Annotated in this window: 65 protein-coding genes, 1 tRNA gene and 1 pseudogene (2 of these 67 running past the window's edge); 51 read left to right on the forward strand and 16 right to left on the reverse strand. The window is 60.2% G+C overall.

Annotated elements, in window-relative coordinates; genetic code table 11:
* The 6 genes from WLQ66_RS11965 to rplP form a co-directional block, all read left to right on the forward strand.
* Positions 1-561: the 3' portion of a hypothetical protein gene (locus WLQ66_RS11965; protein WP_102870587.1), read on the forward strand. It extends 297 nt beyond the left edge of the window; 561 of the gene's 858 nt are visible here — the last part of the coding sequence; the start codon falls outside the window, past its left edge; its stop codon occupies positions 559-561.
* Positions 562-838: 277 nt separating this feature from the next.
* Positions 839-1,681, forward strand: coding sequence for a 50S ribosomal protein L2 (gene rplB, locus WLQ66_RS11970; RefSeq protein ID WP_014876006.1), 843 nt, complete (start codon positions 839-841; stop codon positions 1,679-1,681).
* 3 nt (positions 1,682-1,684) lie between these two features.
* Positions 1,685-1,963, forward strand: a complete 279-nt coding sequence (rpsS, locus tag WLQ66_RS11975) for a 30S ribosomal protein S19 (RefSeq protein WP_005980699.1) — start codon at positions 1,685-1,687, stop codon at positions 1,961-1,963.
* A gap of 3 nt (positions 1,964-1,966) precedes the next feature.
* On the forward strand, positions 1,967-2,347 hold the full coding sequence (gene rplV, locus WLQ66_RS11980; protein ID WP_340546592.1) for a 50S ribosomal protein L22: 381 nt from the start codon (positions 1,967-1,969) through the stop codon (positions 2,345-2,347).
* Positions 2,347-3,054, forward strand: a complete 708-nt coding sequence (gene rpsC / locus WLQ66_RS11985) for a 30S ribosomal protein S3 (RefSeq protein ID WP_024095828.1) — start codon at positions 2,347-2,349, stop codon at positions 3,052-3,054. The genes rplV and rpsC overlap by 1 nt, the downstream gene beginning before the upstream one ends.
* Before the next feature lie 12 nt (positions 3,055-3,066).
* Positions 3,067-3,480: a 50S ribosomal protein L16 gene (rplP, locus tag WLQ66_RS11990; protein ID WP_008559969.1), complete on the forward strand. Its 414-nt coding sequence runs from the start codon at positions 3,067-3,069 to the stop codon at positions 3,478-3,480.
* A 121-nt stretch (positions 3,481-3,601) separates the two neighbouring features.
* Here rplP and WLQ66_RS11995 read toward each other — a convergent pair whose 3' ends face one another.
* Positions 3,602-4,069 (reverse strand): DM13 domain-containing protein, encoded by a 468-nt coding sequence (locus WLQ66_RS11995; RefSeq protein ID WP_340546593.1) that lies wholly within the window; start codon positions 4,067-4,069, stop codon positions 3,602-3,604.
* 124 nt (positions 4,070-4,193) lie between these two features.
* Here WLQ66_RS11995 and WLQ66_RS12000 point away from each other — a divergent pair, with 124 nt between their 5' ends.
* The 13 genes from WLQ66_RS12000 to rpmD all read left to right on the forward strand — a co-directional run bounded on the left by WLQ66_RS12000 (position 4,194) and on the right by rpmD (position 10,250).
* On the forward strand, positions 4,194-4,814 hold the full coding sequence (locus WLQ66_RS12000; RefSeq protein WP_340546594.1) for a TIGR02466 family protein: 621 nt from the start codon (positions 4,194-4,196) through the stop codon (positions 4,812-4,814).
* Positions 4,815-5,299: 485 nt separating this feature from the next.
* Positions 5,300-5,674, forward strand: coding sequence for a hypothetical protein (locus WLQ66_RS12005; RefSeq protein WP_340546595.1), 375 nt, complete (start codon positions 5,300-5,302; stop codon positions 5,672-5,674).
* Positions 5,675-5,881: 207 nt separating this feature from the next.
* Positions 5,882-6,082, forward strand: a complete 201-nt coding sequence (rpmC, locus tag WLQ66_RS12010) for a 50S ribosomal protein L29 (RefSeq protein WP_014876000.1) — start codon at positions 5,882-5,884, stop codon at positions 6,080-6,082.
* A 12-nt stretch (positions 6,083-6,094) separates the two neighbouring features.
* Positions 6,095-6,325, forward strand: a complete 231-nt coding sequence (gene rpsQ / locus WLQ66_RS12015) for a 30S ribosomal protein S17 (protein WP_005621877.1) — start codon at positions 6,095-6,097, stop codon at positions 6,323-6,325.
* A gap of 100 nt (positions 6,326-6,425) precedes the next feature.
* A complete protein-coding gene (gene rplN, locus WLQ66_RS12020) occupies positions 6,426-6,794 on the forward strand; it encodes a 50S ribosomal protein L14 (protein ID WP_005621870.1) in 369 nt (122 codons plus the stop codon).
* A 2-nt stretch (positions 6,795-6,796) separates the two neighbouring features.
* The gene (gene rplX / locus WLQ66_RS12025) at positions 6,797-7,108 is read left to right on the forward strand and encodes a 50S ribosomal protein L24 (protein ID WP_014875998.1); all 312 of its coding nucleotides are present in this window, start codon (positions 6,797-6,799) and stop codon (positions 7,106-7,108) included.
* Complete coding sequence (rplE, locus tag WLQ66_RS12030) at positions 7,101-7,664, forward strand: 50S ribosomal protein L5 (protein WP_340546596.1); 564 nt, start codon at positions 7,101-7,103, stop codon at positions 7,662-7,664. Before rplX ends, rplE begins: the two co-directional genes overlap by 8 nt.
* Positions 7,665-7,682: 18 nt before the next feature.
* Positions 7,683-7,988: a 30S ribosomal protein S14 gene (gene rpsN / locus WLQ66_RS12035; protein ID WP_008561382.1), complete on the forward strand. Its 306-nt coding sequence runs from the start codon at positions 7,683-7,685 to the stop codon at positions 7,986-7,988.
* Positions 7,989-8,001: 13 nt separating this feature from the next.
* Positions 8,002-8,394, forward strand: coding sequence for a 30S ribosomal protein S8 (rpsH, locus tag WLQ66_RS12040; protein ID WP_014875996.1), 393 nt, complete (start codon positions 8,002-8,004; stop codon positions 8,392-8,394).
* 12 nt (positions 8,395-8,406) lie between these two features.
* Positions 8,407-8,940: a 50S ribosomal protein L6 gene (rplF, locus tag WLQ66_RS12045; protein ID WP_340546597.1), complete on the forward strand. Its 534-nt coding sequence runs from the start codon at positions 8,407-8,409 to the stop codon at positions 8,938-8,940.
* Between the two features lie 11 nt (positions 8,941-8,951).
* Positions 8,952-9,311 (forward strand): 50S ribosomal protein L18, encoded by a 360-nt coding sequence (gene rplR / locus WLQ66_RS12050; protein WP_340546598.1) that lies wholly within the window; start codon positions 8,952-8,954, stop codon positions 9,309-9,311.
* Between the two features lie 171 nt (positions 9,312-9,482).
* Positions 9,483-10,049 carry a 30S ribosomal protein S5 gene (rpsE, locus tag WLQ66_RS12055; protein WP_340546599.1) on the forward strand — a complete coding sequence of 189 codons (567 nt, stop codon included), beginning with the start codon at positions 9,483-9,485 and terminating at the stop codon, positions 10,047-10,049.
* A gap of 12 nt (positions 10,050-10,061) precedes the next feature.
* Positions 10,062-10,250 carry a 50S ribosomal protein L30 gene (rpmD, locus tag WLQ66_RS12060; protein ID WP_008559881.1) on the forward strand — a complete coding sequence of 63 codons (189 nt, stop codon included), beginning with the start codon at positions 10,062-10,064 and terminating at the stop codon, positions 10,248-10,250.
* Positions 10,251-10,457: 207 nt separating this feature from the next.
* Here rpmD and WLQ66_RS12065 read toward each other — a convergent pair whose 3' ends face one another.
* Positions 10,458-10,676, reverse strand: coding sequence for a hypothetical protein (locus WLQ66_RS12065; protein WP_061049066.1), 219 nt, complete (start codon positions 10,674-10,676; stop codon positions 10,458-10,460).
* Positions 10,677-11,124: 448 nt separating this feature from the next.
* On the opposite strand from WLQ66_RS12065, the gene WLQ66_RS12070 reads away from it, so the two are divergent.
* The 18 genes from WLQ66_RS12070 (at position 11,125) to WLQ66_RS12155 (ending at position 27,991) form a co-directional block, all read left to right on the forward strand.
* On the forward strand, positions 11,125-11,340 hold the full coding sequence (locus WLQ66_RS12070) for a DUF1127 domain-containing protein (RefSeq protein WP_340546600.1): 216 nt from the start codon (positions 11,125-11,127) through the stop codon (positions 11,338-11,340).
* 661 nt (positions 11,341-12,001) lie between these two features.
* Entirely contained in the window at positions 12,002-12,472 is a 471-nt protein-coding gene (gene rplO, locus WLQ66_RS12075) for a 50S ribosomal protein L15 (RefSeq protein WP_260089702.1), read from the forward strand.
* A gap of 110 nt (positions 12,473-12,582) precedes the next feature.
* A complete protein-coding gene (secY, locus tag WLQ66_RS12080; RefSeq protein ID WP_340546601.1) occupies positions 12,583-13,947 on the forward strand; it encodes a preprotein translocase subunit SecY in 1,365 nt (454 codons plus the stop codon).
* Complete coding sequence (locus WLQ66_RS12085; protein WP_340546602.1) at positions 13,944-14,591, forward strand: adenylate kinase; 648 nt, start codon at positions 13,944-13,946, stop codon at positions 14,589-14,591. The genes secY and WLQ66_RS12085 overlap by 4 nt, the downstream gene beginning before the upstream one ends.
* Before the next feature lie 339 nt (positions 14,592-14,930).
* Positions 14,931-15,299, forward strand: a complete 369-nt coding sequence (gene rpsM / locus WLQ66_RS12090) for a 30S ribosomal protein S13 (protein WP_340546603.1) — start codon at positions 14,931-14,933, stop codon at positions 15,297-15,299.
* Positions 15,300-15,314: 15 nt separating this feature from the next.
* Entirely contained in the window at positions 15,315-15,704 is a 390-nt protein-coding gene (gene rpsK, locus WLQ66_RS12095) for a 30S ribosomal protein S11 (protein WP_014875982.1), read from the forward strand.
* A 117-nt stretch (positions 15,705-15,821) separates the two neighbouring features.
* The gene (locus WLQ66_RS12100) at positions 15,822-16,838 is read left to right on the forward strand and encodes a DNA-directed RNA polymerase subunit alpha (protein WP_014875981.1); all 1,017 of its coding nucleotides are present in this window, start codon (positions 15,822-15,824) and stop codon (positions 16,836-16,838) included.
* 133 nt (positions 16,839-16,971) lie between these two features.
* Positions 16,972-17,394: a 50S ribosomal protein L17 gene (gene rplQ / locus WLQ66_RS12105; RefSeq protein WP_340546604.1), complete on the forward strand. Its 423-nt coding sequence runs from the start codon at positions 16,972-16,974 to the stop codon at positions 17,392-17,394.
* A gap of 194 nt (positions 17,395-17,588) precedes the next feature.
* Positions 17,589-18,986, forward strand: coding sequence for a trypsin-like peptidase domain-containing protein (locus tag WLQ66_RS12110; RefSeq protein WP_340546605.1), 1,398 nt, complete (start codon positions 17,589-17,591; stop codon positions 18,984-18,986).
* A gap of 2 nt (positions 18,987-18,988) precedes the next feature.
* The gene (locus WLQ66_RS12115) at positions 18,989-20,311 is read left to right on the forward strand and encodes a replication-associated recombination protein A (RefSeq protein ID WP_027248563.1); all 1,323 of its coding nucleotides are present in this window, start codon (positions 18,989-18,991) and stop codon (positions 20,309-20,311) included.
* A 135-nt stretch (positions 20,312-20,446) separates the two neighbouring features.
* Complete coding sequence (crcB, locus tag WLQ66_RS12120; RefSeq protein WP_061049061.1) at positions 20,447-20,827, forward strand: fluoride efflux transporter CrcB; 381 nt, start codon at positions 20,447-20,449, stop codon at positions 20,825-20,827.
* Positions 20,824-21,870, forward strand: coding sequence for an RluA family pseudouridine synthase (locus WLQ66_RS12125; RefSeq protein ID WP_340546606.1), 1,047 nt, complete (start codon positions 20,824-20,826; stop codon positions 21,868-21,870). Before crcB ends, WLQ66_RS12125 begins: the two co-directional genes overlap by 4 nt.
* A 12-nt stretch (positions 21,871-21,882) precedes the next feature.
* The gene (locus tag WLQ66_RS12130) at positions 21,883-22,551 is read left to right on the forward strand and encodes an HAD-IA family hydrolase (RefSeq protein ID WP_340546607.1); all 669 of its coding nucleotides are present in this window, start codon (positions 21,883-21,885) and stop codon (positions 22,549-22,551) included.
* Between the two features lie 4 nt (positions 22,552-22,555).
* Positions 22,556-23,263 (forward strand): ATP12 family chaperone protein, encoded by a 708-nt coding sequence (locus WLQ66_RS12135; protein WP_340546608.1) that lies wholly within the window; start codon positions 22,556-22,558, stop codon positions 23,261-23,263.
* A 229-nt stretch (positions 23,264-23,492) separates the two neighbouring features.
* Complete coding sequence (locus WLQ66_RS12140; protein ID WP_340546609.1) at positions 23,493-24,509, forward strand: amino acid ABC transporter substrate-binding protein; 1,017 nt, start codon at positions 23,493-23,495, stop codon at positions 24,507-24,509.
* 143 nt (positions 24,510-24,652) lie between these two features.
* Complete coding sequence (locus WLQ66_RS12145; RefSeq protein ID WP_340546610.1) at positions 24,653-25,885, forward strand: amino acid ABC transporter permease; 1,233 nt, start codon at positions 24,653-24,655, stop codon at positions 25,883-25,885.
* Between the two features lie 3 nt (positions 25,886-25,888).
* Complete coding sequence (locus tag WLQ66_RS12150; protein WP_340546611.1) at positions 25,889-27,187, forward strand: amino acid ABC transporter permease; 1,299 nt, start codon at positions 25,889-25,891, stop codon at positions 27,185-27,187.
* 12 nt (positions 27,188-27,199) lie between these two features.
* Positions 27,200-27,991: an amino acid ABC transporter ATP-binding protein gene (locus WLQ66_RS12155; protein ID WP_340546612.1), complete on the forward strand. Its 792-nt coding sequence runs from the start codon at positions 27,200-27,202 to the stop codon at positions 27,989-27,991.
* 149 nt (positions 27,992-28,140) lie between these two features.
* Here the strand turns inward: WLQ66_RS12155 and WLQ66_RS12160 are convergent, their stop codons facing one another.
* From WLQ66_RS12160 to argB, 4 genes are all read right to left on the reverse strand, one after another.
* Complete coding sequence (locus WLQ66_RS12160; protein WP_340546613.1) at positions 28,141-28,602, reverse strand: DUF411 domain-containing protein; 462 nt, start codon at positions 28,600-28,602, stop codon at positions 28,141-28,143.
* A 272-nt stretch (positions 28,603-28,874) separates the two neighbouring features.
* Positions 28,875-29,372 carry a SixA phosphatase family protein gene (locus WLQ66_RS12165; RefSeq protein ID WP_340546614.1) on the reverse strand — a complete coding sequence of 166 codons (498 nt, stop codon included), beginning with the start codon at positions 29,370-29,372 and terminating at the stop codon, positions 28,875-28,877.
* Entirely contained in the window at positions 29,369-30,160 is a 792-nt protein-coding gene (locus tag WLQ66_RS12170; RefSeq protein ID WP_340546615.1) for a ferredoxin, read from the reverse strand. The genes WLQ66_RS12165 and WLQ66_RS12170 overlap by 4 nt, the downstream gene beginning before the upstream one ends.
* 124 nt (positions 30,161-30,284) lie before the next feature.
* The gene (argB, locus tag WLQ66_RS12175; protein WP_340546616.1) at positions 30,285-31,145 is read right to left on the reverse strand and encodes an acetylglutamate kinase; all 861 of its coding nucleotides are present in this window, start codon (positions 31,143-31,145) and stop codon (positions 30,285-30,287) included.
* A gap of 229 nt (positions 31,146-31,374) precedes the next feature.
* Here argB and WLQ66_RS12180 point away from each other — a divergent pair, with 229 nt between their 5' ends.
* Positions 31,375-32,103 (forward strand): SDR family NAD(P)-dependent oxidoreductase, encoded by a 729-nt coding sequence (locus WLQ66_RS12180; RefSeq protein ID WP_340546617.1) that lies wholly within the window; start codon positions 31,375-31,377, stop codon positions 32,101-32,103.
* A 94-nt stretch (positions 32,104-32,197) separates the two neighbouring features.
* Here the strand turns inward: WLQ66_RS12180 and yihA are convergent, their stop codons facing one another.
* From yihA to rpmH, 9 genes are all read right to left on the reverse strand, one after another.
* Positions 32,198-32,848: a ribosome biogenesis GTP-binding protein YihA/YsxC gene (gene yihA / locus WLQ66_RS12185; protein WP_340546618.1), complete on the reverse strand. Its 651-nt coding sequence runs from the start codon at positions 32,846-32,848 to the stop codon at positions 32,198-32,200.
* Positions 32,848-33,600: an MOSC domain-containing protein gene (locus WLQ66_RS12190; RefSeq protein WP_340546619.1), complete on the reverse strand. Its 753-nt coding sequence runs from the start codon at positions 33,598-33,600 to the stop codon at positions 32,848-32,850. The genes yihA and WLQ66_RS12190 overlap by 1 nt, the downstream gene beginning before the upstream one ends.
* The gene (gene yidC, locus WLQ66_RS12195; RefSeq protein ID WP_340546620.1) at positions 33,597-35,414 is read right to left on the reverse strand and encodes a membrane protein insertase YidC; all 1,818 of its coding nucleotides are present in this window, start codon (positions 35,412-35,414) and stop codon (positions 33,597-33,599) included. Before yidC ends, WLQ66_RS12190 begins: the two co-directional genes overlap by 4 nt.
* 649 nt (positions 35,415-36,063) lie before the next feature.
* A complete protein-coding gene (locus WLQ66_RS12200) occupies positions 36,064-37,608 on the reverse strand; it encodes a putative bifunctional diguanylate cyclase/phosphodiesterase (RefSeq protein ID WP_340546621.1) in 1,545 nt (514 codons plus the stop codon).
* Between the two features lie 66 nt (positions 37,609-37,674).
* Complete coding sequence (ttcA, locus tag WLQ66_RS12205; protein ID WP_340546622.1) at positions 37,675-38,562, reverse strand: tRNA 2-thiocytidine(32) synthetase TtcA; 888 nt, start codon at positions 38,560-38,562, stop codon at positions 37,675-37,677.
* A gap of 107 nt (positions 38,563-38,669) precedes the next feature.
* On the reverse strand, positions 38,670-38,903 hold the full coding sequence (locus WLQ66_RS12210; protein WP_340546623.1) for a hypothetical protein: 234 nt from the start codon (positions 38,901-38,903) through the stop codon (positions 38,670-38,672).
* A 385-nt stretch (positions 38,904-39,288) separates the two neighbouring features.
* The gene (gene yidD / locus WLQ66_RS12215; protein ID WP_340546624.1) at positions 39,289-39,546 is read right to left on the reverse strand and encodes a membrane protein insertion efficiency factor YidD; all 258 of its coding nucleotides are present in this window, start codon (positions 39,544-39,546) and stop codon (positions 39,289-39,291) included.
* Between the two features lie 139 nt (positions 39,547-39,685).
* Complete coding sequence (gene rnpA / locus WLQ66_RS12220) at positions 39,686-40,135, reverse strand: ribonuclease P protein component (RefSeq protein ID WP_340546625.1); 450 nt, start codon at positions 40,133-40,135, stop codon at positions 39,686-39,688.
* 26 nt (positions 40,136-40,161) lie between these two features.
* Entirely contained in the window at positions 40,162-40,296 is a 135-nt protein-coding gene (rpmH, locus tag WLQ66_RS12225; protein ID WP_005980833.1) for a 50S ribosomal protein L34, read from the reverse strand.
* Positions 40,297-40,670: 374 nt separating this feature from the next.
* Between rpmH and WLQ66_RS12230 the strand changes: the two genes are divergently transcribed.
* The 5 genes from WLQ66_RS12230 (at position 40,671) to WLQ66_RS12250 (ending at position 46,317) form a co-directional block, all read left to right on the forward strand.
* A complete protein-coding gene (locus WLQ66_RS12230) occupies positions 40,671-41,474 on the forward strand; it encodes a TVP38/TMEM64 family protein (RefSeq protein ID WP_340546626.1) in 804 nt (267 codons plus the stop codon).
* A gap of 2 nt (positions 41,475-41,476) precedes the next feature.
* Positions 41,477-42,898 (forward strand): dihydrolipoyl dehydrogenase family protein, encoded by a 1,422-nt coding sequence (locus WLQ66_RS12235; RefSeq protein ID WP_340546627.1) that lies wholly within the window; start codon positions 41,477-41,479, stop codon positions 42,896-42,898.
* Positions 42,899-42,914: 16 nt separating this feature from the next.
* A complete protein-coding gene (locus tag WLQ66_RS12240; protein WP_340546628.1) occupies positions 42,915-44,303 on the forward strand; it encodes a sensor histidine kinase in 1,389 nt (462 codons plus the stop codon).
* Positions 44,304-44,423: 120 nt separating this feature from the next.
* Positions 44,424-44,500: transfer RNA gene (locus WLQ66_RS12245), tRNA-Arg, on the forward strand.
* A 629-nt stretch (positions 44,501-45,129) separates the two neighbouring features.
* On the forward strand, positions 45,130-46,317 hold the full coding sequence (locus tag WLQ66_RS12250) for a multidrug effflux MFS transporter (RefSeq protein WP_340546629.1): 1,188 nt from the start codon (positions 45,130-45,132) through the stop codon (positions 46,315-46,317).
* A 230-nt stretch (positions 46,318-46,547) separates the two neighbouring features.
* Here WLQ66_RS12250 and WLQ66_RS12255 read toward each other — a convergent pair.
* A pseudogene (locus tag WLQ66_RS12255) lies at positions 46,548-46,950 on the reverse strand (IS5/IS1182 family transposase); the annotation flags it as partial.
* Here WLQ66_RS12255 and WLQ66_RS12260 point away from each other — a divergent pair.
* From WLQ66_RS12260 to WLQ66_RS12295, 8 genes are all read left to right on the forward strand, one after another.
* On the forward strand, positions 46,849-47,091 hold the full coding sequence (locus tag WLQ66_RS12260; protein ID WP_340546849.1) for a hypothetical protein: 243 nt from the start codon (positions 46,849-46,851) through the stop codon (positions 47,089-47,091). The pseudogene WLQ66_RS12255 and the gene WLQ66_RS12260 sit on opposite strands and share 102 nt — an antisense overlap.
* Before the next feature lie 176 nt (positions 47,092-47,267).
* Positions 47,268-48,098, forward strand: coding sequence for a class I fructose-bisphosphate aldolase (locus WLQ66_RS12265; protein ID WP_340546630.1), 831 nt, complete (start codon positions 47,268-47,270; stop codon positions 48,096-48,098).
* Positions 48,095-49,246, forward strand: a complete 1,152-nt coding sequence (locus WLQ66_RS12270; protein WP_340546631.1) for a Gfo/Idh/MocA family protein — start codon at positions 48,095-48,097, stop codon at positions 49,244-49,246. Before WLQ66_RS12265 ends, WLQ66_RS12270 begins: the two co-directional genes overlap by 4 nt.
* Positions 49,247-49,290: 44 nt before the next feature.
* Positions 49,291-49,908 carry a D-lyxose/D-mannose family sugar isomerase gene (locus tag WLQ66_RS12275; protein ID WP_374015488.1) on the forward strand — a complete coding sequence of 206 codons (618 nt, stop codon included), beginning with the start codon at positions 49,291-49,293 and terminating at the stop codon, positions 49,906-49,908.
* A gap of 38 nt (positions 49,909-49,946) precedes the next feature.
* The gene (locus tag WLQ66_RS12280; protein ID WP_374015605.1) at positions 49,947-50,933 is read left to right on the forward strand and encodes a carbohydrate kinase family protein; all 987 of its coding nucleotides are present in this window, start codon (positions 49,947-49,949) and stop codon (positions 50,931-50,933) included.
* Positions 50,934-50,980: 47 nt separating this feature from the next.
* A complete protein-coding gene (locus WLQ66_RS12285; protein ID WP_340546634.1) occupies positions 50,981-51,946 on the forward strand; it encodes a substrate-binding domain-containing protein in 966 nt (321 codons plus the stop codon).
* 67 nt (positions 51,947-52,013) lie between these two features.
* Positions 52,014-53,525 carry a sugar ABC transporter ATP-binding protein gene (locus WLQ66_RS12290; RefSeq protein ID WP_340546635.1) on the forward strand — a complete coding sequence of 504 codons (1,512 nt, stop codon included), beginning with the start codon at positions 52,014-52,016 and terminating at the stop codon, positions 53,523-53,525.
* Positions 53,522-53,730: the 5' end (the start) of an ABC transporter permease gene (locus WLQ66_RS12295; RefSeq protein ID WP_340546636.1), read on the forward strand. Its footprint extends 757 nt past the window's final position; the window shows 209 of its 966 coding nt (coding positions 1-209); the start codon lies at positions 53,522-53,524; its stop codon lies beyond the right edge, outside the window. The genes WLQ66_RS12290 and WLQ66_RS12295 overlap by 4 nt, the downstream gene beginning before the upstream one ends.

Genomic DNA, 53,730 nt, shown 5'->3' on the forward strand with positions numbered 1-53,730 from the left:
ATGGGTTCAATCATATTTGGCCATCAGAAATCAGGACTCTGCCAGGAAAAGAAAACCACTTTGGCTGGAATTCAAATGTCAGCAGGCAAGCATAACGAGGCATTCCCAATAACGGCTTTGTTGCTCGGAACTGTATCTGCTTTTTTGGGGCGCACCATTGATATCAACGTACCGTTGAGAGTTTTCGACGAAAGTAAGGAAGCTTTTGAGAAGCTCTTGGAGCAGATTGAGGACGATTTGGACGAGGGAATGCTGTTTTCTGTGCTGTCGGATTATTTTACTCAGCTCGGAGGTCACGGCTCGCCACAGAACGCGAGATCCATCCTACTTGTTAGGCAGCTCGTTGAGTTAATCATTTCAAATTACCTTACACGCACTGATCGCCAATTGTTGCAGGCGTCTCGGCACGAAAAGCGCTTTCGATCCAAAGGCCTTGAACTGACGTCAACATACAATGGTGATATCACAAAACTCTCAGAGGCTTACGAGAAGATGTTAGTCAATAGTGACTGGACGGCATTGGTTGAACAGCGGACCAAACTAAACGAAGTGTACTCATAATGCAAATACTATTGCTTAAAACACATGATGGGTAGCTGAACTCCCCCATTGCCACCCCTCCCATCCTCTGCTAAGCCGCACCAATCCTGACGACCCCGGATTCGCTCCGGGGTTATTACGTTTGTCAGGATGTTCGAACCTGGGGACCTTCGGGGCCCTATAATCTGGCCACCCTAGTAGGGCGTCTCATTGTGGGACAACCGGGCGGGGGGCTTACACATAGCGGGCCCAAAGACAAAAACCTAAGGGTCTGCACGCTAAACGGAAGACAGAAAGCATGGCACTCAAGTCGTATAAGCCGACGACGCCGGGCCAGCGTGGGCTGGTTCTGATCGACCGTTCGGAGCTTTGGAAAGGGCGTCCGGTCAAATCTCTCACTGAGGGTCTGACCAAATCGGGCGGCCGGAACAACACCGGACGGATCACTTCACGTCGTCGTGGCGGCGGCGCAAAGCGTCTCTACCGGATCGTTGACTTCAAACGGAACAAATTTGATGTCGCGGCAACCGTTGAACGGATCGAATATGACCCGAACCGGACCGCATTCATCGCGCTGATCAAATACGAAGACGGCGAGCAGGCCTATATCCTCGCTCCGCAGCGTCTGGCAGTTGGTGACAAAGTCGTTGCATCCGCAAAGGCCGACATCAAGCCGGGCAACGCAATGCCGTTCTCGGGCATGCCGATCGGTACCATCGTTCACAACATCGAAATGAAGCCCGGCAAAGGCGGCCAGATCGCCCGTGCAGCCGGTACTTACGCTCAGTTCGTTGGTCGTGATGGTGGCTACGCTCAGATCCGCCTGTCCTCGGGCGAACTGCGCCTGGTTCGTCAGGAATGCATGGCCACCGTTGGTGCCGTCAGCAACCCCGACAACTCGAACCAGAACTTTGGTAAAGCCGGCCGTATGCGCCACAAGGGCAAGCGTCCTTCTGTGCGTGGTGTGGTTATGAACCCGATCGACCACCCGCACGGTGGTGGTGAAGGCCGTACCTCCGGTGGTCGTCACCCGGTGACACCCTGGGGTAAGCCGACCAAAGGCAAGCGTACCCGCAACAAAAACAAAGCGTCGCAAAAGCTTATCATCCGCTCGCGCCACGCCAAGAAGAAGGGACGTTAACATATGTCTCGCTCTGTATGGAAAGGCCCCTTTGTCGATGCTTACGTGCTGAAAAAAGCCGAAGCAGCGCGCGAGTCGGGCCGCAATGAAGTCATCAAGATCTGGTCGCGCCGCTCGACGATCCTGCCCCAGTTCGTGGGCCTGACGTTTGGCGTTTACAACGGTCAGAAGCACATCCCCGTCAACGTCTCGGAAGACATGATCGGTCAGAAGTTCGGTGAATATTCGCCGACACGGACCTACTACGGTCATGCTGCGGACAAAAAAGCGAAGCGGAAGTAAGTCATGGGCAAGGCAAAAAATCCCCGCCGCGTGGCAGACAACGAAGCAATGGCAAAACTGCGCATGCTCCGTACCTCCCCGCAGAAACTGAACCTCGTCGCCGCTATGATCCGTGGCAAGAAAGTTGAGAAGGCTCTGACCGACCTGACTTTCTCCAACAAGCGGGTCGCACAGGACGTGAAGAAATGCCTTCAGTCCGCCATCGCGAACGCCGAGAACAACCATAACCTGGACGTCGATGAACTGATCGTTGCCGAGGCTTATGTGGGTAAGAACCTGACCATGAAACGCGGCCGTCCTCGTGCCCGTGGCCGGTTTGGCAAAATCCTCAAGCCGTTTTCGGAGATCACCATCAAGGTGCGTCAAGTTGAGGAGCAAGCCTAATGGGACATAAAGTCAATCCGGTCGGCATGCGCCTTCAGGTCAACCGCACCTGGGACAGCCGTTGGTACGCCGACACCAAAGACTATGGTGATCTGCTGCTGGAAGACCTGCGCATCCGTGATTTCATCAAGGAAGAGTGCAAGCAGGCAGGCATCGCCCGCGTGATCATCGAACGCCCCCACAAGAAGTGCCGTGTGACCATTCACACCGCACGTCCGGGCGTGATCATCGGTAAAAAAGGTGCTGACATCGAAGTGCTGCGCAAGAAGCTCGCCTCGATGACAGACTCGGAACTGCACCTCAACATCGTTGAAGTCCGCAAGCCCGAGCTCGACGCACAGCTGGTTGGCGAGTCCATCGCTCAGCAGCTGGAACGTCGTGTGTCCTTCCGTCGCGCGATGAAGCGTGCCGTGCAGAACGCCATGCGTATGGGCGCCCTGGGTATCCGGGTGAACGTTGCAGGTCGTCTGGGTGGTGCTGAAATCGCACGGACCGAATGGTACCGTGAAGGTCGTGTGCCGCTGCACACGCTGCGCGCCGACATCGATTACGCTCACTCCGAAGCCATGACCCCGTACGGGATCATCGGGATCAAAGTCTGGATCTTCAAAGGCGAGATCATGGAACACGATCCTCAGGCGCGTGACCGTAAAGCACAGGAACTCCAGGACGGTCCGGCACCTCGCGGTGCAGGCGGTCGTCGCTAAGGAGGAGATGACATGCTTCAACCAAAGCGTACTAAATTCCGCAAAATGCACAAAGGCCGGATTTCCGGCGAAGCAAAAGGCGGTTCGGACCTGAACTTCGGCACCTATGGCCTGAAGGCAACCACTCCTGAGCGTGTTACCGCGCGTCAGATTGAGGCTGCCCGTCGTGCTATGACCCGCCACATGAAGCGTCAGGGTCGTGTCTGGATCCGCATCTTCCCGGATACCCCGGTTACCTCCAAGCCCGTCGAAGTTCGTATGGGTAAAGGTAAGGGCTCGGTGGATTACTGGGCTTGCAAAGTGAAGCCCGGTCGCGTGATGTTCGAGATCGACGGCGTCAATGACGACATCGCACGCGAGGCCCTGCGCCTGGCCGCGATGAAGCTGCCGGTCAAGACCCGCGTCGTGGTTCGCGAAGACTGGTAAGCGGCGGCGCTCTTGCGCATCCGATGAGAAAACAAAAAGCCCCCGCCGAGCAATCGGTGGGGGTTTTCTTATGTGCCTTCGGCGTAGAATGATTTGTCCGCCCCGGCGGCGGGCGGTCAGGCTAGCGATATTTTGCGGCGGTGATGAACTCTCCGAAGGCCTCACACCAGATCACCACGGTGGTGTAATCCTCGATGTTGATCCCTTCGGGGATGGGCAGGATCAGCCCGTCGAACATCTTCACATCGCCAATCCGTGCCGACGCGGCCTTGATCGCCTCGAACCCGGCCTCATCCTCAACAAACTCTGCCGTCAGGTAGAGTTTGTAGTCCGGTCCCGGTGCCAGCTCGCCCATATGGGTGATCTGCTGCGGCGACAGGCTGATGCTGCCGGTGCCCCAATGCAGGAAATCGCTGCCGGCCAGATCGCGGCTGAAACTGCCGGTAAAGCGTGCTCCCTTGGCGCTTTCGCTCAGGGTTGCGGCATCCGGGCTCTGCGGCGCGGTCAGGATCGGCAACATGTAGATTCCCAAAGCAAATCCGAACGCCAGCGCGATCCCATGGCTCAGCAGTCTCAATATCCAGCGCATGTTCTGCTCCTCATCCTGGGTGAGGCCAGCTTATGGGCGGGCGCGGTGAAAAGGGAAGGGGGCAGACCTATCTTGTCCGGCAAAGCATCTCGTACTCACCCTGATGTTGCGCTAAAGGACAGATATGGCACAGATAGATTCCCTCTTTGTAACCCGTCTCTACCGCGCAGCCCTGTCCGAACACGGACCAAAGGTTGATGCCGGTGAACTTGAAAACTCCTGCTTCGTGATCGCTCAGGATGATGAAGCCGGTCAGGATTGGTGCGAGGAGAACGGCTATCCCGGCTATACCTCCTATGCCTCGCTGACCGATCTGCCGTGGCGCTTCCCGATTTTTGCCGATCTGGTGAAGTCGCTTGATCTTCATGTCGCGGCCTTTGCCAAGGATCTGCAACTGGATCTGGACGGGCGTGCGTTGGTTCTGGAGGATCTCTGGATCAACATCCTGCCCGAGGGCGGCACCCACGCCAGCCACATCCACCCTCATTCGGTGATCTCCGGCACGACCTATGTGTCGATGCCCGAAGGCGCGAGCGCGCTGAAGCTGGAGGACCCGCGCCACGCCATGATGATGGCGCATCCCCCGCGCATGAAGGACTGCCGTCAGGAGCTGAAGACATTTGTCTATCAGTCGCCCGCAGTGGGCGATGTGCTGCTGTGGGAAAGTTTCATCCGCCACGAGGTGCCGATGAACATGGCCGAAGACGAGCGCGTTTCGGTGAGCTTTAACTACCGCTGGGAGTGAAACTTGGGTTGCACTTGCAGCGCTTGCAACTATGCAGGGCACACAACCCAAGAGGATGACTGATTAAATGAAATCAATTCTAGTTCTTGCTTCTGTATCCTTAATGGCGCTGTCTGCCTGCGTTGATTCTGAGAAGGCAGCGATGCGACGTGCGTCTCTCATTGCGCGGGTTTTTCCTAACCCGGCTGATCGAACGGGCATCCATCTGGCTTTCCCTGTGGGCTCATCCTTGGAGATCATCTACTTCAAGAACGAAGTCAGGTCTAACGCTATTGATCGTCGTGTCGCGGGCTATTGCGAACGCATCGGTAAGCCCGTCTTAACCGTGTATAAGGCCCCGAAGGCGAGCGTCGCGACTTTGGCAAATGGAACGCAGCGACCCGCGACGACAATCTGGTATGAGTGTGACTAACCTGTGAGTTCCCTTTGCCCCACCCTCATTCCAGTTGGGGCTAAATTCATATGACGAACGGTAAGTAAGCCAGATGTACGATCACGCGGCAATCGAGCTTCTTGCCGGTGAGCAAGTCGTTCACGCCACTCACGCCCGCATTGCGCTAACGCTGACGGAGGTGATCGTCATTGTGCTCTGCGCGCCACTGGCTCTAGTGATCTGGCTGTTCATCCATCGTGCCTTTCGCTCGGTCACCTACATCATGACCACACAGCGCGTGCTGATTGTCGAAAAGCAAGGCATTGCCGATCAGATCCGCATTCAGGATATCCAGCGAGTTCGGGCGAGGCGGCACGCGATGGTGATTTCTGGAATGGGGAAATGCCTGTGGCTCGCGCGGCTCCAAAACGGGTGGCAATTTGACACGATCTTGACGCGGGTTCGCGAGCTGCGCAAAGCGCAGTGACCGGGTGCCAAACGGTGTCGCAAACTTCACCCTTGCCCCCAACCTCTACCTCCTGTAAGTGGACCCATCGCCTGACCCCTGTCCCGCGTGGATCTGGGGCTGGTGATTCTTTTTGCCGCGTCTTTCGGCGCGGTGTGACATAACCCACCAGGTTTAAAGGTGACCCATCTCGGGGCCTTCTGGTGCTTAGGACAAGGAACAAAGGCGATGAACGCCAATGATCTGCGCGAGAAAACCGTGGATGAACTCCGCGATACCCTCGCATCCCTGAAAAAAGAGAGCTTCAACCTGCGTTTTCAGCAGGCAACCGGTCAGCTGGAATCGACCGCAGGCATCAAGGCGGCCCGCCGCAATGCTGCACGCGTCAAAACCATCCTGAACGAAAAAGCTGCTGCTGCAGCTGAATAAGGAGCTTCTCGAATGCCCAAACGTATCCTGCAAGGCGTTGTGACCTCCGACGCTAACGCACAGACCGTCACCGTTTCCGTTGAGCGCCGCTTTACGCATCCGGTTCTGAAGAAAACCATCCGTAAGTCCAAGAAGTACCGGGCTCACGATGAAAAGAACGCTTTCAAGGTCGGCGATTCCGTACGCATCATCGAGTGCGCGCCGAAATCGAAAACGAAACGCTGGGAAGTTCTGGAAGCCTAAGAGTCTCATCTCGAGACTCCTGGCGACTAGACTTAACAGTTAGTCGAAACCCTGGGGGATTACGCCACGCATCGGCGCCCCAAAGGTCGGGAGAAACCACATGATCCAGATGCAAACAAACCTGGATGTTGCTGACAACTCCGGCGCTCGCCGAGTTCAGTGCATCAAGGTTCTGGGTGGTTCCAAGCGTAAGTACGCATCCGTTGGCGACATCATTGTCGTCTCGGTCAAGGAAGCCATCCCGCGCGGCCGCGTGAAAAAAGGGGACGTCCGCAAGGCCGTCGTCGTACGCACCGCCAAAGAGGTCCGTCGTGAAGACGGTACCGCAATCCGTTTTGACCGCAATGCAGCTGTCATCCTGAACAACAACAACGAGCCCGTAGGTACCCGTATCTTTGGCCCGGTTGTTCGTGAGCTGCGCGCGAAAAACTTCATGAAGATCATCTCGCTCGCTCCGGAGGTGCTGTAATCATGGCTGCTAAACTCCGCAAAGGCGACAAGGTCGTCGTGCTGGCCGGCAAGGACAAGGGCAAAGAAGGCACCATCGCCTCCGTTGACCCCAAAGCCGGCAAAGCCATCGTTGACGGTGTGAACATGGCAATCCGCCACACACGTCAGACCCAGTCTGACCAGGGTGGCCGTCTGCCCAAGGCACTGCCCATCCAGCTGTCGAACCTGGCCCTGCTGGACGCAAACGGCAAAGCAACCCGCGTTGGCTTCCGTATGGAAGGTGACAAGAAAGTGCGCTTCGCCAAAACCACGGGGGACGTGATTGATGCTTGATAACGCAACCTATACCCCGCGTCTGAAAGCTCTCTACAAGGAAACCATCCGTGGCGCCCTGAAAGAAGAGTTCGGCTACAAGAACGACATGATGATCCCCAAGCTGGACAAAATCGTTCTGAACATCGGCTGCGGCCGTGCTGCCGTCAAAGACAGCAAGAAAGCCAAGTCTGCTCAGGCTGATCTGACCGCAATCGCGGGCCAGAAGGCACTGACCACAGTGGCAAAGAACTCCATCGCCGGCTTCCGCGTTCGCGAAGGCATGCCGATGGGCGCAAAGGTGACTCTGCGCGGCGACCGGATGTACGAATTCCTCGACCGTCTGACCACCATCGCGATGCCCCGTATCCGCGACTTCCGCGGCGTGTCGGGCACGTCTTTTGACGGCCGTGGCAACTATGCCATGGGTCTGAAAGAGCACATGGTCTTCCCTGAGATCGACTTCGACAAGATCGACGAAGCTTGGGGTATGGACATCGTGATTGCCACCACCGCGAATACCGACGCGGAAGCAAAGGCGCTGTTGAAAGCTTTCAACATGCCCTTCAATAGCTAAGCGCGGGAAGGAAGAGACATGGCTAAGAAAAGCATGATCGAACGCGAGAAGAAGCGCGAACGCCTGGTGGCAAAATACGCCGCAAAGCGTGCCGAGCTGAAAGAAATCGCAAACGACGAATCTCGCCCGATGGAAGAGCGCTTCAAGGCGCGCCTCGACCTGGCGAAACTGCCGCGTAACTCGTCGGCAACCCGTCTGCACAACCGCTGCCAGCTGACCGGCCGTCCTCACGCTTACTACCGTAAGCTGAAGATCAGCCGTATCGCACTGCGGGAACTGGGCTCGAATGGCCAGATCCCCGGCATGGTGAAATCGAGCTGGTAAGGGAGAGACTGATATGAACGATCCTATCGGCGATATGCTCACCCGTATCCGTAACTCGCAAATGCGCGGCAAATCCACTGTCATGACACCGGCTTCCAAGCTGCGTGCATGGGTTCTGGATGTGCTGAAGCAAGAGGGTTACATCCGCGGTTATGAGTCTGCGACTGATGCAAAGGGCCACCCGGCTCTGGAAATCAGCCTGAAATACTTCGATGGCGAACCTGTCATTCGTGAACTGAAGCGGGTCTCCAAACCCGGTCGTCGCGTTTACATGGGCGTCAATGACATTCCGTCGGTCCGTCAGGGCCTGGGTGTGTCGATTGTCTCCACCCCCAAGGGTGTGATGTCGGACGCAAGCGCACGCGCAGCCAACGTTGGCGGCGAAGTGCTCTGCACCGTCTTCTAAGGAGGCCCCACGATGTCCCGTATTGGTAAAAAACCGGTCGAACTTCCCAGCGGCGTAACTGCTTCTGTGTCCGGCCAGACCATCGAAGTCAAAGGCCCGAAAGGCGCCCGCAGCTTCACCGCGACCGACGACGTCACCCTGACTGTTGATGACAATGTCATCAAAGTGGATCCCCGCGGCAAATCCAAGCGCGCGCGCCAGCAGTGGGGCATGTCCCGCACCATGGTCGCGAACCTGGTTGCAGGCGTGACCACCGGCTTCAAAAAAGAGCTGGAGATCCAGGGTGTGGGTTACCGGGCTCAGATGCAGGGCAACACCCTGAAGCTGAACCTGGGCTACAGCCACGACGTTGATTTCACTGCCCCGGAAGGTGTCACCATCACCGCGCCGAAGCAGACCGAAATCGTTGTCGAAGGTAATGATCAACAACTCGTTGGCGAAGTTGCGGCCAAAATCCGCGACTGGCGTCGTCCCGAGCCCTACAAGGGCAAAGGCATTCGCTACAAAGGCGAGTTTATCTTCCGCAAGGAAGGCAAGAAGAAGTAAGGACCAGCAAAATGGCAAACAGCAAACGTACCCTGTTTCTGAAGCGCCGGCTGCGCGTCCGGAACAAGCTTCGCAAGGTCAACGCAGGCCGTCCGCGCCTGTCCGTACACCGTTCGAACAAGAACATCTCTGTTCAGCTGATCGACGACGTACGCGGTGTGACCCTCGCTTCGGCATCGACCCTGGAAAAAGACCTGGGTCACGTTGGCAAGAACAACGTCGAAGCAGCTACCAAAGTGGGTTCGGTTATCGCCGAGCGCGCCAAGGCGGCTGGCGTCACCGAGGCCTATTTCGATCGTGGCGGCTTCCTGTTTCACGGCAAGGTGAAGGCTCTGGCCGACGCTGCGCGTGAAGGCGGCCTGAAGATCTAAGGATCTGTGCGCCTCGGTTCCGGCAGTCGTCGGGTCCGGGGCACACACCCAAAGTCAAAGTGGGTGGCGTTCGCGCCATCCCGATGATCCGGGGGCGGGCCGATCCGGTCCTAACCCACCTGGATTGAGTTCAAGTCAGGCGCTTGTCGTCAGAATGAAAAGGATTGCCTCATGGCAGAACGTGAAAATCGCCGTGGCCGTGGCCGCCGCGAAGAAGAAACCCCGGAATTCGCCGACCGTCTGGTCGCGATCAACCGGGTGTCGAAAACCGTAAAAGGTGGTAAGCGCTTCGGCTTCGCCGCTCTGGTGGTTGTTGGCGATCAGAAAGGCCGCGTCGGCTTTGGTAAAGGTAAAGCGAAAGAGGTCCCCGAGGCCATTCGTAAAGCCACCGAGCAGGCCAAGCGTCAGATGATCCGCGTGCAGCTGAAAGAAGGCCGCACCCTGCATCACGACATGCACGGCCGTCACGGCGCAGGCAAAGTTGTCATGCGCACCGCACCGGAAGGTACCGGTATCATCGCAGGTGGTCCGATGCGTGCCGTCTTCGAAATGCTCGGCGTCAAAGACGTTGTTTCGAAGTCGATCGGTTCGCAGAACCCCTACAACATGATCCGCGCCACCATCGACGGTCTGAAAAAAGAGCAGTCGCCCCGTTCGGTTGCTCAGCGTCGTGGCAAAAAAGTCGCCGACATCCTGCCCAAGCGGGATGAAGCCCCTGCTGCTGAAGCAGAAGCGTAAGGAGACGGACACATGGCAAAAACCATCGTCGTTAAGCAGATCGGTTCCCCGATCCGCCGCCCCGCAGACCAGCGCGCAACCCTCGTTGGCCTGGGCCTGAACAAGATGCACAAGACCCGCGAACTGGAAGATACCCCTTCCGTACGTGGTATGGTCAACAAGATCCCGCATCTGGTTGAGATCATCGAAGAGCGCGACTAAGCGCTCTCTCGTATGAGCCAAACAAAAGAAAGCGCCCCGATTTCGGGGCGCTTTTTTGTTGCAGAGATCAATTTGGGAGGAGGGGGTATCTATCTGATCCGCCGGGAGAGAGGCCCCCGGCCATCTGGATTGTCGGTTTTCAACATCAGCGATGATCACCGGATCCGCGATGGCACAGACTAGGGGCGGCCAGCGGTGGTCGGTTGATCAGCCGAAGTAGGTGCGGGCGTCGTAGTAGGGCAGATCAGGGGCGGTTTCAGCCGCGTCCCGGCGGTCGATGATGGCCTGCAGCAGGCGGGTCGCCAGCTCGGCAGTCAGAGGGTAGAGAACCAGCAGCGCCACAACGGTGGTGGAGAGGCCGATAAAGCCGGTTGCGATTGCGGTGACGGTTGCGCTTGCGCCGATGAGAGTGCTGAAGAGTGCCATGATCGTGTTCCTTGATGCTGATGATTTCCTTGTCCTCAATGTGCCATTTGCCTCAAATTGCATCAATCACACGAAAGGATAGTTCGCGGCTCCGGAGGCTAGCCCAGGCATCCCTAGGGTGACGGAAAACGCCGTTGGAGCGCGGAAATACCGGTATCTGCGGTGGTGGGGCGCAATCGCGCCAGCATCCGGCCTGCCGCGCCCCCTCCAGATCGGCCTTGCGCCGAACCTCCACGATTCCCACGGCCGCAAAGGCTGCGCGCCATCCGGCCCAGACCGCACGCCGGAGATTAATATCTCAGTCATCTCCTATGCTTGGCGTGCATAGCGGGCAGTCCGACCTGTCAGTTGTTTGCGCAAACATTTCCACCTATCTCTCGGGTGTCACTGAAACAGACATAACTGAGACCACCCGGAAATTCGTCCGGTCAGATAAAGGATCAACATTATGGCACATGTCATCAACACCACCGACACCGGCTTTAACCTCGCAGCGCGCCTGCGTGGCTTCGCAGAAGAGGTCAAGGACAGCTGGGCCCGTCGCGCCGAGTACAAACGCACCTTCGCCGAGCTGGACGGCCTGTCCAACCGCGACCTGGCGGACATCGGCGTGCGCCGCTGCGACATTCCGCAAATCGCCCACGCGCAGGCCTACGGCCAGTAAGGCGAGAGCCGCAACAGATTGTCATCCGGCGGGGACCGCAACGACGGCTCCCCCCGGATCGACCCAAGCTCCAGACCGTCTCTTTCTCCTCCCTCAGGGGTCGGACTGGACACGCCTCCGCGCTGCGGGGGCGTTTTTGGTTTCTGGCGCGACGATGCCGATGGCCAGCCCGTTGCCAGCCAGTCGCTGGCCGTTGCCACCCCGGCGCGCGCCCGCTCCATCATCCGTTTACGCGCCCGTGGCATTCTGCACAGGATCGCGATCCCCGCCGGGCCTGACACCCCCGGCACCCATGACCAGGGCCCCGGTGTGGCAACCGGGGAGCTTGATAATATTATTTCGCACGGGAGAGATCCCGTCCCACATCCCCCGGCGGCGCCGCCACCCTTTATCGGTCGGCCACAGACGCAACGGACACCGCAACAGACCTGCAATAGCAGCCACCGACAGGGCCGACGCCCTGGCGGGCCTTGGTGCTTGGCGGCTGTCCTGATCCGCTTTGGAACCCGGTGTCCGCCGCATATGGACTGAACCCTTGATCCGGCGCGGTATCGGGTCTATACGCCCCCGGTGGTCCTCTGGACGACAGAATCAGAAAACCAAGAAACGCCGTGTTTGCCCTAATCCGCTTCGGGGGCAGTTCCGGCAAAGGAGAAGCGATATGAAACTCAATGAACTGCGCGACAATCCAGGCGCCGCCAAGAAACGCACCCGCGTTGCACGTGGTCCGGGTTCCGGCAAAGGTAAAATGGGTGGCCGTGGTATCAAAGGTCAGAAATCCCGTTCGGGTGTTTCGATCAATGGCTACGAAGGCGGCCAGATGCCCCTCTACCAGCGTCTGCCCAAGCGCGGCTTCAACAAGCCGAACCGCAAGTCCTACGCTGTTGTGAACCTGGGCCTGATCCAGAAATTCATCGACGAAGGCAAGCTGGAAGCCGGTTCCATCACCGAAGACACCCTGATCTCGTCGGGTCTGGTACGTCGCAAGCTGGACGGTATCCGCGTTCTGGCAAAGGGTGACTTCACCGCCAAGGCAACCATCGCTGTGACCGGCGCCTCAAAGGCCGCCGTAGACGCAGTCGCAAAGGCCGGTGGCGCCCTGACCGTGGCAAACACTGCCGCAGCTGAGTAACAGCTTGTGAGCGGCGCCGATGCCGCTTACATAGACTTCAGTTTTCCATTAACGCCGCCCGAGCCGGAAAACGGCCCTGGGCGGCGTTTTCGCAAGAAGAGACCTTTTTTATGGTATCAGCAGCAGAACAAATGGCGGCGAACACCAGCTGGGCCGCTCTTGGCAAAGCCACGGATCTGCGCAACCGTATCCTGTTTACGCTCGGGCTTTTGATTGTCTATCGCCTGGGCACCTATATTCCCGTTCCGGGGATTGATGCGGATGCACTGCGCCAGTTCATGACCTCGGCAGGGCAGGGCATCGGGGGCATGGTGTCCATGTTCACCGGCGGCGCGCTTGGCCGTATGGGCATCTTTGCACTTGGCATCATGCCCTATATTTCGGCGTCGATCATTGTGCAGCTGCTGACCTCGATGGTCCCGGCGCTCGAACAGCTCAAGAAAGAGGGCGAGCAGGGCCGCAAGAAAATCAACCAATACACCCGCTACGGCACCGTGCTTCTGGCGACAGCGCAGGCCTATGGCCTGGCGGTCTCGCTCGAATCGGGGGATCTGGCGACCGATCCGGGGCTCTATTTCCGCCTCGCCTGCATGATCACCCTGGTGGGTGGCACCATGTTCCTGATGTGGCTGGGCGAGCAGATCACCCAGCGCGGCATCGGCAATGGTATCTCCCTGATCATCTTCGTTGGCATCATCGCCGAAGTGCCCGCCGCGATTGCCCAGTTCCTGGCCTCCGGCCGCTCCGGCGCGATCAGCCCGGCGGTGATCATCGCGGTGATCGTGATGATGATCGCCATTATCATGTTCGTGGTGTTCATGGAGCGCGCCCTGCGCAAGATCCATATCCAGTACCCGCGCCGTCAGGTCGGCATGAAGGTCTATGACGGTGGCTCCAGCCACCTGCCGGTCAAGGTGAACCCCGCAGGCGTGATCCCGGCGATCTTTGCGTCCTCGCTGCTGCTGCTGCCGGTGACCATCTCGACCTTCTCCGCAGGCAGCACCTCCGGCCCGATCATGTCCTGGCTGCTGGCCAACTTCGGCCCCGGTCAGCCGCTCTACCTGCTGTTCTTTGTCGGTATGATCGTGTTCTTCGCCTATTTCTACACCTTCAACGTGTCCTTCAAACCCGATGAGGTCGCGACCAACCTGAAGAATCAGAACGGCTTTGTTCCCGGTATCCGTCCCGGCAAGAAAACCGCCGAATACCTCGAATATGTGGTCAATCGCGTGCTGGTTCTGGGTTCGGCCTATCTCGCGGCTGTCTGTCTGCTGCCGGAAATCCTGCGTGGTCAGCTTGCAATCCCGGTTTACTTTGGCGGCACCTCCGTGTTGATTGTGGTTTCTGTTGTGATGGACACCATTCAACAGGCACAAAGCCACCTGCTTGCGCACCAATACGAAGGTCTCATTGAAAAGAGCCAGCTGCGCGGCCGCAATAAGAAACGGACACGACGGGGACCTGCACGCCGATGAGCAATATTATCCTTCTGGGCCCGCCCGGCGCGGGCAAGGGAACACAAGCACGCTACCTGGTTGAATCGCGCAATATGGTTCAGCTCAGCACCGGCGACATGCTGCGCGATGCGCAGGCGTCGGGCAGCGAAATGGGCAAGCGGGTTGCCGCTGTGATTGCCCGCGGCGAGCTGGTGACTGACCGTATCGTGATTGGGCTCATTCGAGAAAAGATCGAAGAAGGAGCCGAGGGCGGCTTTATCTTCGACGGTTTCCCGCGGACGTTGGCGCAGGCGGATGCACTGGCCGAACTGCTGAGCGAAACCGGCCAGAAGCTGGACGCGGTGATCGAGATGCAGGTGGATGACGCCGCGCTGGTTGCCCGCATCACCGGTCGTTCGACCTGTGGCGATTGCGGTGAAGTCTATCACGACGAGACCAAGCCCTGGCCTGCCGATGGCAAATGCGCCAACTGCGGCGGCACCTCGCAGAAACGTCGCCCCGACGACAACGAGGAAAGCCTGCGCACCCGGCTGATGGAATACTACAAGAAGACCTCGCCGCTGATCGGCTACTACTACGCCAAGGGCAACCTTCAGCGTCTCGACGGTCTGGCCTCCATCGAAGAGGTTCGCAAGAATCTTGGCTGGATCATGGGCGACTGAGCCGCAGCCTCTCCAGCACTGATAGATCATCGCCCCGCGCCATTCTGGCCGGGGCGTTTTCGTTGCGGGGGAGGGCAATATGCAGATAAAACGTCACAAATGCTGCCGTTGACGGTTGACCTTGCGGGAAACTTCGGTCCCAGTCTTGTCGATGGGTTGACCATAGCACGATTTCCACATACGGAAGCCCATCCCTTCTGGGAATCATCACAGGTGCGCGCAATTTTTGCCTGCCCTGACCACCTCGAAATGCTGGACCCACGGGCGACACTGCCAAGGTCAAGCGTTGTGAAAAAAGGTTCCGGCGCTACGGAACCGCAACGAAAAGGAAAGTGACACGTGGCACGTATTGCCGGCGTAAACATCCCGACTGCAAAGCGGGTACCTATCGCCCTTACCTATATCACCGGCATTGGCACGACCTCTGCTCAAGCCATCTGCGAAGCCGTAGGCATCGACGCAACCCGTCGTGTGAACGAGCTGTCCGACGCTGAAGTTCTGGCCGTGCGTGAGCACATCGACGCCAACTACACCGTCGAAGGCGACCTGCGCCGTGAAGTTCAGATGAACATCAAGCGTCTGATGGATCTGGGCTGCTATCGCGGTCTGCGCCATCGTCGTAACCTGCCCGTTCGCGGTCAGCGTACCCACACCAACGCTCGTACTCGCAAAGGCCCCGCAAAGGCCATTGCTGGTAAGAAGAAATAAGGGAGGGTTTGATCAATGGCACGCGATAAGACTCGTACCAAGCGCAAAGAGCGCAAGAACATCGCCTCCGGCGTTGCACATGTGAACTCCTCGTTCAACAACACCAAGATCCTGATCTCGGACGTGCAAGGCAATGCGATTTCCTGGTCCTCCGCAGGCACCATGGGCTTCAAAGGGTCGCGTAAATCGACTCCTTATGCCGCTCAGATGGCTGCTGAAGATGCAGGCAAAAAAGCGCAGGAACACGGCGTTAAAACTCTGGAAGTCGAAGTTCAGGGCCCCGGTTCGGGCCGTGAATCCGCGCTGCGCGCCCTGGCCGCAGTGGGCTTCAACATCACCTCGATCCGTGATGTGACCCCGATCGCGCACAACGGCTGCCGCCCGCCGAAGCGCCGCCGCGTCTAAGCGACACTGATTTTTTGCTGGGGCTTTGCGATTTCTGCAAGGCCCCAGTACGCCATTTGAAACCTCGGGCGTCTGTACCTTTCGGACATGAGGTACGGACAGGAATGGAGGGACCGCATGATCCACAAGAATTGGGCTGAACTGATCAAGCCGACTCAGCTTGACGTGAAGCCGGGCAATGATCCCGCACGCCAGGCCACCGTTGTGGCTGAACCGCTGGAACGCGGCTTTGGCCTGACACTGGGCAACGCGCTGCGCCGCGTTCTGATGAGCTCGCTGCAAGGCGCCGCCATCACCTCCGTGCAGATCGACAATGTTCTGCATGAATTCTCCAGCGTCGCCGGTGTTCGCGAAGATGTCACCGACATCATCCTGAACCTCAAAGGCGTGTCGCTGCGCATGGAAGTCGAAGGCCCCAAGCGCCTGTCGATCAATGCCAAAGGCCCCGCAGTTGTCACCGCCGGTGACATCTCCGAATCCGCTGGCATCGAAGTTCTGAACCGTGAGCACGTGATCTGCCACCTTGACGATGGTGCCGATCTGTTCATGGAACTGACCGTCAACACCGGCAAGGGCTATGTCTCTGCTGACAAGAACAAGCCTGAAGATGCGCCCATCGGTCTGATCCCGATCGACGCCATCTACTCGCCGGTCAAGAAGGTCTCCTATGACGTTCAGCCGACCCGTGAAGGTCAGGTTCTGGACTATGACAAGCTGACCATGAAGATCGAAACCGATGGCTCCATCACGCCCGACGACGCGGTCGCCTATGCGGCCCGTATCGTGCAGGATCAGCTGTCGATCTTCGTCAACTTCGACGAGCCGGAATCGGCAAACCGTCAGGACGACGACGACGGTCTCGAGTTCAACCCGCTTCTGTTGAAGAAAGTGGACGAACTGGAACTGTCTGTCCGGTCTGCAAACTGCCTGAAGAACGACAACATCGTCTACATCGGCGATCTCATCCAGAAGACCGAAGCAGAAATGCTGCGCACGCCGAACTTCGGCCGCAAGTCGCTGAACGAGATCAAAGAAGTGCTGTCGGGCATGGGTCTGCACCTTGGCATGGATGTCGAGGACTGGCCGCCGGACAACATCGAAGATCTGGCCAAGAAGTTCGAAGACAGCTTCTAAGAGATTGGGCGGCCTCTAGGGCCGCCCGAAATGCCCCGGTTGCGGGGGAAGACCCGGGCATCTGCCCCAAGGTGAGCGGCTGACACGCATCAGCCGCCTGACAAAGCAAAACGCGAAGTAAAGGATTGAAAAAATGCGTCACGCACGTGGTTACCGCCGCCTGAACCGTACTCATGAGCACCGTAAGGCCCTGTTCTCCAACATGGCCGGCTCGCTGATCGAGCACGAGCAGATCAAGACAACCCTTCCCAAAGCAAAAGAACTGCGCCCGATCATCGAAAAGATGATCACCCTGGCAAAGCGCGGCGACCTGCACGCCCGCCGTCAGGCCGCGTCCAAGCTGAAGGAAGACAAGGACGTTGCAAAACTGTTCGACGTTCTGGGCCCGCGCTACAAAGACCGTCAGGGCGGCTATGTCCGTATCCTGAAAGCCGGTTTCCGCTATGGCGACATGGCACCGATGGCGATCATCGAATTCGTTGATCGTGATCGCGATGCCAAAGGCGCCGCCGACAAGGCACGCCTGGCCGAAGCAGAAGCTGCTGCTGACGAATAAGAACTCCCGGTTTCGACCGGACCTGACCCCCGCTCTGGCAACAGGGCGGGGGTTTTTCGTTCTGCGCCCCCGTTTCGCGGGAGGCCCCCGGTTGGGGATAGGGGCCAAAGTCGCGGATTTTCCCCGGTGAATCCTACCTTGTAAAAGACGGCAGCGGTCCGCATATCCTGTTCACAAGAACAATCGGAGTCGTCATGTTTCGTGCCATCCTGACCGCAGCGGGCCTGTTTCTGGCCACTCAGATCCCCTTGACACAGGCCTTTGCCGAAACCCGCGTGCCCCAGTCGCAGGCAGAAATCTCGCTTGGTTTTGCGCCTCTGGTGAAACAGGCGGCGCCTGCGGTGGTGAACATCTATGCCAAGATCGTGCAGGAACAGCGCCGCACGCCTTTTATGAACGATCCCTTCTTCGACGATTTCTTTCGCGGCCTGTCAAAGCCGCAGCCACGGGTGCAGAACTCGCTTGGCTCCGGGGTGATCCTGTCGGCTGATGGCATCGTGGTGTCGAACTACCATGTGGTTGGCATGGCGACGGATATCCGGGTGGTGACCACCGACCGGCGCGAATATGCCGCTCAGGTGGTGCTGGCGGATGAGGCCAGCGATCTGGCCATTCTCCAGCTACAGGACGCCAAGGACCTTCCCTATCTTGAGCTGCGCGACAGTGACGGGGTCGAGGTGGGCGAGCTGGCGCTGGCCATCGGCAATCCCTTCGGCGTTGGTCAGACGGTCAGCAGCGGGATTGTCTCAGGTCTGGCGCGCAGTGGCGCCGCCACGGGGGAGGGGATTGGCTATTTCATCCAGACAGATGCGCCGATCAACCCCGGCAACTCCGGTGGCGCGCTGATTGACATCAATGGCGATCTGATTGGCATCAACACCCGCATCGTGACCCGCTCCGGCGGCTCCAACGGCATCGGCTTCGCCATCCCGGCCAATCTGGTGCGGGCTTTCATGCGGCAGGCCCACGACGGGGCCGAGGAATTTCAGCGCCCCTGGGCTGGGATGATGGGGCAACCGGTGGATGCGGATCTTGCCGCCTCGCTGGGGATGGACCTGCCGGAGGGGATGGTGATCTCCGAACTTCACCCGGCCAGCCCCTTCACCAAAGCTGGATTTGAGGTGGGAGATGTCGTTCTTGATGTGGCAGGAGAGGCTGTGAACTCCCCGTCGGAGATGGTGTTCCGCATGTCTGTTACCGGGCTCGGCGATACCGCCGAGGTCACACGTCTGCGCGCAGGCGCGCGTGAGGTGCTGACCGTAGAGATGATACTGGCCCCCGATGAACCACCCGCCAACCCGCTCAGCCTTGATGAGGGCACGCCGCTGCCGGGTCTGACCGTGGCGCGGATCAATCCGCAGTCAATCCTGCGATTCCAGCTGCCGATGTCCTCTGACGGGGTGGTGATCACCGACCCCGGCGCCTATGGCAGCCGCGTCGGTCTGCGCGCGGGCGATATCATTCTGGGCATCAACAATGAGGCGATCAAAACGCCTGCGGATGTGTCTGAGGTGCTGGGCAATATCGGTCGCTGGATGAAGGTCGATCTCAACCGGCAAGGCCAGCGGGTCTCGCTGCGCTATCGGCTCTGATCATGGCGGATCTTTTTGACAGCGGCGATGCCGCGCCCCGCCCGGATCCGCAGTCGGAGGTGAACCGCCCACTGGCGGATCGCCTGCGCCCGCAGTCGCTGGCAGAGGTGATCGGTCAAGCGCAGGTTCTTGGTGAGGACGCCCCGCTTGGGGTGATGCTGGCCTCCGGCTCGCTGTCATCGCTGATCTTCTGGGGGCCGCCGGGCGTGGGTAAAACCACCATCGCGCGGCTGCTGGCGCGGGAGACGGATCTGCATTTCGTGCAGATCTCAGCCATTTTTACCGGTGTGCCTGATCTGAAGAAAGTGTTTGAGGCGGCCAAGATCCGCCGTCAGAACGGGCAGGGCACGCTGCTATTCGTGGACGAGATCCATCGCTTCAACAAGGCGCAGCAGGACGGGTTCCTGCCGCATATGGAGGATGGGACCATCCTCCTTGTGGGGGCGACCACCGAAAACCCGAGTTTTGAACTGAACGCCGCTGTGCTGAGCCGGGCGCAGGTTTTGGTGCTGGAGCGATTGTCGCTTGCTGATCTGGAGAGGCTGACCCAGCGGGCCGAGCAGGAGCTGGATCGCGCCCTGCCGCTGACCGCGGATGCGCGGGACGCGTTGCAGGAGATGGCGGATGGGGACGGGCGCGCCCTGCTGAACCTGATCGAACAGGTCGCCGCCTGGAAGGTGGACAGCCCGCTCGGCCGCGAGGCGCTGGCCACCCGGCTGATGCGGCGGGCGGCGAAATATGACAAGTCCGGCGATGAGCATTACAACCTGATTTCCGCCCTGCATAAATCCGTGCGCGGCTCCGACCCGGATGCCGCACTCTATTGGTTTGCCCGCATGCTGGAGGGGGGCGAGGATCCCAGATACCTGGCCCGCCGCCTGACTCGGATGGCGGTTGAGGACATCGCGCTGGCCGACCCGCAAGCGCAGGGGATCTGTATCCAGGCCTGGGAGACTTATGAGCGTCTCGGCAGCCCGGAGGGCGAGTTGGCGCTGGCACAGGCAGTGATTTACCTCGCCCTCGCGCCGAAAACCAACGCCGGCTACATGGCCTATAAGGCGGCGCGGCGTCTGGCGAAACAGACCGGCAGTGCGCCACCGCCGAAGCATATCCTGAATGCGCCAACCAAGCTGATGAAGTCGCAAGGTTACGGTGACGGATATGACTACGACCACAACGCGGCGGATGGGTTTTCAGGGCAGAACTACTTTCCCGATGATGTGCCGCGCCCGGTGCTGTATCAGCCGGTTGAGCGGGGTTTCGAACGGGAGTTGAAGCGCCGGACCGAGTATTTCGCCAATTTGCGCGCCAAGCGGAACAGCTGATCCGGCTTTGCGGGCAAAGCCGGTGCCTGCGGCGCGAGTATTTGGGGAAAGGTGACAGGGTCTGCTCCGGTGCTGCAATGCTGCCATGCTTGCGCGAAACTTGACATCCACGCGCCAGCCGGCGACAGACCGTTGATGGTTTTTTCGGTTCTATATGTGGCCTTGGGCGGTGCGATCGGTGCTGCCTGCCGCTATCTGGCCGGTTTGGGGATCACCCGCCTCTTTGGGGTGGGAGAGTTCCCGGTGGCGATTCTGGCGGTGAATGTGATCGGCTCCTTTCTGATGGGCGCCTTTGTTGTCACTGCCGCCCATAAGGGTCTGACCCACCTGAGCCCTTTTGTGATGACTGGCCTTCTGGGCGGTTTCACAACGTTTTCGGCCTTCTCGCTTGAGACGGCCACCCTGATCGAGCGCGGTGCCTTTGGGCAGGCTGCGCTCTATGTGTTTTTGTCCGTGGGCCTGTCGGTCGGCGGACTGTTTTTCGGCCTGATGGCCGCCAGAGGAGTGTTCGCATGAGCGGCGTACAGATGATTACCGTCAGTGAAGACGACGCAGACCAGCGTATTGACCGCTGGCTGCGGCGGCTGTTCCCGCATGTGAGCCAGGGGCGGATCGAGAAGATGTGCCGCAAGGGCGAATTGCGTCTGGATGGGGGCCGGGTGAAGGCCAACAGCCGCGTCGCAGCCGGGCAGGTGGTGCGCGTGCCGCCGCTTGGGGCAAGCGACCTGAAACCGGCAGAGGCACCGAGCTACCGGATTTCCGAAGCGGACGCCAAGATGATCCGGGGCTGTGTGATCTACAAGGACGATGCGGTCATCGTGCTGAACAAACCGGCAGGTCTGGCGGTACAGGGCGGCAGCGGCACCACCAAACATGTCGACGGGCTGAGTGCTGCCTTGCAGTTCGACGCCGAGGAAAAGCCGCGTCTGGTGCATCGTCTGGACAAGGACACCTCAGGTGTGTTGGTGCTGGCGCGCACCCGTCTGGCGGCGCAGTCGCTGACCGCAGCCTTCCGGCATCGTGCCACGCGCAAGATCTACTGGGCGCTGGTGGCGGGCGTGCCGACTCCCTATCTGGGCGAGATCAAATGCGGGCTGGTCAAGGCTCCGGGCCATGGCAAAAGCGGCGAAGGCGAGAAGATGATCGCCATCCATTCCAACGAGGTGGACAGCACACCCGGCGCCAAACGCTCGCATACCCAATATGCCACGCTCTACCGGGTTGCCAGCCGGGCGGCCTGGGTGGCGATGGAGCCGATCACCGGTCGCACCCATCAGCTGCGCGCGCATATGGCCGAGATCGGCCATCCGATTGCGGGCGACGGCAAATACGGCGGCTCGGGGCAGGAGAACCTTGGCGATGGCTGGGGCGCGCAGCTGGGCGGCATCATCTCCAAGAAGCTGCATCTGCACTGCCGCCGCATGGCGTTTGAACATCCGGTGACGCGCAAGACGCTGTCGATCACCGCGCCCTTGCCCGATCATATGAAGGACAGCTGGGACACCTTTGGCTGGTCCGAAGATCTGGCGGCAGAAGATCCGTTTGAGAGCCTGCAATAAGGGCGCGCGTGGATGAGCCGTGACCTGCGCCTGATCCTCTTTGATGTGGATGGTACGCTGGCCGACAGCCAGGGTGCCATCACCTCGGCGATGGCGGCGGCGTTTGCCGGGGTCGGGCTGGCCCTGCCCAGCCGGCAGGACATCCTGTCGATTGTTGGATTGTCCCTGCCGCAGGCGATGGCCGAGCTGGCGCCGGGGCAGAGCGCTGCCGTCCAGGCCGGCTTGGTCGACGGCTATAAATCCGCTTATAAATCGGCCCGTCTGGCGGCGGGCGCGGGGCATTCACCGCTCTATCCCGGGGCGGCGGAGGTGTTGGCGGAGCTGAATGCCGTGCCCGAATACCTGCTGGGGGTAGCCACTGGCAAATCTCAACGTGGATTGGATGCGCTGATCGAGGCGCATGAGCTGCGGTGTTTCGTGACCCGGCAATGTGCCGATCACCACCCGTCGAAACCGCATCCGTCGATGGTGCTGCGGGCGATGGCCGACACCGGCGTGGCACCTGCGCATACGGTGATGATTGGCGATACCAGTTTTGACATCGACATGGGGCGCGCAGCCGGGGTGCATACGATTGCGGTCAACTGGGGCTTTCACCCGGCCGAGCGCCTTGGGGCGGATCATATCATCGACAGTTTCGCCGCGCTGGCGCCGCTGTTGCAGGACATCTGGAAAGACTGACGACATGAGCGAGTGGAAACAGAAACGGTTTTGGAAAGAGGTCGCCGTGGCCGAGGTCGAGAGCGGCTTTGCCATCGAGCTGGACAGCCGCCGCGTGAAGACGCCGGCCAAGGCGCCGCTGATCGTTCCGACCCGTGAGATGGGCGATGCAATTGCCGCGGAATGGGACGCGCAGACCGAATCAGTTGACCCTTTGTCGATGCCTATGACGCGTTCTGCGAATGCTGCAATCGACAAGGTGTCGCATCAACATGGCGAAGTGTCGGATATGCTGGCGGATTACGCAGATTCCGATCTTTTGTGCTATCGCGCCGAAATGCCGGTCGAATTGGTGCAGCGTCAGGCCGAGATCTGGGACCCGGCGCTGGACTGGGCTGCGGAAGCGCTGGCGGCCCGGCTACAGCCGCGCACGGGCATCCTGCATGTGCCCCAGGACCCTGAGGCGCTGCACCGTCTGCGCGGCTTAGTCCATGAAATGACACCCTTTCAGCTGGCGGCCTTCCATGATCTGGTGGCGATGTCGGGCTCTCTGGTGCTGGGGTTTGCGGCCGCACGGGGCTGGCGGCCGGCCGATGAAATCTGGGAAATGTCGCGGTTGGACGAGCTGTGGCAGGAGCAGCAATGGGGCCGGGACGACGAGGCGCAGGCCACCGCAGACCTGAAACGCACGGCGTTTTTGCACGCTAAGCGGTTCTACGATTTTTCCTGTTAGCGCAATATATTACCCAGATCGGGGCGCTGCCGCAAAAATCGTTCGCGACCGCAAAAATGTTCGCTATGCGCCCATCGAATTTCCTGATCCCACCCTTGACGTTTGTTGATGAATGCGCCCACACTCGGTCGCGAAATGGGGTCACCCTTGTTTCACCACCTATCTCCGGCATGGCTGGTGCCGGGCAAAAAGAGCCGCCAAATAGGCGGACAATCAGGAAGAGGTAAACATGAAGAATAAGGTAATTTTGGGTGCGCTGACTGTTGCTGGTCTGGCCGCCGGTGCCGCTGCGGCGGGCACGCTGGACGATGTCAAGGCCCGCGGCAAGCTGAACTGCGGTGTGACCACCGGTCTGGTCGGTTTTGCGGCGCCCAATGCCAATGGCGAATGGGAAGGTTTTGACGTTGCTGTCTGCCGCGCGGTTGCTGCGGCTGTTCTGGGCGACTCGACCGCTGTTGAATTCGTGCCGACCACCGGCAAAACCCGCTTCACCGCTCTGGCCTCCGGCGAGATCGACATGCTGGCCCGTAACACCACCTGGACCTTCAGCCGCGATGTTGACCTGAAGTTCGAATTCGTGGGCGTTAACTACTATGACGGCCAGGGCTTCATGGTTCCCAAGGAACTGGGCGTGTCCTCCGCGAAGGAACTGGACGGCGCGACCGTCTGCATCCAGACCGGTACAACCACCGAGCTGAACCTGGCGGATTTCTTCCGTTCCAACAACATCAGCTATGAGCCGGTTCCGATCGAAACCAACGCCGAAGCGCAGCAGCAGTATCTGGCTGGTGCCTGTGACGTTTACACCACCGACGCCTCCGGTCTGGCGGCAACCCGCGCGACCTTCGATGATCCTTCGGCACATGTTCTGCTGCCCGAAATCATCTCCAAAGAGCCGCTCGGCCCGCTGGTTCGCCACGGCGACCACGAGTGGGGCGATGTTGTTCGCTGGAGCCTGATGGCGCTGATCGCAGCTGAAGAGCTGGGCGTGACCTCCGCCAACATCGGTGAAATGGCCGCTGGCACCGAGAACCCGGAAATCAACCGTCTGCTGGGCGCCGAAGGCACCCTGGGCGAGATGCTGGGCCTGTCTGCTGACTGGGCGAAGAACGCAATTGCCGCTGGTGGCAACTACGGCGAAGTCTTTGCAAAGAACATCGGCGAAGACACTCCGATTGGTCTGGCACGTGGTCTGAACGCACAGTGGACCGAAGGTGGCCTGCTCTACGCACCGCCTTTCCGCTAAGATCTACTGAGGAAAGGGCGCAGGACCAACCTGCGCCCTTTTACCTCCCGACCTATCCTAACAAAAACGCTTAAGGTCTGGACGCGAGCAGGGACCCAACCCCGCCGAACAGTCGACCTATAAGCCACGGGGATCACACATTCATGTCAACTCTCACTGACCCTCCAAAGGCACAGTTTCAGCTGTCCATGTTGGTCAACGATACCCGCTATCGTTCGTTGACCTTCCAGGCGATTGCTGCGCTGGTTCTGGCCTTGGCCATCTGGTATCTGGGGAACAACCTTATTCAGAACCTGCGCGCCGCGGGTCTGAATATTTCATACGGGTTCCTCGGGGATCCATCCGGTTACGACATCAACCAGCGTCTGATCGAATACGACAGCCAGTCCAGCCATGCACGTGCTGCTGTGGTCGGCATTTTGAACACGCTGCTGGTGGCCTTTCTCTCCTGTATCACGGCCACCGTCTTTGGTGTGATCGCGGGTGTTCTGCGCCTGTCGAACAACTGGCTCGTCTCCAAATTGATGGCCGTCTATGTGGAAATCTTCCGCAATATTCCGGTGCTGATCTGGATCATCATCATTTTCACGATCATGACAGCCGTGATGCCCGGCCCGCGGGAATTCCGCGGTGACGATGCCACGTCGAGCATGGTGTTTGACCTCTTTGCCTTCACCAACCGCGGTGTCTACATCCCGATGCCCTGGTTCGAGAGCGGTCTGTTTGCCTCCACCACGATGAACTGGCTGGTGGTTCTGGCGGCACTGGCACTGTCCTTCTTCGTGATGCGCAAGGTCGAAACCAACGCGACCAAGACGCAGGAAGAAACAGGCGTGCGCCCCAATACCACATGGATTGGCCTGGGCGTCTGGCTGGTGCCGGTGCTCCTGGTGCTGTTCCTGATGGGTCTGTCCTGGGAAGTACCGGAGCTGAAAGGCTTCAACTTCACCGGCGGTATCAAAATCGGTGGTCCGCTGATCGCGCTGTGGTTCGCTCTGTCGATCTACACCGGTGCTTTCATCGCGGAAAACGTGCGTGCGGGTATTCAGGCGATCAACAAGGGTCAGACCGAAGCCGCAGCGGCACTGGGTCTGCGTCCCGGCCGGATCATGAATCTGGTGGTGCTGCCGCAGGCGCTGCGCGTCATCATTCCACCGCTGATCTCCAACTTCCTCAACATCACCAAAAACTCCTCGCTGGCGATTGCGGTTGGTTACGCCGATATCACCGCGACCCTGGGCGGCATCACGCTGAACCAGACCGGCCGTGCAATCGAATGTGTTCTGCTGCTGATGCTGTTCTATCTCACCGCATCGCTGCTGATTTCGATGGTGATGAACGTCTACAACGCATCTGTGAAACTGAAGGAGCGCTGAGACATGAGCGATACACACTCTCAAACTATCGCCTTTGTCCGCGATACGGAAATCCCGCCGGCCCCGCCGCCGGCGCGTGAAACCGGTGCCTATAAATGGATGCGAGAGAACCTGTTCTCCAGCGTTCCCAATTCGATCCTGACGCTGGCGGCGCTGGTGCTGATCTATCTGCTGCTGAGCACCACGGTTCCGTGGCTGCTGAACGGTGTATGGACCACCAACTCGCTTGCCGAATGTCGCGAGGTTCTGGATGGCAAGGTTGGTGCCTGTTTCTCGGTCCTGACCGAGCGCTGGAACCAGCTGCTCTATGGGTTCAAATATCCGGCCAGTGAATACTGGCGCCCGAATCTGGCCCTTGTGCTGCTGTTGATTGCGCTGGCACCGGTTCTGTTCTTTGACCTGCCGCGCAAGCTCTTGGCCTTCACCGCGATCTACCCGTTCCTGGCCTTCTGGCTGATCTGGGGCGGCTCGATCCTGGTGCCGATCGTTGCCTTGCTTGGCTTTGTTGCCGCCGGGTTCGTGTTCCAGAAGTACGGCAAGGGCAGCTTTGCTCTGGGGTTCTTCGGCGCGATTGTTGCAGCGGTCGTGGTCTGGAATGTCGGTGGCTATCTGATCCCGGAAGGGGCGTCTGACACCGCGATGCTGTCAGCTGTGCCCTCGCGCGATCTGGGTGGCTTCATGCTGAACATGATGCTGGGTGTGACCTGCGTGTCGCTGTCGGTGCCGCTGGGTATCGCGCTGGCACTGGGCCGTCAGTCCAACATGCCGCTGATCAAGTGGATCTGCGTCGTCTTCATCGAATTCGTGCGTGGCGTGCCGCTGATCACCCTGCTGTTCGTGGCATCGGTGATGCTGTCCTACTTCTTCCCGCCAGATGCCACCGTGGACCTGTTCCTGCGCGTGGTCATCATGATCACCCTGTTCTCCGCGGCCTATATCGCCGAAGTGATCCGGGGCGGTCTGGCCGCGCTGCCCAAGGGGCAGTATGAAGCAGCAGACAGTCTGGGTCTCGACTACCCGCAGGCCATGCGTCTGATCATCCTGCCGCAGGCACTGAAGATCTCGATCCCCGGTATCGTGAACGTGGCCGTTGGCCTGTTCAAGGATACCACACTGGTGTCGGTCATCTCGATGTTCGACCTGGTGGGCATGATCCGGGGCCCAATCCTCGCCTCCACCGAGTGGAACGGCGTCTATTGGGAACTCCTCGGCTTTGCCGCCTTCCTGTTCTTCATCGTCTGCTACGGCATCTCTCAGTACTCACAGTGGCTCGAGCGTCGTCTCGCCACCGATCACCGTTAAGGAGTTCAACATATGTCTGAACTTATGTCTGACCGCGCAATCGACCGCTCGAAAATGCAAGTGAGCGACGAGGTTGCCATTGAAATCAACAATATGAACAAGTGGTACGGCTCGTTCCACGTGCTGCGCGACATCAATCTGACCGTCAATCAGGGCGAGCGGATTGTTATCGCAGGCCCCTCGGGGTCCGGCAAATCCACCCTGATCCGCTGCCTCAATGCGCTGGAAGAGCACCAGCAGGGCAAGATCGTGGTGGATGGCACCGAACTGTCGAATGATCTCAAGAACATCGACAAGATCCGGTCCGAGGTTGGCATGGTGTTCCAGCACTTCAACCTGTTCCCGCATCTGACCATTCTGGAAAACTGCACCCTGGCGCCGATCTGGGTCCGCAAGACCCCCAAGAAGGAAGCCGAAGAACGGGCGATGCACTTCCTTGAGAAGGTGAAGATCCCCGAGCAGGCCAATAAATATCCGGGCATGCTCTCCGGTGGTCAGCAGCAGCGTGTGGCGATTGCGCGCAGCCTCTGCATGATGCCGCGCATCATGCTGTTCGATGAACCGACATCGGCGCTCGATCCGGAGATGATCAAGGAGGTCTTGGACACCATGATCGAACTGGCCGAGGAAGGTATGACCATGCTCTGCGTCACCCACGAGATGGGCTTTGCCCGTCAGGTGGCGAACCGTGTGATCTTCATGGATGCGGGTCAGATCGTGGAGCAGAACGAGCCGGAAGAGTTCTTCAACAACCCGCAGAGTGAGCGGACAAAGCTGTTCCTGAGCCAGATTCTCGGCCACTGAGCGCCGCACTAGTGTAATACGGCCAAGGCCGGGCAGATCTGCCCGGCCTTGGTCATTCTGGGTCGATGCAGGGGGCGCTGCCCCCTGACCCCCGGAGTATTTATCGGAAAGATGACAGGGGCAGAGATGCCAGGGCGCTGTGCCGCGCGTCAGCCTTGCTGGGCAAAGGCCTCGGTGCTGCCGTCTGCCCGGATCAGGAGCGTGGAGAAAGGCTCTTTGCTGTCGCCCATTTCCATCCCCGGTGAGCCAATTGGCATGCCCGGAACCGTGAGGCCCAGGGCATCAGGCCGCTCTGTCAGCAGGCGTTTGATATCGCTGGCGGGGACATGGCCTTCGATCACATAGGGGCCGAGGGTGGCGGTGTGGCAGGAGGCAAGATCATCGGAGATGCCAAGCCGGGATTTCATCTCCCAGAGCTGATCGTCAGGGATATTGCGGACCTCGGTCTTCAGGCCGGCGGCGGTGAGATGCTCCACCCATCCGGTGCAGCAGCCGCAGCTGGGGGATTTCATCACCTTAATCACCGGGTCGTTGGTGGCCGTCGCAGCCACCAGCGGTGTGGTGGCCAGCGGCAGGGTTGCAGCGGCGAGGAGGAAGGCGCGGCGGTTCATCTCAAAGGCTCCATTGCTGAGAATGCGGATCTTGGGATCATAGCGGATCTGTGGATGTTCGGCGGCATGGCTTCCCGCGTGGGAGCGACAGCATGTCACAGGATCATATCGCAGCCGCTTTTGTTGTCCTGTCACCTGCGGAGCGACCGCGCCGCGCCAGCGGCGCCATGCCCAACGGGAGCGGTTGCATATTCATGCGACCGCGGCGGGCGGGAGCGCTTATGGTCTCCCCTGGTTGAAGGGCCGCAGGAGGGCGCACAGGCTCGCCCCTGTCACGCACCAAGCAATTCGCGGGGGACGGTGAATTCCGCCACCTTGCCGCTGCTCCACGTGAGATCGGCCCAGCTGTCGATATCAAAGCTTGCGATCAGCGTCGCGCCGGTTGGGAAATCGTCAAACCGTGAATGATCCGGTGGGTGGCGGACGATGGAATGGGCAAAGGCGGCAAGGCCGGGATTATGGCCCAGGATCAGCACCCGCTTGTGTTCGGCCTCGCGCAGCACCTGAAACAGGATGTCGGCGCTGGCGTGATAGAGCCGTTCGATGAACACCGCAGGGGCGCCCAGTTCCATCAGCTCGCAGGTTTCACGGGTCCGCTGGGCGGAGGAGGAGATCACCTGATCAGGGATCATTCCGAGCTCGCGCAGCCAGGTGCCAACCGCTGCGGCGCAATGGCGGCCGCGGGTGTTCAGCGGGCGGGCGTGGTCACTGGGGGAGGAGGTGTCCCAGGCGGATTTGGCGTGGCGGGTCAGGATCAGCGTGCAGGTCATTTTATGTGAAAATACCTCATATGATGGGCGGATTGCGCCGGGATACGGTCAGCGCCTGTGCTCAGCGGGCAGGCGCGGCGGGCAAGGCAGCCGGTGGAGAGGCAGGGGGTTCCCTCGGTGCTCTCCAGGTGCCTGTGGCAGGCTGCCAGATCATAGGGGCCGCCCTCTTTCAACGCCGTGACGGGGCAGCGGTTCAGGCAGGGGCGATCCTCACAGCCAAGGCAGGGGGCCAGGGCCAGCGGGGGGGGCGGAAGATCAAAGTGGTGCGCGAAATAGAGGGCGCCGCGAAAGGAAATCATCATGCCATAGCGATCATGCACCAGCATTTGCGACGGCGATGTGAAACTGCGGCCCGAGGCCAGCGCCCAGTCCACGAAGGGCGCATAGGGGGGGCCGGTAAAGGGGTAGACCGGGATTGCGCCCCAGCTTTGCGCCAGATCACCGAGGACCCGGCTGGACCAGCGGTCGACTGGGTCTGCCCTGCCATCGTGATATTCCGGGCTGGTGACAAACCCCGGCCAGAAGGAGGGGGCGGTGCCCAGCAGGATCAGCGTTCCCTGTGGGCCGCTGTCGGTTTCGCTGCCTGTTGCGATGTCCGGTGCCGCCGCTGCGATAAAGCCCCGAAGCTGTCCGGCTGTTGGGTGAAATCCGCCATAGATATCCAGCCCAAGTGCCGCAACAGACCGTTGCAGCCTGTCATAGGTCGGTGGGGTTTCGACAGGGGTGGAGACAGGCACCGATGCAGAGCGGTCTACAAGGTCCCTGTCCGGGTTTAGGGGGCGGATCATAGGGACAGTCTAGCGCAGGTTGGCGCGTTTCCCTATGGGGATTTCGCAGCCGTAAACCCGTCGCAAAGCGAGACAGCTGGCCCGCGACGGGTGAGATCCGGCCGGTTGGCTGATGTCTGCCGCCTCAGGGACGGATCATCGAACCGGCGCCGTGATCGGTAAAGAGTTCCAGCAGCACGGCATTGGGTACCCGGCCATCAACGATGGTACAGGCCCGCACACCGCTGCGCACGGCGGAGAGCGCGGTTTCCGTCTTCGGGATCATGCCGCCGAGGATCACGCCGTCGCGGGTCATCGCTTCGACATCGGCGGCCTTCAGCTCGGTCACGACATCGCCGTCGCTGTTCTTTACGCCAGACACATCCGTGAGCAGCAGCAGCCGGTCGGCCTTGAGCGATGCGGCGATGGCGCCGGCGGCGGTGTCGCCGTTGATATTGAACGTCTCGCCGTTGGGGCCTGCGCCGATGGGGGCGATCACCGGGATCATATCCTGTTCAAAGAGATGGTTCAGCACGCTTGGATCCATTTCAGACGGGGTGCCGACATAGCCCAGATCCGGGTCGGTCGGGGTGCAGGTGATCAGATTGGCATCCTTGCCGGACAGACCGACAGCAGCGCCGCCCTGGCGGTTGATGGCCTGCACGATACGTTTGTTCACCACGCCGGAGAGCACCATCTCCACCACTTCCATCGTGGCGGCATCGGTGACCCGCTTGCCGTTCACGAAATCGGATTTGATCTGCAGCTTGTCGAGCATGGCATTGATCATCGGGCCGCCGCCATGGACGATCACCGGGTTCACCCCGACCTGACGCATCAGCACGATGTCGCGGGCAAAGGTATCCATGGCCTCGTCGCTGCCCATGGCGTGACCGCCCAGCTTGATCACGACGATGGCGCCGTCATAGCGCTGCAGATAGGGCAGGGCGCTTGAAAGGGTCTCGGCTGTGGCAATCCAATCGCGGTTCATGTCTTGTTTCTTCATCGTTGCAATCCCTGGGACGGGCCGTCCGTCGCAGACGGCGCAGGCGGCTGTGCCATGGGGATTGTGTTACGCGGTTCTGGGCGCGGTGCCAAGCGCCGGCCCTGCATTCGCGGCATTGCAGCTGTCGCAAAGGCTGCTAGGGTCGCCGCGACAGATACCGAAACGGGGCCTGCGGGCTGTGAGGTCAGAGCGGCCTCCGACACGGGCCTGAGGCCAAGGAATGGTAGCCATGCGTAAGAAAACCCTGTTGCTGACCGGTGCAAGCCGCGGCATTGGCCATGCGACGGTGCAGCGGTTCAATGCCGAAGGCTGGCGGGTGATCACCTGTTCGCGCCAGCCGTTTCCGGCGGAATGCCCCTGGGGCGGAGGTGCGGAGAATCACATACAGGTGGACCTGTCCGATCCGACCGACACGATAAACAAGGTGGGTGAAATTCAGGACCTCTTGGGTGGACAGCTGGATGCGCTGGTCAATAATGCGGGCGTGTCCCCCAAGGGTCCGGATGGCGCGCGGCTGAACACGCTGGACACAGATCTGATGACCTGGGGCAAGGTGTTCCACGTGAATTTCTTCTCGTCCGTTGTGCTGGCGCGGGGGTTGAAGGACGAATTGGCGGCGGCCAAGGGCTCGGTTGTCAATGTGACCTCGATCGCGGGCAGCCGGGTGCATCCGTTTGCGGGCGCGGCCTATGCCACCTCGAAGGCGGCGCTGGCGGCGCTGACCCGCGAGATGGCGCATGATTTCGGCCCGCTCGGGGTGCGCGTCAATGCGATTGCGCCGGGCGAGGTGGAGACCGCGATCCTGTCGCCGGGCACCGACAAGATCGTCGAGAAACTGCCGCTGCAACGGCTCGGTCAGCCGGAGGAGGTGGCGGCCGCGATCTATTTCCTGTGTTCGGGCGAAAGCTCCTATATCTCCGGTGCGGAGATTGAGGTGAATGGCGCGCAGCACGTCTGATAGCGGCTCTAATGCAGCTATCAGAGACGAAAACGCCCCCGGGATCGGCTGATCGCGGGGGCGGTTCCATGTGGCGGGCTGCGCAACAGCTGCGTTATTCCAGACCCGCGATGATCGAGCGCAGCGTGGCGATGCCGTCGCCTTTCTCCGAGGAGGTCAGCACGATCTCCGGGTAGGCTGCCGGGTGTTTGGACAGCGCCTTGCGGACCTGCTCCATGATTGCGGCGCGGTCCTTGTCCTTGACCTTGTCGGCTTTGGTCATCACGCATTGAAAGGTGACCGCAGAGCTGTCGAGCCGGGTCATGATCTCGTCATCGACGGCTTTGATGCCGTGACGGCTGTCGATCAGCACAAAGGCACGGCGCAGGGTCTGGCGACCGGAGAGATATTGTTTCAGCAGGCGCTGCCATTTCTCGACAATCGGCAGCGGCGCATTGGCGTAACCATAGCCCGGAAGGTCGACCAGATAGAGATCGGGGCCTTGGGTGAAGTAGTTGATTTCCTGCGTGCGCCCCGGCGTGTTGGAGGCCCGTGCCAGACCTTTGGTCCCGGTCAGCGCGTTGATCAGGCTGGATTTGCCCACGTTGGAGCGGCCCGCGAAACAGACCTCGATCCGGTCGGCGGGGGGCAGGCCGGACATGGCGACCACGCCTTTGACAAATTCCGACTGGCCGGCAAACAGCTTGCGGCCTTTTTCGGTCATGATTTCATCTGGCGATTCGGCCAGGGGGAACGGCATCTGCATCAGAGCACCTTTATACTATCGCCGACGCGGATCGCGCCGTCTTTGATGACCTCTGCATAGACAGCAAAGTCCTGGTGACCCCAGGTGTCGCGCAGCGTCTTGAGCGTATCTGCGTCACGCTCGCCGGTCTCGGGGTTGGTTGTGGTGGCCAGACAGCGCACGGTGCGTTCACGGACGGTCAGCACCGCCTCGCCGATCTGCACGTCGCGCCCGATCCAGGTGTTTTCTTCCCAGGCGGTGCCGGTGTCAAACCAGATGTTGCCGCGCCAGCGCTGCGGCGACAGCCCATGGCCAATGGCGGTTTCCACCGCGCGGTGAGACGCCCAGTTGCACAGGCTGATCGACGGGAAATCGCTGTCGGTCATGCCACGGCCCGGAACCCGCAGAATGCGGGTTGAGGCGGCGCGGTCCTCTGGCATCAGGGGGCGCACCCAGTCCAGAAACCGCGGCAGATCCGCCGCGTCATCGGGGCTGAAGCTGAGGTTGTCCAGCTGCGGGTGGCTCAGGGTGACCTGGCCCGTGGCCTCGTCATAGCGGGCTTCAAGCGCCATCAGCTGCGGTGCCTTGGCAACACGGCTGAAATTGGCGCAGGGCGCCCAGGCGCTGCCGTCAGCCTTGGAGGCCTCATGCGCAACCGCCCAAACGCGATCGCCGGGCAGACACTGCCCGGCGACCAAAGAGGCGCTCTCCAGCGGCTCCCGACCATGTGATTTGATCGGATGCCGCCAGATATGAGTTATGCCTTCGCTCATTTCTTTTCAGCCTTTGGCGTTTTCTTGAAGCCGGATTTGATATTGCCGAAGACATCCGGCTTGTAGCCGTGGCTGCGCATGATCAAATACTGCTGCGTGAAGGTGATGGTGTTGTTCGCGATCCAGTAGACCACCAGACCGGAGGCAAAGCCGCCCAGCATGAACATGAAGACCCACGGCATCCAGGCAAAGATCATCTGCTGGGTCGGATCGGTGGGTGCCGGGTTCAGTTTCTGCTGCAACCACATCGAGATACCGAGAAGGATCGGCAGAATCCCGATGAAGATCGTCGCCATCAGCGTGCCCTCGACCGGAGCGGCAAACGGCAGCAGGCCAAAGAGGTTCATGATCGAGGTCGGATCCGGCGCGCTCAGATCCTGGAACGGACCAAAGAAGGGCGCGTGACGCAGTTCCAGCGTCACAAAGATCACCTTGTAGAGCGAGAAGAAGATCGGGATCTGGATCAGGATCGGCAGACAGCCGGCGGCCGGGTTGACCTTTTCCTTCTTGTAGAGCGCCATCATCTCCTGCTGGAGTTTCTGACGGTCGTCGCCCGCCTTCTCCTTGATCTCCTCCATCCGCGGCTGCAGCTCTTTCATCTTCGCCATGGAGGCGTAGGATTTATAAGCCAGCGGGAAAACGAGGAGCTTGATCAGCACGGTCAGGCCGATGATCGCCCAGCCCATGTTGCCAATCAACGCGTTCAGCCAGTGCAGAACCGCAAAGATCGGCTTGGTCAGGAAGAAGAACCAGCCCCAGTCGATGCTGTCGAGGAAGCCCTCGATGCCGTCTTTCTGATAGCCGCGAATGGTCGCCCATTCCTTGGCACCGGCAAACAGCATGGTGGTGGCTGCGCTGGTTTCGCCATCGGCGACGGTGACGGTCGGCAGCACGATATCGGTCTGGTAGATGTCGCGGCGCTCATCGAATTTGGCGATGGAGCGGAACGGCTGGCCGGGATCCGGCACCAGGGTCGACATCCAGTAATGATCGGTGAAGCCGATCCAGCCGTTGGTCTCGACCGCGGTCACGGCGGCGCGGGCGCCGGTGCGGGGGTCGATCTCGAAATCGGTCATGTCGTCATAGTCGATTTCGGCCAGGGTGCCGTCGGCCATGCCGATCACGCCTTCATGCAGGATGAAGAAATTCTTCAGGTCCTGCGGCTCACCATGGCGCGCCAGGGTGCCATAGGGCGCCAGCGCCACGGTCGCGCCGGAGGCGTTGGTGACCGACTGGGTGATGGTAAAGAGGTAATCCTCATCCACCGCGATGGTGCGGGTGAAGGTGAGCCCCTTGCCATTATCCCAGCTGAGCGTGACCGGGGTGTCCGGGGTCAGGGTTGCCTCGGTATCGGCCTGCCACAGGGTGTTGGCCCCGGGCACGTCGTCGGGACCCAGCCCGGCACCGGGCGCCCAGCCGTAAAGGGCGTAATAGGCATTGGGATCACCGGCGGGGGACAGCATCTTGACGATGGCGGCACCCTCTTCCAGCGAGACGCGGTAATCCTTGAGAGACAGATCGTCGAGACGCCCGCCTTTCAGGGAAATGCTGCCGGAGACGCGCGGCGTGTCGATGGTGAGACGCGGCGCATCCGCAGCGGCCTCAGCTTCGGCGCTGACATCAGCGCCATCGGTTCCGGCCGCAGGATTGGCCGCAGCAGGCGCGGTCACGACATCGCCTGTGGCGGTTGTCTCCGCGACCACGGCGTCCGGCTGGATCTGCGGCTCTGGTGGGGGGAAAAAGATATACCACCCCAGAATCACCAGGAAGCTAAGCGCGGTTGCGAGAAGAAGGTTCTTGTTCTGATCGTCCATTGGGGACTGCCACCTCGTGTATGGAATGACAGGGTGTGGTTCAACAGAGATGCCCCCCAAAGGTCAAGCGGAATCGCCCCCATCGTGTCCTTGCGACGCGGTTGAAGGGGGATTTCGTCCGATCCCTGGCGCAATTGCCGGATCAGGGCGGCATGTCGCCACCCGTCGGGCACGGCGCGCGGCCTACGACAGCAGTTCCATGTCGTGGTGGATCAACCGGCGGTGCAGACCGCCCCGGGTGGGAGCGAGGGCGCGGCAAGGCTGCGGGAGGGCGGGACAGGGAACGGGGAGCTGGGAACGGGGAACGGGCGGGGCTGGGAGCGGGCGGGATTGAGACCGGGCGGGACTGGGCAGCGCGCGTGACTGGACCGCAAGAGACCGCGCGCCAAAGATGCCCGCAAGCATAAGGCACAAGACCCTCAGCGGCCGAGGGCGCCCGTTTTGCTGTGCCGAACCTGCCGGGGCCGAGCCGGTCGCCGGGAGTTCCTGCGCAGAACCGCCGGATCGCTGCGCCAGGACAAAGCAGAACCCGTGACTGGGCGGCGCGCGCAGACAGGGGGCAACCGAAACCAACCGAAACCAACCGGAACCAATCGGGGCCGATTGCGTAGATGGTCGCCGAAGGGCGGGGGACTGGGATGTCAGCGGATCAGCTGCTGTGGCGCCCGATACTGGGGGCCTCCTGCAGCTTTGCCTCATGGGCGGCGATCCAGTCGAGAGTCTGATCAAAGGGCATCGGACGGCCAATGCCAAAGCCCTGCACGTGATCGCAGCCCAGCTGGGACAGGAGGGCGTGTTCGCCAACGGTCTCCACCCCTTCGGCGAGGGTTTCCAGCTCCAGCCGTTCGGCCATGGTCAGGATGGCGGCAATCAGCTTTTGCTGTTCGGGGTCGCGGTCGGCCTTCATGACGAAGGAGCGGTCGATCTTGATCCGGGATACGCGGAACCGCTGGACCGCCGCGATGGAGGCATGGCCGGTGCCGAAATCATCCAGATCAATGCCGCAGCCCAATTCGCCAAGGGCGGCGATATTGCGGACGATCATGTCATCCGGGCGGTCGGTCATCACGGTTTCGAGGATCTCGACGCAGAGCCGGTCCGGGGTGAGGCCAAAACGCTCAAGCTCCCATTGAATACGCTCCACCAGATTGGCGTTGCGCAACTCGTCGGTGGCGAAATTCACACCGACCGAGGGGACATGCAGGCCGGCGGCATCCCAGGCTTTGAGCGCGGTGAGCGCGTTGTAGAGCATGATTTCGCTCAATCGTTCCATCAGCCCGGCGCTCTCCAGATAGGGCAGGAAGGACATGGGCGCGATCATCCCGCGTACCGGATGGGACCAGCGGGCCAGCGCCTCAAACCCGGAGACACGGCCGGTGTCGGTGCAGATCTGCGGCTGGAACCAGGCCTGGATCTGACCGTTTTCCAGTGCCTCGGTCACCTCGTCGATCATGTCGCCGCGCGCCTTGCTGCGCTGATCCATTTCGGGGGAGAAGGCGCGAATGCCGGAGGGGCCATTGTTCTGCGCGTCCAGCAGGGCCGTGCAGGCGGCGCCCATCCAGTCGCTGCCTGCCGGTTTCGGGCTGCGGCTATGGAGGCAGAATCCGATGGAACAGGAAATATAGAGAGAGGCACCATCAACCGAAATCGGCTCTTCGATGGCGGCCTGAAGCCGTCCGGCCATCTGGATCGAGAGTTCCAGATCCATTTGCAACACCGGTGTGAGGCAGATGGCAAACCGAGAATCGCCAATCCGGGCGACATAGTCCTGCGGGCGCAGGATGGAGATGATGCGGTCGCCACAGCGGTTGACCAGCTGATCGGCGGTTTCCTGGCCGTGGCGCTGCGCCAGCTCCTTGAAGTCATCAAGCTCAAGCACAAACACGGCCGAGCGCAGGCCGGTATCCGCGGCGCTGTCATAAACTTCCGAGATGATTTCGCTGAACCCGTCGCGCATCATCATGCCGGTCAGGCTGTCGCGTGGCATGGCGGGGCGGCGGAAATAGGAAAAGCCACCGGAGGCGACAAGAACCAGCGGCAGGCCAAGAGCAACGGCCAGCAGCGCCACCTCGCCACCCATCCAGAAAGTTGCCAGTGTCAGGGCCGGCAAAAACGCAAGCAGCGGCGGCCCCAGCAGCACCGGGGCAATCCGTTTCCTGACCTGTGTCAGCGTCTGCGACAGCATTTTTGTCATCTGTAGACCTTTCACCTACGGCATGTGGTGCTGGCTACAGATTAAGGTCGCGGTCTGACCGGCAAGTTAACGCAAATCGGGAATTTCGTCCGAATCCGTCCCCAAATCAGGTTTTTTCAACATAAGAGCGGAAAAATCGAACAGCTTGGGGTCCAGAAGATGCGAGGGGCGGGCATTCATCAAGGCCCGGAACATCACCTGACGGCGTCCGGGGCTGTTTGATTCCCACTGATCGAGGATCTGTTTCACCTGCTGGCGCTGCAACCCGTCCTGGCTGCCGCAGAGATCGCAGGGAATGATCGGATAATTCAGAGCCTTGGCGAATTTTTCACAGTCCACCTCGGCGACATGGGCGAGGGGGCGAAACACGAACAGATCGCCCTCTTCATTGACCAGTTTCGGCGGCATTGTTGCCAGACGACCCCCATGGAACAGGTTCATGAAGAAGGTTTCCAGAATGTCGTCGCGATGATGGCCGAGCACCACCGCAGAGCAGCCTTCCTCGCGCGCGATGCGGTAGAGGTTGCCCCGGCGCAGGCGCGAGCAGAGGGCGCAGAAGGTTCGGCCCTGCGGGACCTTATCCATCACGATACTATAGGTGTCCTGATATTCGATGCGGTGCGGCACGCCCATCTTTTCCAGAAACTCCGGCAGCACGGTGGCCGGAAAACCGGGCTGGCCCTGATCGAGGTTGCAGGCCAGGAGATCCACGGGCAGCAATCCCCGCCACTTCAGCTCGTAAAGCACCGCCAGCAGGGTATAGCTGTCCTTGCCGCCCGACAGGCAGACCAGCCATTTCGGCGTGCTGCCGTCCTCGCGCCGCTCGACCATGCCATATTGGTCAATCGCCTCACGGGCGTAGCGCACGATCCGTTTGCGGAGTTTCTTGAACTCCGTCGTCGAGGGGGCGCCGGCAAACAGCGGGTGGATATCGTCCAGATCATCATCAAGCATGGGCGCGCCCTAGCCGAGGATCGGCGTTTTGCCAAGGAAAAAAGGTGATCCCGGTGGGTAGCAGGCTTCTGCCCGCCGGGATCGTCAGCCGGGATCGTCAGCCGGGATCAGAAATAGGGGCGCGACGATGGCAGCCTGTCGGCGAGCGGCGGCAGGCCAATATCCCGGCGCAGATGGTTGCAGATCGGCAGCGTGCTGGCGCGTCTGCGCGGCGGGCTTTGTGCGGCAATCATCTGGCGCAGGATCGCCGTCAGGGTCCGGCGCAGACCAAGATCGGCCAGAATCTGCGCCAATGCGGCATGGGGGTCGCGGAGCGGGGTGGGAAATTGTGTAGATGTCATGCGTGTTTCCGGCTGCATGCAGACGGGTCCTTTGTTGTGAAAGATGACAGATGTGCCCAGACCATGCAGCAAAGACGGGGTCGAAGACCGGATCAAAGACAGGCGTCGACGATGGCTTCGCTAGGGGTGGTCTGGGATGGTACGATCAGATCGGGGCACATCAGTGCTGAGCCGCGATCAAGGCAGACTGGATCAGGCGCGTGCCTGTCCCGTATAGCCCGCAGGAGCACGTCGCGATTGAACAAACTTATTCATGAACAGCCCTCCTGCATCTATAGGTTGATCGTTTCAGAGCCTTAGCACGGCCCGACTGCCCCGGTTATACCGGTATTCCATACTGTGGCAGAAATGGCGCGCAGCTTTGGCGGGCATCGGCCCGGACCGGTTATCGTCGATCTGCGGTCTTGTCATGGCTGTGGTCACAGCCCGGCACCGGGTCGTAGCCATCGCCGCCAAACGGGTGGCAGCGGCCGATCCGGCGCAGCGTCAGCCATGCCCCACGGAGGGCGCCGTGTTTCTCCAGTGCCTCAAGCGCATAGGCCGAGCAGGTGGGCTGATAGCGGCAGTTGAAGCCGACCCAGGGGCTGAACAGCAGCCGATAGGCGCGCACGGGCAGGGCAAGGAGATGGGCCAGCGGGGTCATGGGAGTTAGATAGGCAGAGTTGAGCGGTATGGCAATCAGGACCGCGCCTGAGTGCGGGGACAGCGGAGCCTCCTTCCCGTGGGGAGAGGGGCCGTGTGCTGCGCCAGTTCCCTGCCGGGCAAATCGCCTTCGGAAACGATTACTTGCCGTGGATTTTCTTCAGCGCGTAGATGAGATCGTTTTGCAGATCTTCAAAGGGGCGCTCGGCGGTCTCTGTCGCGCGCCCGATCAGGACATAGTCCCAGCCGGACCGGCCATGCAGGGGCAGAATCAGCCGGGCGACTTCGCGCAGGCGGCGTTTGGCGCGGTTGCGGGCCACGGCATTGCCGACCTTCTTGGAGCAGGTAAAGCCCATGCGGATGGCATCGCCGCCGGCTTCGCTGTCCTGGCGGCGTTTGCGACCCTGCACCATCATTCCCTTGGTGCCCTGACGGCGGGCGCGTGCCGCCGCGAGAAAGTCGCGGCGTTTGGCGATCACCTCCGGGCGGGGCAGTGGGCGGTCCAAGGTATCAGATACGCAAACGGACACCGCCGGAGACCTGGTCCCTTGGGCAGCTGAGCCGTCCTTGGGGGTCTCCGGCGGTGTCATGTCCGTCTGAACAGTGCTGGGCGCGATTACGCGCTCAGCGACTTGCGACCGCGTGCGCGGCGTGCGTTCAGGATCTTGCGGCCTGCCTTGGTGGCCATGCGCGCACGGAAGCCGTGGCGGCGTTTGCGAACCAGGTTCGAAGGCTGATAGGTGCGTTTCATCGCTCCGGTCTCCAACTGTTTACATCGGGACGGCGCGGAATCGGCCACCCGGGGGTCTATCTCGAAGCCCGGTCTCTAGAAGGGAATGACCGGCGAGTCAAACCCCAAGGCGGTTGTTTTCTGCACGAAATGCAACATTTCCATGAAAACCGGGCGCTGAAGCCCCTTTAGCAGAAGATATTTGTAACAGACAGAGGCGCGCGCGCTGTTTGGCTCACTTTTTTGCAGGCAATGATCAAGCGGGCGTGAAGATATCGCCCGTGGTCTCGTACCGGGGCCATTTAGCAGGTAGCCAGAGACACAGACCCGCCGCGTCTGCGGTGCCGACCATGACCGGCCAGCCACTGGCCCAAGACAGCAGGATTTGACCACCGATGCCAGATCATCCCGAGCAGCCCGATATCGCGGAGCATTCTCCGGCCCAGCCCACCGCATCCGAATCGCGTGACAGGGCAGAGAAGAAACCGGCGCTGACGCGGTTCCTGCCGCTGACCGTGGTGCTGGTTGTTGCGGTGATCGGGGCGATGACGCTGGGCGATTACCTGACGTTTGAGACCCTGCGCGACAATCGGGTGGCGCTGATGGCGTTTCGCGATGAGAATTATCTGGGCCTCGTTGGCCTGTTTGTGCTGGCCTATGTGACAATTGTTGTCTTCTCGCTGCCGGGCGCCGCTGTGGCCTCCGTCACTGGCGGGTTCCTGTTTGGTCTGGTGGCGGGCACGCTGTTCAACGTGCTGGCAGCCACCATTGGTGCGGTTGGCATCTTTCTGGCGGCGCGCTGGGGGCTTGGAGCGATGCTGACCCACCGGCTGGAAGCGGCGGAGGGCCGCGTGCGCATCCTCAAACAGGCCCTGCGGGAAAATGAGATCGAGGTGCTGCTGCTGCTGCGGCTGGTGCCTGCGGTGCCGTTTTTTGTCGCCAATCTGCTGCCCGCGCTGGTCGGGGTGAAGCTGGTGAATTTCCTGTGGACCACGGCGGTGGGGATCATCCCCGGCGCCATCGTCTTTACTTGGATTGGCGTGGGCCTTGGTGCGGTGTTTGACCGGGGCGGGACACCTGATCTGTCGCTGTTGTGGGAGCCGTTTGTGATCGGGCCGATCCTTGGTCTGTGCGTGTTGGCGGCGCTGCCCATCCTGCTGAAGAAACGCCGTCCCGCGGCCTCCGGAAAGGACCAGTGACCATGCAAGAGCTAACCTGCGATCTTCTTGTGATCGGCGCCGGGTCGGGCGGTCTCTCTGTTGCGGCAGGGGCAAGTCAGATGGGCGCGGATGTCGTGCTGCTGGAAGGGCACAAGATGGGCGGCGACTGTCTGAACTATGGCTGCGTGCCGTCGAAATCGCTGCTGGCCAGCGCCAAGGTGGCCTATGGGCAGGCCCATGCCAGCGCCTATGGTGTCGCTGATCAGCTGCCGGTGGTGGATTACGCCGCCGCCAAGGACCACGTGCAGGACGTGATCGCGACCATCGCCCCGGTCGACAGCCAGGAGCGGTTCGAAGGGTTTGGTGTGCGGGTGATCCGCGCCTATGGACGGTTTGTCGATGATCGCGTGGTCGAGGCCGGGGAGCACCGCATCACCGCCCGGCGCATCGTGATTGCCACCGGATCCTCGCCCCTGGTGCCCCCAATCGACGGGCTGGCCGATGTGCCCTATTATACCAATGAGACGCTGTTTGACCTGCGCGAGCGGCCCGATCACCTGCTGATCATCGGCGGTGGTCCGATTGGCATGGAGATGGCGCAGGCGCACATCCGGCTGGGCAGTCAGGTCACGGTGATCGAGGGCGATAAGGCGCTGGGCAAGGACGACCCGGAGCTGGCGGCCATCGTGCTGGAGCAGCTGCGCGAGGAGGGCGTCGAGATTGCCGAAGGCGCGCAGGCGGAAACTGTCGCCTCCACCGAGGAGGGCGGCATTCGCGTCACCGCGAAGGATGGCCGGGTGTTCGACGGCAGCCACCTCCTGATGGCGGTGGGGCGCAAGGCCAATATCGACCGGCTGAATCTGGAGGCCGCCGGTGTCGAGACCAACCGCGCGGGCGTGGTGGTGGACGACAGCCTGCGCAGCAGCAACCGCCGGGTCTATGCCATTGGCGATGTCGCGGGCGGGATGCAGTTCACCCATGTGGCGGGCTATCATGCCAGTGTGATCATCCGGTCGATCCTGTTCGGCCTGCCGTCGAAGGCCAAGACCAGCCATATTCCCTGGGCCACCTATACCGCGCCCGAGCTGGCGCAGGTCGGGCTCACAGAGGCGCAGGCGCGCGAGAAACATGGCGACCGGATGGAGGTGGCGCGGTTCGACTATCACCACAACGACCGCGCGCTGGCCGAACGTCATTGCACCGGCCTGATCAAGGTCATGGTGGTCAAGGGGCGCCCGGTCGGCGCCTCTGTCGTGGGGCATCAGGCGGGGGAGCTGGTGGCGCTGTGGTCGATGGCCATCGCCAATAACCTGAAGATGAGTGGGGTCGCGGCCATGGTGGCGCCCTATCCCACCATTTCAGAAGTGAATAAACGCGTCGCAGGGGCCTATTTCTCGCCACGGCTTTTTGATAGTCCAATGGTGAAACGAGTGGTGCAATTTGTGCAGCGCTGGCTCCCGTAACGCCGGAAGGGGCTGAATGCTCAATACGCTTTCAGGCAGATTCCTGATCCTGACCACGGTCTTCGTGATGTTGGCCGAGATCCTGATCTTTGTGCCCTCCGTATCTCGGTTCCGTCTCGATTATCTGGCCGACCGTCTGGAGCGGGCGCAGATCGCGTCGCTGGCGCTATTGGCCGATGATATGCTGGACACCGAGCTGGAGGCGGAGCTTTTGGAGAATGCCGGTGTCTTCAACGTGGTTCTGCGGCGGGACGAAGTGCGCCAGCTGGTGCTGTCCTCACCGATCCCGGCGCCGATTTCGGGCACTTATGATCTGCGGATGAGCAGCCCGTTTGCACTGATCGGCCATGCCATGCAGCGGCTGGTCACGCCGGAAAACCAGATCATCCGGGTGATTGGGGCGCCGGTGCGCGACGCTGGTCTTCTGATTGAAATCACGATTGAAACCAAGGGTCTGCGCGATGCGATGATTGACTACGGGCTGCGTATTCTGCTGCTCTCTGCGGTGATCTCGATCTTTACTGCCGTTCTGCTGTTTGCTGCGGTGCGCCGGTTCATGGTGAAGCCGATCAAGGGGGTCATCGGCTATATGCAGCGCTATGCGGCGGCGCCGGAGGATGCCCGTGGGATCATCCACCCCAGCGCCGGTGTGCGTGAGCTGCGCGAGGCCGAAGAGGCGCTGATGCAGTTGCAGACCGAGCTCACCCATGCGCTGAAACAGCGCGAACGGCTGGCCCAGCTGGGCGGCGCTGTTGCCAAGGTCAGCCATGATCTGCGCAATATCCTGACCTCGGCGCAGCTGTTCACCGACCGTATCGAGATGAGCGAAGACCCCCTGGTGCGGCGCCTCGCGCCAAAGCTGGTGAATTCGATCACCCGCGCTGTCTCGCTCTGTGAGGGGACATTGGCCTTTGGCCGGGCAGAGGAGCCGGCGCCGACCTTTGGCCGGGTTGCACTACACGGTCAGGTGGAGGACATCCTGGAAAGCGAGAGCCTGGCCGGCGGAGCGGAGGGGCGTGTCACCTTCCGCAATGAGGTGCCCGTCGATCTGAGCCTGCGGGCGGATCCCGAGCAGCTGTTCCGCATCGTGATGAACCTGGTGCGCAATGCCCGTCAGGCGATCGAGGCCAGCGGTCAGCCGGGGCAGATCACCCTGTCTGCGCGCGAAGATCACGAGGCCTGGTGGATCTCCGTCACCGATACCGGCCCCGGCCTGCCGGTGAAAGCGCGGGAGAATCTCTTTACCCCGTTTCAGGGCGGCATCCGCAAGGGCGGCACCGGCCTTGGCCTTGCCATCGCCGACGAACTGGCCCGCGGCCATGGCGGCATGGTGGTCCTGCGCGACACCGGTCCTGAGGGCACGGTATTCGATATCTGTCTGCCCAAGGGCGACGGCACTCTTTGACGCCGCCGTGCCCGAAATCCGCGCGTCGGAACGCCCCAATCGCAAAAAGAAGAAAACCTGCGGCAATCTGACATTTTGGACTTGCACCCCCGCGCCGCTACGCTTAAACCCCGCCGCAGTGGACCGATAGCTCAGCTGGATAGAGTACTTGACTACGAATCAAGGGGTCGGGGGTTCGAATCCTCCTCGGTCCGCCACTTCCCTCCTTTGATACGTCAGATTTCGAGCGTCAGATGTGTTTGACTTTTCCGTCACATCATTGACCTGACGTGCGATAACTGCCTGCGTTCCATGCTGGTGCAAAATATGCGCTGCAGCATTGTGCCAACATGCGGCAGGCCACAAAACAGCAGCTCAATCGGCATCAACGCCTCTGGGCCGATCTGCGCGTTCGGGGAGGTTCCTGGGACAAGACGCCCGCGAATTCGGCCTTGCAGGCTCTGCTGTCACCTTGGCAGGTATGGCGTAGCGCCGATCTGGAAGGACCGAGCAAGCTGTGGCCGTCGCTTTGCAATACCACGCCAGAGCAGCTTTTCCCTGATCTTTGCTTAGAGACCTAGGGCGGCCAGCCATGGGCGACGCAGCGAAAGCGTGCAGTTAGTCCGGATTGACCGATGCTGCGCTGTGTATGGGTGGCAGCTTTGCGTGTTGCCAGGGTCAACGATCCTTACTACGCTTGATCCCAAAGGAGTGAGATCATGACCTTCAAATTCGTCAGCGATGTAGCAAGCAAGAGGCGCATGGTCCGATAGGGTTCTCCATATCCGTTTCCATGCGCCCCCGACATTCTCGGGGGCTTTTTTGTTTTTATTGCTCAGAGCATCAGATGAACCGCGCAAGAACACCTCCGAATTTGATCACATTGATCCTGTTGACTGGGTTTTCGCCCATGTCGCTCAACATGTTTCTACCCGCTCTGGCTAACATCGCTGTCGATCTCAATACCGACTACGGTACCGTGAGCTGGGCGGTGTCCGGATATCTGGCAATAACGGCAGTTATTCAGTTGATCGTTGGGCCCTTGTCAGACCGGATCGGCAGACGACCGGTCCTTCTGGTGGTATTGTTTGTTTTCACTTTCGCCTCCGTGGGGTGCGCTTTTGCTCCAAACATCGTGGCTTTTCTGTTCTGCCGGATGCTCCAAGGCGGCATCGTCGGCGGTTACGCGCTTTCTCTTGCGATAGTTAGGGATACGAGAACGGCACGGGAGGCTGTAAGCCTGATCGGCTATATCGGAATGGCGATGGCGATTGCTCCAATGGTCGGCCCCATGCTGGGAGGGGTGTTGGACACCTTATTTGGGTGGCGGTCCGTCTTTGGTTTCTATGCTGTAACGGGCTTCGGATTACTGCTGCTTTGCTGGTTCGACCTCGGAGAAACGAGGCCTCAAAGGGCAAAAGATGCCAGCACTCCGGCACCTGGCACGATGATGCTTATCCGTGAGCCCCTGTTCTGGGCTTATGCACTCTGTGGTGCGCTTTCTGTCGGCGCATTCTACATCTTTCTGACAGGCGCACCTCTTGTTGCGCAGTCCGCTTTCAATGTCACAACCGCTGGACTTGGATTCTATATCGGGACCATCACAGTTGGCTTCATGATCGGCGGGTTCTTGGCCGGTCGGGTTGGAAAACACTTCGAACCAACAACCATGATGATTGCGGGCCGGGTCATGGCGTGTAGTGGTATTGTGGGCGGTTTGCTGTTGCTCGCATCGGAGATCATGTCAGCGGAGATTTTCTTTGCGAGCACGATCTTCGTTGGTTTAGGGAACGGCATGACCATGCCGGGATGCAATGCCGGTGCGATGTCGGTTCGACCAGATCTCGCCGGAAGCGCTGCCGGGCTGAGCGGCGCTCTCATAGTTGCAGGCGGTGCGGTTGTTACCACAGTGACGGGCAACCTCGTATCACAGACGAACGGGGCACAAACGCTGCTTATGCTTATGCTAGCTTCAACGGGACTGGCGTTGGCATTTGCCATTTGGGCAGCATGGTTGAGTAAGAATAGGGTCTAGTATCAAAACAATAGCGGCCGTCGGGCCAGGTGCAGACAAAGCGGTCCTTGAAAACGGGCGCTATTGGCGGAGCTCGAGAATGTCAGAGTTTCCCTATCCGGAGTGCGGCGCGGTACAGGATTTTAGTCATTGATGGCGTTGCCGCTTTGGACCGATTCTGAAAATAGACCGGTTCTCTGGTGCAAAATATCGCCCCCTGATAAGGGTCGAGAGTGCCTTTCTTGTCTGGCTTATTGCGGTTGCTGCGGCGCAGGATAGTTTGTGGCCAGTTTCTGGAGATTGTGGGCGGTTGCGGCGAGGAGAAATTCGTCATTTGCGCCGCATGACCCATGTAATAGGAGCCGGTTCAGGTTCCTCGCCGGTTGATCGACTGGAAATCCATATTCTGGCGGCAGCGCGCCTGTGATGGGCGGCCTGACACGTGTGCTTCAAACACTGCTATATGGCGATGCCCCTGCCGGTCGGCCTGCGGTTCGGATCGGACCAGTTCCGGGGGAATTGCTTCACCTCGTGCCCTTCAGGGCAGATGTGTTGATTGTTCTCGGCGTCGCACTCGAAGTCGGCTCGGGTCCGGGTCCAGTCACTGCGCTCAGATTTGTCGAAGCACGAGATGTGCGGGGCGATCTGTCGATCGCCTGCCAGCATTTGGCTGACGATTTTTTGCTCGCGGCGGCGGCACTTTCGAAAAGCGATGAAGACAGGCCGATCACGGGCCAACACCCTTTCGAGCGTGCTAACGCGCTGGGCGAACTGCCCTGCATTTCGCAGTCATGAACCGAAGATCTAGTACGAGGATCTCGGGGGGCTCCACTCCGTGCGCCTATAACCGTATGTTTTAGAACATAAAAAATTCGCGAAGAAATTTGTTGACAAGATGTTGATGAAGAACGAACCTTTTATTTGGAAACGTTTCCATAATCTTTTAGGGAAATTCCACAGGAGGGACGCAGGTGAAATCCGCACGTATGAACAGACTGTTCGGTGTTTCGGGAAATTGCTTTGACGTGGCAATCGACCACGGCATGTTCAATGAAAGCGCCTTCCTTGGCGGGATTGAGAACATGCAGGCCGCGATCACGATTGTGGCGAGCGCGGCACCGGATGCCATTCAGCTGCCACCGGGGACGGCGCCGATCCTGCAGGCAATCCCCGGCAAGGACCGTCCGGCGCTGGTGTTGCGGACCGACATTGCCAATGTTTATGGCAATCCGTTGCCACGGTCGCTGTTTTCAGAAGTGATAGCCGACCCGGTTGAGCAAGCTGTGGCCCTCGATGCGGCCTGTGTGGTGGTGAATCTGCTCATGCTGCCCGGTCAGCCCGAAGTGCATCAGGCCTGCATTCAGAACATCAACCGGTTGAAGCGCGCTTGCGATCTGGCAGGGATGCCGCTGATGGTGGAGCCGCTGGTGATGCAGGACAACGCCAAGGCCGGTGGTGGTTACATGGTGGATGGCGATCTGGCAAAGATCCTGCCTTTGGTGCGTCAGGCCGTGGAACTGGGCGCGGACATCATCAAGGCGGATCCTTGCGACGATGTTTCCCAGTATTACCGTGTGATTGAGATTGCCCAGGACGTACCCGTGTTGGTGCGCGGTGGCGGCAAGGTCTCTGACAAGGAGATTCTGACACGGACCGAAGCTTTGATGAAACAGGGCGCCCGCGGTATTGTTTATGGCCGCAATGTGATCCATCACGACGACCCGGCAGGCATGACCAAAGCGCTGATGGCGGTGGTGCATAACGGCGCCTCCGTGGCTGATGCCCTGGGGATGATCGCGTGAGCCGCGTCGTCAAATTCGGCGTCATTGGCTGCGGGCTTATGGGGCGCGAGTTTGCCTCGACTGCCGCCCGCTGGCTGCATCTGACCGAAACAAAAGCGCGGCCAGAGATTGTCGCGGTGTGCGACACGAACACGGACCTGATGGATTGGTTTTCGCACAATCTGTCCAGCGTGACGCAAAAGACGACCGACTACCGAGAGATGCTCGACAATCCAGAGGTCGAGGCGATCTATTGCGCGCTACCGCATGTGCTGCATGATCAGGTATATCCGCAGATCATGGCTGCCGGGAAACACCTGTTCGGCGAAAAACCGTTTGGTATGGATGGGGCCGCAAACGCCCGTATTCAGGCGGCGATTGATGCGCATCCTGATGTGATGGTGCGGTGTTCATCCGAGATGCCGTTCTATCCCGGTGCGCAAAAGGTCATCAATCTTGTGCGATCCGGTGATCTGGGAGAAATCATCGAAGTTGAGGCCGCGTTCCTGCATTCCTCGGACCTTGACCCGGACAAGCCGATCAACTGGAAACGCATGGTTGAGGTAAATGGCGCCTACGGCTGCATGGGCGATCTTGGCATGCATGTGCTGCATGTGCCCTTGCGACTGGGGTGGCGCCCGACCCATGTATCGGCGTCGTTGGTCAACCGGTTTCGGACCCGTCCGGATGGCAAGGGGGGGACCGTACCCTGCGAGACATGGGACAACGCCACCATCACTGGCCATGTCGAGGATGCCGGGGGCGGCTTTCCTCTGGTGCTGAAAACCTGGCGTATATCGCCCGGAGATTCCAACAGCTGGAGCCTGCGCGTTCTTGGGACCAAAAGAAGCGCCTATTTCACCACCAAGAACCCGCGCCAGTGGCAGTGGATGGACTATAGCGGCGGCGATCAGGTCTGGCAGGTGCAGGACATCGGATTTCAGACCCTGTTCCCGGCCATAACGGGGGCCATTTTCGAATTTGGTTTCCCGGACGCCCTGCAACAGATGTGGGCCGCCTTTCTGGATGAGCTGGCCGGAGGCGATGCGCGTGGATTTCATTGCGCAACACCCGCAGAAGCGGCGGACCACCACGCCGTGCTGACCGCAGCCCTGAAGGCGGGCACCGAACACAGGGTCGTCACTGTCGACTACGGGGCGGAAACGTGAAGCGCTCCGAGATCAATCAGGCCATCCGCGCCGCCAAGGACCTATTGCAGGCGTTTCGCTGGTCGTTGCCGGCATGGGCAGATTGGGATGTCGCAGAATTTGCAGCCAATCCCGACTTGGGCGACTGGTTGCAGCTTCATCAGATGGGCTGGGATGTGACGGATTTCGGCTCGGGCGATTTTGCGCGGCGCGGTCTGGTGTTGTTCTGCCTGCGCAACGGTATCCAGTCTGACGCGACAAGTCTGCCCTACGCTGAAAAGCTGTTGTTCGTCGGGGAAGGGCAGGAAACTCCGTTTCATACCCACAAGATTAAGCTGGAGGACATCATCAACCGTGGCGGCGGGGATTTGATGATCGAGTTCCGCCAGCCTGACGGTGTCGATGATCCAATTGTTCTGCGCTGTGATGGCTTTGTCCACCGGCTGGAACCCGATGAACCACTGTGCCTGAAACCCGGATCAAGTGTCACGATTCCATGTGGTCTTTATCACCGCTTCTATGCGCGCCCAGGCAGCGGCATGGTGCTGGGCGGTGAAGTGTCTCAGGTCAATGATGACGGATCGGACAACTATTTTCTGGAGCCTCTGGGGCGGTTTTCTTCCATAACGGAAGATGCCCAACCCGTGCATCCCTTGTGGAATGAAGTGGGGTCGACCCCGTGACCACGCGCGAAGGCATAATTTGTGCGGGCAACTGGATCGTGGATCTCGTACACGAGATTGCGCATTGGCCCGCTGAGAGCGATCTGGTTCGCATCGACGGGCAAGACAAGGGCGTGGGTGGCGGTGCGGCCAATGTTGTGACGGCGCTGACCAAGCTTGAAACCGGGCTACCGCTTTGGCCGATGGGCGCCATCGGTCAGGATGACTTCGGGAAATTTATCAAGGCGCACTGTCATGAACTGGGTCTTCCAACGCATCTGATCTCGGAAAAACCAGACACCGCGACGGCACATACCCATGTCATGTCTGTTACCGGAAGATCGCGCACGTTCTTCTATCAGGGCGGCTCCAATGACGTGCTGTCTGATCAAGATTTCCCGACGGGCGTTTTTGAAAGCCATAAAGCGCGCATTTTCTATCTGGGCTACCTGACCCTGTTGGCCGATCTGGATCGGATCACGGATGATGGCAGCACGCCTGCGGCGAGGGTGCTCTCCCGTGCCCGCGCCGCAGGTATGACCACCTGCGTTGATCTTGCTTCGGTTGATCGCCCGGATTTCTCGAAGATCGTCGCGGCGACAATTCGACAAATCGACTATCTGATATTGAACGAAATCGAATTGGCCCGCGCGAGTGGCCAGACTCCACCTGTCGCCAGTCAGACGCCGAACATGCAGGACATGATCGAGATGGCAAAGGCGCTGATCAAAGACGGGGTCCGGCGGGCCGTGGTCGTTCACTGCCAGCAAATGGCGCTCTGGATTGGGGTTGATGGGCAGGTCGCACACGTCCCGGTCGTGCCCTTACCGCGTGAACTGGTCGCAAGCCCCTTGGGCGCAGGCGATGCCTTTTGTGCCGGAATTTTGTATGCGCTTCATGAAGGCTGGACACCGCAGCGTGCCCTGGAACTGGGCCATGCCATCGCAAGGGCCTCCTTGCGCGGGGTCACAGCCACCGAAGCCATCCCGAATCTGAACCAACTGACCGATCAACTGGATCGGCAGACAAAAGGCATCACGACATGAACCAGCTTCATGTGATGTCAATACTGTCTTTAGAGGAGGAAAAGACAATGACTATCATCCCCAGACGTAGCTTTTTGGCACTGACGACCGCAGCAATGACGGCAATGCTGCCGCTCGGTGCGACCGCACAGGACGCCCCGGTAATTGCCAGCATCGTGTTCCAGGGCGACCAGTTCATGCAGTTCCTGCAAACGGGTGTGCGCGAAACCGCCGAAGCGGCGGGCGCAGAAGTACTGGAAATTAATATCGACGGCGATCAGGCGCGTGAAATTCAGGCCATTGATACCTACATTTCGCGCGGCGTCGATGCGATCGTGATTGCGCCACTTTCGGCCGCGAATTCGGGCCCTGCTTTGCAGCGCGCACGTGACGGCGGTATTGTTGTGGTTGCCCTGAACGGCGGCCTTGAGGATGCCAGCATTGCGCATGCGACCTTCTCAACGGCCAACCGTGATCTTGGGGCATCCACCGGCGCTGCCGCCGCCAGCTTTGTAAGTGATAGCCTTGGTGGCAAAGCAAATGTCGCCATTCTGGCGTTCTCGTCGCTCTTGCCGGAACAGTCTGGCGACCGGACAGGCGGTTTCAAGGATGCTGTCGCTGAAGGCAATTCCATCGAGATCGTGGCCGAGCAGGACGCCTGGATGCCAGAAGCCGCAGTTACTGTGGCCACCGATATTCTGACCGCCCACCCTGAGGTCAATGTCATCTACGCGGCAAACGAAGGCGGCACCGTGGGGGCGATGCAGGCGGTGCGCAACGCGGGTCGTGCCGGTGAGGTCTTTGTCTTTGGCATCGACGGATCGGAACAGCTGGGTCGGGGTCTTTTGGCGGGCGACAATGTTCTGCAGGCGGTGACTGCTCAGGCGCCGCTCCAGATGGGTGCCATGGGTGCCGAAGCCGCCCTTGCCATTCTTGCAGGTGAAGAAGTCGAGGCACAAACCACCGTGCCGGCAATGCTTCTGAGCAGGACCGACGCGGATGGCGTCACCGCGTTCCTGGAAAGCATTCAGTAGAATCAATGGCAGGGGGCCGTGTCGGCCCCCTGTTTCACTGATCATCACAGGCAAAGGCAGGTAACCCGTGTCAAATCTGATCCTTTATCAGCTCACCAAGCACTACGGATCGGTCAAGGCACTTGACGGATTTGTACACGAGTTCACAGCCGGGCAGGTTCACGCACTGATTGGCAAGAACGGTTCTGGCAAAAGCACCTTCGTCAAAATGATGTCGGGGGCGATCCAGCCGACGTCAGGGTCGATCCGGATTGGCACTGTCGAGACACGGTTTTCCAATCCGCGTGAAGCGCAAGAAGCCGGCATCGCCACCGTCTATCAGGAACTCAGTCTTGTCCCGGAATTATCGGTCGAAGAGAATATCTTCCTTGGTCGGCTACCCCACAAACGCTCTGGCCTGATTGATTGGGCGCGGTTGCGTCGTGATGCCAGTGATCTGTTCAAAGAGATTGGTGGGCTGGACATCGCGCCGCAATCCCGCGTTGCGGATCTTTCGGTTGGTCAGCAGCAAATGGTCGAAATCGTCAAGGCGATGAGTTTCCGACCCAAAGTCCTGCAACTGGATGAACCCACCTCTGCGCTGGCGCAGGCAGAAGTTCGGCAACTCTTTACTCTGGTGCGTCGGCTGCGCGACCTTGGTGTCACGGTTATCTATATTACGCACCGGCTGTCTGAACTGGATCAGATCGCGGATACAGTCACAGCGATCCGGGACGGAAAATTCGTGGATTCGGTGCCGATCAAGGAGGCCACCCCGGCCGTTATCCTTGATATGATGTTTGGCGATCTTCCGCCTCTTCAGCGCCCGACCAAGACGATAACGCGGGAAACACCGGTGCTGAGCGCGCGGCATCTTGCACTCGCATCCCATTTCGACGACGTGAGCTTTGATCTTTACCCGGGCGAGGTTCTTGGCATTGCCGGAATGCTCGGATCGGGACGAACCGAGTTGTTGCATTGCCTTTTCGGGGCCATCGTGGCGGATCAAGGTGAGGTCGCCGTAAACGGGCGGGTCGTGGCGCGGCCCGATATCCCGACGATGAAAGCGCTGGGGATTGGCTACACCTCCGAGGATCGCAAACATTCCGGCCTTGTGCAGCTCTTGTCCTCGCATGCCAATCTGTGTCTTGCGGGACTGGACCGGATCGCGCCCAAAGGCTGGGTCAGTCACCGCACAGAAAGGCCGTTTGTCGACCGCCAGATTGCCGGGCTTCACATCAAGGCCGGCGATCCGATGTTGCCGGTCTCTTCTCTTTCCGGCGGGAACCAGCAGAAAATCGTCGTCGGCAACTGGATGAACAACACGCCCGACATTCTGTTGTTTGACGAACCCGCCCGAGGCGTCGATGTGCAGGCGAAACGCCAGATCTATGAACTCATCTGGGAAAAGGCGCGCGAGGGTCTGAGTTCGATCGTTGTTTCGACCGAATTGGAGGATCTGACCGAATGCTGCGATCGTATCCTTGTGCTGCGGGATGGTCGTATCGCCGAAGAATTCATCAACGAAGGCCTTGATGCCAAGGATATCTATGCAGCTTGCATGGCGGCACCCACAACCCAACAGGAGAGCGATGCATGACGCGCGACAAATTCATTTCCCATCTGCGCCGAAATTCGATGCTGATGATCCTGCTGGTCTTGTACGTGATCGTTGCGACAACGGCGCAGGGCTTTTTCACCCTGAACAACCAGCTGAATATCCTGAGGAATATTGCCGTCCCGGGGATGATTGCCTTTGGTATGGCTCTGGTGATCATTGTCGGAGAAATTGACCTGAGCGTCGG

It is taken from the genome of Phaeobacter sp. A36a-5a, from assembly GCF_037911135.1.
Taxonomy (GTDB): domain Bacteria; phylum Pseudomonadota; class Alphaproteobacteria; order Rhodobacterales; family Rhodobacteraceae; genus Phaeobacter; species Phaeobacter bryozoorum.

Bases quoted from the DNA above. Each gene is read 5' to 3' on its own strand.
- rpmC (WP_014876000.1), top strand. From the start codon at position 5,882: ATGAACGCCAATGATCTGCGCGAGAAAACCGTGGATGAACTCCGCGAT.
- WLQ66_RS12200 (WP_340546621.1), bottom strand. From the start codon at position 37,608: ATGACAAAAATGCTGTCGCAGACGCTGACACAGGTCAGGAAACGGATT.
- WLQ66_RS12240 (WP_340546628.1), top strand. From the start codon at position 42,915: ATGCTCAATACGCTTTCAGGCAGATTCCTGATCCTGACCACGGTCTTC.
- WLQ66_RS12190 (WP_340546619.1), bottom strand. From the start codon at position 33,600: ATGAGCGAAGGCATAACTCATATCTGGCGGCATCCGATCAAATCACAT.
- WLQ66_RS12140 (WP_340546609.1), top strand. From the start codon at position 23,493: ATGAAGAATAAGGTAATTTTGGGTGCGCTGACTGTTGCTGGTCTGGCC.
- WLQ66_RS12110 (WP_340546605.1), top strand. From the start codon at position 17,589: ATGTTTCGTGCCATCCTGACCGCAGCGGGCCTGTTTCTGGCCACTCAG.
- secY (WP_340546601.1), top strand. From the start codon at position 12,583: ATGGTATCAGCAGCAGAACAAATGGCGGCGAACACCAGCTGGGCCGCT.
- WLQ66_RS12210 (WP_340546623.1), bottom strand. From the start codon at position 38,903: ATGACATCTACACAATTTCCCACCCCGCTCCGCGACCCCCATGCCGCA.
- yihA (WP_340546618.1), bottom strand. From the start codon at position 32,848: ATGCAGATGCCGTTCCCCCTGGCCGAATCGCCAGATGAAATCATGACC.
- WLQ66_RS12230 (WP_340546626.1), top strand. From the start codon at position 40,671: ATGCCAGATCATCCCGAGCAGCCCGATATCGCGGAGCATTCTCCGGCC.
- rpmD (WP_008559881.1), top strand. From the start codon at position 10,062: ATGGCAAAAACCATCGTCGTTAAGCAGATCGGTTCCCCGATCCGCCGC.
- rplV (WP_340546592.1), top strand. From the start codon at position 1,967: ATGGGCAAGGCAAAAAATCCCCGCCGCGTGGCAGACAACGAAGCAATG.
- yidD (WP_340546624.1), bottom strand. From the start codon at position 39,546: ATGACCCCGCTGGCCCATCTCCTTGCCCTGCCCGTGCGCGCCTATCGG.
- rpsN (WP_008561382.1), top strand. From the start codon at position 7,683: ATGGCTAAGAAAAGCATGATCGAACGCGAGAAGAAGCGCGAACGCCTG.
- rnpA (WP_340546625.1), bottom strand. From the start codon at position 40,135: ATGACACCGCCGGAGACCCCCAAGGACGGCTCAGCTGCCCAAGGGACC.
- rpmH (WP_005980833.1), bottom strand. From the start codon at position 40,296: ATGAAACGCACCTATCAGCCTTCGAACCTGGTTCGCAAACGCCGCCAC.
- WLQ66_RS12115 (WP_027248563.1), top strand. From the start codon at position 18,989: ATGGCGGATCTTTTTGACAGCGGCGATGCCGCGCCCCGCCCGGATCCG.
- rplE (WP_340546596.1), top strand. From the start codon at position 7,101: ATGCTTGATAACGCAACCTATACCCCGCGTCTGAAAGCTCTCTACAAG.
- rplB (WP_014876006.1), top strand. From the start codon at position 839: ATGGCACTCAAGTCGTATAAGCCGACGACGCCGGGCCAGCGTGGGCTG.
- rplN (WP_005621870.1), top strand. From the start codon at position 6,426: ATGATCCAGATGCAAACAAACCTGGATGTTGCTGACAACTCCGGCGCT.
- rplO (WP_260089702.1), top strand. From the start codon at position 12,002: ATGAAACTCAATGAACTGCGCGACAATCCAGGCGCCGCCAAGAAACGC.
- WLQ66_RS12160 (WP_340546613.1), bottom strand. From the start codon at position 28,602: ATGAACCGCCGCGCCTTCCTCCTCGCCGCTGCAACCCTGCCGCTGGCC.
- rpsE (WP_340546599.1), top strand. From the start codon at position 9,483: ATGGCAGAACGTGAAAATCGCCGTGGCCGTGGCCGCCGCGAAGAAGAA.
- WLQ66_RS12065 (WP_061049066.1), bottom strand. From the start codon at position 10,676: ATGGCACTCTTCAGCACTCTCATCGGCGCAAGCGCAACCGTCACCGCA.
- WLQ66_RS12135 (WP_340546608.1), top strand. From the start codon at position 22,556: ATGAGCGAGTGGAAACAGAAACGGTTTTGGAAAGAGGTCGCCGTGGCC.
- crcB (WP_061049061.1), top strand. From the start codon at position 20,447: ATGGTTTTTTCGGTTCTATATGTGGCCTTGGGCGGTGCGATCGGTGCT.
- WLQ66_RS11995 (WP_340546593.1), bottom strand. From the start codon at position 4,069: ATGCGCTGGATATTGAGACTGCTGAGCCATGGGATCGCGCTGGCGTTC.
- rpsC (WP_024095828.1), top strand. From the start codon at position 2,347: ATGGGACATAAAGTCAATCCGGTCGGCATGCGCCTTCAGGTCAACCGC.
- WLQ66_RS12155 (WP_340546612.1), top strand. From the start codon at position 27,200: ATGTCTGAACTTATGTCTGACCGCGCAATCGACCGCTCGAAAATGCAA.
- ttcA (WP_340546622.1), bottom strand. From the start codon at position 38,562: ATGCTTGATGATGATCTGGACGATATCCACCCGCTGTTTGCCGGCGCC.
- WLQ66_RS12165 (WP_340546614.1), bottom strand. From the start codon at position 29,372: ATGACCTGCACGCTGATCCTGACCCGCCACGCCAAATCCGCCTGGGAC.
- WLQ66_RS12070 (WP_340546600.1), top strand. From the start codon at position 11,125: ATGGCACATGTCATCAACACCACCGACACCGGCTTTAACCTCGCAGCG.
- WLQ66_RS12150 (WP_340546611.1), top strand. From the start codon at position 25,889: ATGAGCGATACACACTCTCAAACTATCGCCTTTGTCCGCGATACGGAA.
- WLQ66_RS12000 (WP_340546594.1), top strand. From the start codon at position 4,194: ATGGCACAGATAGATTCCCTCTTTGTAACCCGTCTCTACCGCGCAGCC.
- rplR (WP_340546598.1), top strand. From the start codon at position 8,952: ATGGCAAACAGCAAACGTACCCTGTTTCTGAAGCGCCGGCTGCGCGTC.
- WLQ66_RS12145 (WP_340546610.1), top strand. From the start codon at position 24,653: ATGTCAACTCTCACTGACCCTCCAAAGGCACAGTTTCAGCTGTCCATG.
- rplP (WP_008559969.1), top strand. From the start codon at position 3,067: ATGCTTCAACCAAAGCGTACTAAATTCCGCAAAATGCACAAAGGCCGG.
- WLQ66_RS12130 (WP_340546607.1), top strand. From the start codon at position 21,883: ATGAGCCGTGACCTGCGCCTGATCCTCTTTGATGTGGATGGTACGCTG.
- WLQ66_RS12125 (WP_340546606.1), top strand. From the start codon at position 20,824: ATGAGCGGCGTACAGATGATTACCGTCAGTGAAGACGACGCAGACCAG.
- WLQ66_RS12170 (WP_340546615.1), bottom strand. From the start codon at position 30,160: ATGATCCGCCCCCTAAACCCGGACAGGGACCTTGTAGACCGCTCTGCA.
- WLQ66_RS12005 (WP_340546595.1), top strand. From the start codon at position 5,300: ATGTACGATCACGCGGCAATCGAGCTTCTTGCCGGTGAGCAAGTCGTT.
- WLQ66_RS12085 (WP_340546602.1), top strand. From the start codon at position 13,944: ATGAGCAATATTATCCTTCTGGGCCCGCCCGGCGCGGGCAAGGGAACA.
- WLQ66_RS12180 (WP_340546617.1), top strand. From the start codon at position 31,375: ATGCGTAAGAAAACCCTGTTGCTGACCGGTGCAAGCCGCGGCATTGGC.
- WLQ66_RS12100 (WP_014875981.1), top strand. From the start codon at position 15,822: ATGATCCACAAGAATTGGGCTGAACTGATCAAGCCGACTCAGCTTGAC.
- rpsK (WP_014875982.1), top strand. From the start codon at position 15,315: ATGGCACGCGATAAGACTCGTACCAAGCGCAAAGAGCGCAAGAACATC.
- rplF (WP_340546597.1), top strand. From the start codon at position 8,407: ATGTCCCGTATTGGTAAAAAACCGGTCGAACTTCCCAGCGGCGTAACT.
- rpsS (WP_005980699.1), top strand. From the start codon at position 1,685: ATGTCTCGCTCTGTATGGAAAGGCCCCTTTGTCGATGCTTACGTGCTG.
- rpsQ (WP_005621877.1), top strand. From the start codon at position 6,095: ATGCCCAAACGTATCCTGCAAGGCGTTGTGACCTCCGACGCTAACGCA.
- WLQ66_RS12285 (WP_340546634.1), top strand. From the start codon at position 50,981: ATGACTATCATCCCCAGACGTAGCTTTTTGGCACTGACGACCGCAGCA.
- rplX (WP_014875998.1), top strand. From the start codon at position 6,797: ATGGCTGCTAAACTCCGCAAAGGCGACAAGGTCGTCGTGCTGGCCGGC.
- WLQ66_RS12235 (WP_340546627.1), top strand. From the start codon at position 41,477: ATGCAAGAGCTAACCTGCGATCTTCTTGTGATCGGCGCCGGGTCGGGC.
- yidC (WP_340546620.1), bottom strand. From the start codon at position 35,414: ATGGACGATCAGAACAAGAACCTTCTTCTCGCAACCGCGCTTAGCTTC.
- rplQ (WP_340546604.1), top strand. From the start codon at position 16,972: ATGCGTCACGCACGTGGTTACCGCCGCCTGAACCGTACTCATGAGCAC.
- argB (WP_340546616.1), bottom strand. From the start codon at position 31,145: ATGAAGAAACAAGACATGAACCGCGATTGGATTGCCACAGCCGAGACC.
- rpsH (WP_014875996.1), top strand. From the start codon at position 8,002: ATGAACGATCCTATCGGCGATATGCTCACCCGTATCCGTAACTCGCAA.
- WLQ66_RS12250 (WP_340546629.1), top strand. From the start codon at position 45,130: ATGAACCGCGCAAGAACACCTCCGAATTTGATCACATTGATCCTGTTG.